The organism is Pseudomonas sp. AL10 (assembly GCF_029960685.1).
In the GTDB taxonomy this organism is placed as follows: domain Bacteria; phylum Pseudomonadota; class Gammaproteobacteria; order Pseudomonadales; family Pseudomonadaceae; genus Aquipseudomonas; species Aquipseudomonas lactis.
The window spans coordinates 1-57,671 of the sequence record NZ_JASBQZ010000029.1; the positions used below are offsets into that span (position 1 = coordinate 1).

Sequence of the window (57,671 nt, forward strand, 5' to 3'; positions counted from 1 at the left end):
TTGCTTACTTTGCCGCTTTTGCAAAGTGAGCCGCCGTCAGGGCGGAACCCTAAGTAGCCGTTACCGCAGCAATGGATATGTACACAATCCAGCTGTGTTGGCTGCCAGGCCGCCTTCGCGAGCAAGCGCGCTCCCACAAGTTTGACCGCGGGGTGTCAGGTAGATAGATATCGACTGACAGGCCGCCATCGCAGGCAAGCCAGCTCCCACAGTTGGATCGCGGGGCGCCAGGTAGATAGCCATCGTCGCACCGCAGTTGCGGCCCGTTTAAGGGCACAGCACATCACATCATCAGCCCGCGTGCACCAGCGCAGACCACAGGTAAACGTCCGTAGCCCGCCTGTCTTTGCCAACCAAGCGGTTGTCTCACCGAACAAAGCGCGCCCTCCTCTGCCGGCCTAATTTCCACCTCACAGCAGCTCATACCCCGCTGATGAGGTACGCCATGCATCGACATTCTTCACCACGATTGGCTGATTGTTCATGGCTTCTGCAACGGCGCGACCTCGCGCCTGAGGAGTCGGCTTATTGGTTGATTGAATGGGGAACCATGCAGCTGCTGCACCGACGGCAGGTCGCCAAGCGCACCCTGCCGCCGACGCGCTGACGCCCACCCGTAGGCCTGAACCAAAATAACGAGGAGCTCAAGATGGAATCTGCAATCGACACACATCTCAAATGCCCACGCACACTGTCCCGCCGCGTGCCCGAGGAGTATCAACCGCCGTTCCCGATGTGGGTGGCGCGCGCTGACGAGCAGCTGCAACAAGTGGTGATGGCTTATCTGGGCGTGCAGTATCAAGGCGATACCCAGCGCAAGGCTGCATTGCAGGCGATGCGTCACATCGTCGGCAGTTTCAGCCAGGTCGACGGCCCGCAGAACTACGATTTGACTCAGCACACTGACAGCAGCGGCTTTGATAATCTGATCGTGGTCGGGTACTGGAAAGACCCTGCCGCCCATTGCCGCTGGTTGCGTTCACCCCAGGTGAATGACTGGTGGAGTTCGCCGGATCGCCTGGGTGAAGGCCTGGGTTACTTCCGCGAAATCACCGCGCCGCGCGCCGAGCAGTTCGAGACGCTGTACGCCTTCCAGGAGAACCTGCCGGGTGTTGGCGCAGTCATGGATGCCACCAGTGGCGAGATCGAAGAACACGGCTACTGGGGCTCGATGCGCGACCGTTTCCCCATCTCCCAGACCGACTGGATGAAGCCCACGAGCGAGCTGCAAGTGGTCGCGGGCGACCCAGCCAAGGGCGGACGCGTGGTGGTGCTGGGGCACGACAACCTCACACTGATTCGTTCCGGCCAGGACTGGGCGGATGCCGAGGCAGAGGAACGCTCGCTCTACCTCGACGAAATTTTACCGACGTTGCAGGACGGCATGGACTTCCTGCGTGACAACGGCCAGCCGTTGGGCTGCTACAGCAACAGGTTCGTGCGCAATATCGACCTGGACGGCAACGTTCTCGACCTGAGCTACAACATCGGTCACTGGCGCTCAGTGGAGAAACTCGAACGCTGGGCCGAATCCCACCCGACCCACCTGCGTATTTTCGTGACGTTCTTTCGCGTGGCCGCGGGCTTGAAGAAGTTGAGGCTGTACCACGAGGTGTCCGTATCCGACGCCAAAAGCCAGGTCTTCGAGTACATCAACTGTCACCCGCACACCGGCATGTTGCGCGACGCCCTGCCGCCCACAGCCTGAGCGCCCTAGGCGTTTAACCCCCCCAGCTTCTGCCGCCTTGCCACCTTTCACGGGTGGCCCGGTCCCCTGTGCGAGGAATAAACGATGAATAAGATCCGCCTGCTGACCCTCTCCACCCTGTTGCCCGCGCTCCACGCGAACGCGGGTGAAGTCGCGCCTGGCGACTACGAGCAATATCCGATCGGCGCCACTATCGGGGCGATTTATTACCAGCACGCCACTACGGACTCGGCTTACGCCAACGGCCACAAGGCCAGCTCTGACTTCAGGGTGACCTCGGACGTGGGCATCCTGCGTCTGCTCCATGTGTATGCCCTCAGCGACACGGTCACCATCGACCCGCAATTCCTTTTGCCTTTCGGCCACGTCTCCGGCGCAGGTGACGCCTCAGCACTGGGCAGTACTCGCGGCGTGGGCGACTTGATCCTCACCGCGCCGGTGAAATGGCGGTTCAACGAAGCCCGCGACACCCTCAGTATCGCCCCCTATGTGTATGTGCCTTCGGGCACGTATGACAAGGACGATGCGCTCAATCTCGGGGAGAATCGCTGGAAATTCGAACTGCAGAGTGCCTACGTCAAGCACTTCACAGAGAAATGGGCGATGGACCTGGTCGGCGGCGCGACCTGGTATGGCGACAACACCGATTACGGTGCAAATGCCGACCGCCTGAAGCAGGACGTGTCCTACGCAGCGCAGATCATGGGCCGTTACATGCCGGACGCCACCACCACCTTTGCTATCGGCTTGGGGCGCACCTGGGGAGGCGAGACAAACATCGAGCATGTCAATCAAGACAACGAGTTGGGCACCACCAACGTGCGTCTCACCGCCACCAAATTCGTCACCCCCACCGACCAGGTGCAACTGCAATTGGGCAAAGACCTCTCGGTGGACAACGGCACCCGCGAAGACTTCCGCATGAACCTGCGTTACGCGCACATTTTTTAACGCCAGAAACTGCGACCGCGCGCCCCTGGCGCCAAGGTGTCCCGCTCAGCCAAGTCGATGTCTTTCTCAACCAAGCCACCGCCTGGATGCGCGGACTATCTTGAGCCCCAGGCCCGCTGATAGTGAGCATGCAGTGCTCTTCGGCCATTTACGATAAGGACAGCCAACCATGGCAATCGCTCGCCCCACCCTTGAACAGCTATTGGCTATTTCGAGCAGCCTGCACATGCAACTCAGTGCGCAGCAAGCCGATGAATACCTGGCACTTATGCAGGCAAGCTTCGACGCCTATGACCTGGTTGACGAGCTGCCGGACTTCATCCCGCCGGTGCGTTATGAACGCAGCTCAGGCTACCGTCCCTCGGCCGCACACAACCCGCTCAACGCCTGGTACTTCCGCACCGAAGTCAACGGTGCGCGCGAAGGCAAGCTCGCAGGTAAAACGGTCGCCCTCAAAGACAATATTTCACTGGCTGGCGTGCCCATGATGAATGGTGCCAAGCCGCTTGAAGGCTTCGTCCCCGCCTTCGATGCCACGGTTGTCACCCGCTTGCTGGATGCCGGCGCGACTATTCTCGGCAAGGCAACGTGCGAACACTACTGCCTGTCCGGCGGCAGCCACACTTCCGATCCTGCACCGGTGCACAACCCCTATCGCCAAGGGTTTGCCTCGGGTGGTTCGTCTTCCGGCAGCGCAGCGCTGGTTGCCGCCGGCGAGGTCGACCTGGCTGTCGGCGGTGACCAGGGCGGCTCAATCCGCATCCCTTCCGCCTTCTGCGGCACTTACGGCATGAAGCCGACCCACGGCCTGGTGCCCTACACCGGCATCATGGCCATCGAGGCGACTATCGATCACGCCGGCCCCATCACCGCAAACGTACGCGACAACGCCTTGATGCTGGAGGTCATGGCCGGCGCCGATGGGCTTGATCCGCGACAAGCCGCGCCGCAGGTCGACGCTTACAGCGATTACCTGGAGCGCGGTGTCAGCGGGCTGAGGATCGGCATCCTGCGCGAAGGTTTTGAACTGGCCAACCAAGACCCGCGTGTGGACTCGTGCGTACGCCAAGCCATTGCAGCGTTTGCGCGGCTGGGCGCGCAGGTCGAGGAGGTGTCGGTGCCTGAGCACAGCATTGCCGGTTCGCTGTGGCACCCCATCGGCTGTGAAGGTTTGATGATGCAGATGATGCACGGCAATGGGGCCGGTTTTAACTGGCAAGGGCTGTATGACCTCGGTTTGCTGGACCAGCAAGCCGGGTGGCGCGATCAGGCCAATGAGCTGTCCGCCTCTCTCAAGCTGTGCATGTTCGTCGGGCAATACGGGCTGGAGCGCTACAACGGGCGGTTCTACGCCAAGGCACAAAACCTCAGGCGCGTGGCACGCGCCGGGTATGACGCCGCGTTGGCGCGCTATGACCTGCTGGTGATGCCCACCGTGCCGATCGTCGCCCAGCCCCACCCGCAGCCGGGTTGCTCGGTTACCGAGTACGTGGCCCGTGCGCTGGAAATGATCGGCAATGCCTGCGCCCAGGACATCACCGGCCATCCGGCCATGTCGATTCCCTGCGGCCTGGTAGACGGTCTACCTGTCGGGCTGATGCTGGTCGGCAAGCACTATGCCGAAGGCACGATTTACCAGGCTGCCGCAGCGTTCGAGGCGTCGGTTGACTGGAAAAACTGTTAGCCGGTAGTCCCGCGCAGCGCAAAAAGAATAAGCCGCCAGGCGCTGCCCAGAAGCTCAACGATGAGGAGTCAACTTATGAGCGCACACGAAGCAAGCACATCTACACCGGGCGAACGCGCGCAAGCGTTACTGCAAGTGCTCAAGCAGAAGGATCTGATCCCCGGCGGTTACATCGAACACATGACACAGCTGATGGCACACCAATGGAGCCCGGAGAACGGGGCTCGGGTGGTGGCCAAGGCCTGGGTAGACCCGCAGTTTCGCGAACTGCTGCTCAAAGACGGCACCGCGGCGTGCGCCCAATTTGGCTATACCGGCCCGCAGGGTGAATACATTGTTGCGCTGCCAGACACGCCCAGCGTGAAAAACGTGATTGTGTGCAGCCTGTGCTCCTGCACCAACTGGCCTGTCCTGGGCTTGCCGCCGGAGTGGTACAAGGGCTTCGAGTTCCGCGCCCGACTGGTGCGCGAAGGGCGCACCGTGCTGCGGGAACTGGGCACCGAGCTGCCGGCCGACGTCATCGTCAAGGTCTGGGACACCAGCGCCGAAACCCGCTATCTGGTGCTGCCTGTACGGCCCAAGGGCAGCGAATCGATGGATGAAGAGGCCCTGCGAAAACTGATCACCAAGGATGTCCTTATCGGCGTGGCGCTGCCTTAGGTGGCGTAACCGGTGCCCTTTGTTTTTTGCACTTTTCAGAGGTATTCACAATGGATGGCTTTCACGATCTCGGTGGGTTTCAAGGCTTTGGCAAAGTCCCTCACACCATCAACAGCCTGAGCTACCAACCCGTGTTCAAGCAGGACTGGGAGCACCTGGCCTACAGCCTGATGTTTGTCGGCGCCGATCACTTGAAAAAGTTCAGCGTGGACGAAGTGCGCCACGCCGTCGAGCGCCTGGATGTGCGCCAACATGTCGGTACCCAATACTACGAACGCTATGTCATCGCCACCGCCACCCTGCTGGTCGAAACCGGAGTGATCACCCAGGCGGAACTCGATCAGGCCCTGGGTTCGCACTTCAAGTTGGCGAACCCCGCGCATGCCAGTGGGCGCCCAGCGATCAGCGGCCGCGCGCCCTTTGAGGTGGGCGACCGGGTGGTGGTGCGAGACGAGTATGTGGCCGGGCATACCCGCATGCCGGCCTACGTACGCGGCAAAGAAGGCGTGGTGGTGCACCGCACCGCGCAAAAGTGGCCCTTCCCTGACGCGATCGGCCACGGTGATCTGAGCGCGGCGCATCAGCCGACCTATCACGTCGAGTTTCGCGTGAAAGATCTCTGGGGCGACGCAGCAGATGATGGCTTCGTGGTGGTCGACCTGTTCGAAAGCTACCTGGACCACGCCGATGGCACGGTGAACGCATGATGGACGGCGCCTTGACAGGCCGACTGCCGGTGACGGTGCTTTCCGGCTTCCTCGGCGCCGGCAAAACCACCCTGCTCAACCATATCCTGCGCAATCGCGACGGCCTGCGCGTGGCGGTCATCGTCAATGATATGAGCGAGATCAACATCGATGCCGAGCAGGTGCAGCGCGACGTGGCGCTGCACCGGGGCCGCGATGAGTTGATCGAGATGAGCAATGGCTGCATCTGCTGCACGCTGCGCGCCGACTTGCTCGAGCAGATCAGCGCCCTGGCACGCCAGCAACGTTTCGACTACTTGCTGATTGAGTCCACGGGGATCTCCGAGCCGATGCCGGTAGCCGAGACGTTCGCCTTCCTCGACGCGCAGGGCTTCAGCCTCAGCGAACTGGCGCGGCTTGACACCTTGGTGACGGTGGTCGATGGCAGTCGCTTTGAAGCATTGCTCGAATCGCCGGGCATCGTGGCCCGCGACGACGCACCCACGCGCCATCTGACCGACCTGCTGATCGAGCAAGTGGAATACGCCAACGTCATTCTCGTCAACAAACTGGACCTGATCGACGAGCCCGGCTACCAGGCCGTGCACGCGATCCTCGCCGGCCTTAACCCGAGCGCGCGGATCATGCCGATGGCTCAGGATAACGTGGAGTTATCCGCAATACTCGGTACCCACCTGTTTGATTTACCTAGCCTCGCGGCCTCGCCCGGCTGGATGAAAAAAATGCAGGCCGACGACACGCCGGCCTCTGAGTCGGACACCTATGGCGTGACCTCCTGGGTGTACCGCGAGCGTGCCCCGTTTCACCCGCAGCGATTGCTCGATTTTCTCCAGCAGCCCTGGCACAACGGGCGCCTGTTGCGCAGCAAAGGTTACTTCTGGCTCGCCAGCAGGCACTTGGAAACCGGCCTGCTGGTGCAAAGCGGCAGTCAGTTCCAGTGGGACTACGTCGGGCACTGGTGGAACTTCATCGAGCAGTCGCAATGGCCGCAGGATGAATATCGGTTGCAGAGCATCATGGCCAAGTGGGACAGCATTGTCGGCGATTGCCGGCAGGAGCTGGTCTTTATCGGCCAGGGCCTGGACACCCAAGCGCTGCAGCGCGCACTCGACAACTGCTTGCTGAGTACTCAGGAAATCGCCGCCGGCCCCTCGGCCTGGCAAGCCCTGCCGGGGGCAGCAATCTTTGACTCCCAGGCCTTATCGGCGCCGACGCCGTCCTTGCAGGCTGACCCTATTTGACCGAGGTAGAGGTGCCCCATGCTCTTTTTCAACCGAACCACCCGCTGCGTATTGGCGCCGCTCGCCGACCGACTGGAGCAGCCTGACCAGCCAGGCACACCGCTGTCGTCAAGCCACCCGTTGTTACGCCGCATCCTGGCAAGCGTCGAACAACTGCTGCAAGAACGGCGAACCCTCAAAGAGCAGTCCCGCGCGCTGACGTTGGAAATCCGCCAGTTGGAGGAGCGCCTGGCCCGCCGTGACCAGCTGGTGCGGCAGTGGGAGGCGCGCTGGACCCTGATCACACAGGGTGCAGGTGAACGGTTCTGGGAGCTGGAACTGGATGGCGCCGCCGCCCCCGCCCCGGGTGCTGCGATGACGTGGACGGGGTCTGCGTCTGCGTCGAACCTGGCCCAGGCGATTGACCAGTTTGGCGGCTGGAGCGAACAACTGCATCCGGATGACCAGCCAGCGCATCGGAAGGCGCTCGCCCGGCACCTTGCCGATCGCAGCGGGCGTACGGCCTTTGCGCTCGACGTGCGGATGAAGTCGGCACTCGGCAATGACTATCGCTGGTGCCGGATCAGCGGAGCCGCCCGACGCGATGCGCAGGGCACAGCGCTTGCCATGGGGGGAACCGTGCGTGACATTCATGAACAGTACCTGCACCACGAGGCGCTCGAACTGGCGGCCACACGTTTCGACATTTCCCGAGAAATGCTGCACGACGGGCTCTGGGATATCGAGGTGGTGGCCGGCGACCCGGCGAACCCGAACAATACCATTTGGTGGTCTTCGCAGATGCGCCGGCTGCTGGGCTGCAACACGGTGGAAGAGTTCCCCAACACCCTGGAAAGCTGGACCTCGCGCTTGCATCCCGAGGATAGCGCACGAGCCATCGGCGCGTTCGTCGCCCATGTGGACGACCGCAGCGGCAAGACCCCATTCGATGTGGAGTATCGACTCAAACACACCAATGGCACTCACCGTTGGTTTCGCGGCCGGGGGCAAACCCGCCGCGCACCGGACGGCTCGCCGCAACGGGTGGTGGGTGCCATCACCGATATCCATGCCCACCATGAAGAAAGTGCGATGCGCGAGGCGCAGGCGCAACAACACCAGGTGATGCAGGAAACCCTCACCAAGCTGACGCAGATTGTCGCCACGATCCAGGGCATTGCCAGCCAGACCAACCTGTTGGCATTGAATGCCGCCATTGAAGCGGCGCGAGCTGGCGAAGCCGGTCGCGGGTTTGCGGTGGTCGCCGATGAAGTGCGTAAGCTGGCCACGCGGACCAGCCACGCGACCCAGCAAGCGGCCCAGATGATGGACCACTAGCGACATCCAGGCGCCCGCGCAGCCTGCGTGGGCACAGGTCATATTCCAACAATAATAATCAGGTACGTTATGCGCGATTACGACTCAGCAGTCTCATCCTTCGATTATCTACAGCTGGCTGCCCAGGACTTGCGCGGCGAACCCGGCGCCTTGAATGCCTGCATTGAATGCTGCGACCGGCACGCCGATGGCCATGCCGTGGCGTTGTATTGCGAAACGTACGATGGCCGCGCCACGCAGTACACCTTCAGCGAACTGCAGGCGCACGCGGCGCGTTTCGGCAACTTCCTGCGGGCCCATGGCGTGCAGCCGGGGGATCGGGTCGCCGGCCTGATGCCACGCACGGTTGAACTGGTGATCGCCATCCTGGGAACCTGGCGCATCGGGGCGGTCTACCAACCGCTCTTTACCGCATTCGGGCCCAAGGCCATTGAACAGCGACTGGACTGTTCCAACGCGCGCTGGATCGTGACCGACGCCCACAACCGTCCCAAGCTGGACGAGCTCCTCGACTGCCCCCACGTCATCGTGACCGACGCCACCTCACAGCGCCCCAGCGACTACGCGTTTTGGGATGTGCTGGAGCATCAACAACCCGACTGCACACCTGAGCTGCTGGACGCCCGTGCGCCGTTCCTGCTGATGTGCACCTCGGGCACCACAGGGCCGGCCAAGCCGCTGGAGGTGCCTGTGAGCGCCATCCTAGCCTTCAAAAGTTATATGCGCGATTCAATCGACCTGCGCGAAGACGACCGTTTCTGGAACCTCGCCGACCCCGGCTGGGCCTATGGCTTGTATTACGCCGTGACCGGGCCACTGGCATGCGGCCGGGCCACGCTGTTCCATGACGGCCCTTTCACCGTGCAAAGCACCAGCCGGATTATCGCCAAGTACGGGATCAGCAACCTGGCCGGCTCGCCTACGGCCTTTCGCCTGCTGATAGATGCCGGGGCCGAGTTCGCCGACGCGGTGCGTGGCCAACTGCGTATCGTCAGCAGCGCCGGCGAACCGCTCAACCCGCAAGTCATCCGTTGGTTCGCCGAACAGCTCGGCGTGGTCATTCACGACCATTACGGCCAAACCGAAATCGGCATGGTGTTATGCAATCACCATGGGTTACGCCATCAGGTACGTGAGGGTTCTGCCGGTTATGCGGTGCCGGGGTACCGGATTGTCGTGCTGGACGATGCGCAGCGGGAATTACCGACAGGCCAGCCGGGCGTACTGGCGGTGGATCGCGAGCGCTCGCCCCTGTGCTGGTTCAATGGCTACCTTCACATGCCCACCAAGGCGTTTGTGGGCCGTTACTACTTGAGCGGCGATATCGTGGAGCTCAATGAGGACGGCAGTATCAGCTTTGTCGGCCGTAACGACGATGTGATCACCACGTCCGGCTACCGCGTGGGGCCTTTCGATGTAGAGAGCGCGCTCATCGAACATCCGGCAGTGATCGAAACCGCGGTGATCGGCAAACCCGACCCGCAACGTACCGAGCTGATCAAAGCGTTTGTCGTGCTCAACCGTGAGTACCTGCCCAGTGTCGAGTTGGCGGAAGTCTTGCGCCTGCATGTCCGACAGCGCCTGGCTGCGCATGCATACCCACGGGAAATCGAGTTCGTTGAGCAACTGCCCAAGACCCCCAGTGGCAAGTTGCAGCGGTTCATTCTGCGCAACCAGGAAATTGCCAAACAGCAGGCACTCGACACATGACTCACGGGCGTATGGCTCCCCCGCTCAGCCGCTCGGAGTTCCAGCGCAGAGCCCTGGAGCTGTTCAAGGAGCGTAGTTTCAGCCAGGTCAGCATGCGCGAATTGGCCGCGCATGTTGGCATCAGCCCGGGCGCGATTTATCACCATGTAGAGAGCAAGGAAGCCATGCTGTTTGAGTGGCTGACAGAGCTGTATCAGGCGCTGTTGTCGCACGTCGATCGGATCAACACCCGTAGATTGACGGCCGCGCAACGCCTGGCAAAGCTGATCGAAGGCCATCTTCAATTGCATGAACAGATGACCGGGCACTTCAAGTTGGCGGTCATGGATGCCAATTGCCTGGGCGCCCCGATGCAAGCGAGCGTTGAGCGATTGAGGCTAGCCTATGAGTCGGAACTCATGAAGGTGGTCGGCCAACTGGGCCATCAGCCCGGCGGGCCGTTGCGCGAGGGCGCGCTCACGGCGATTCTGCCCGTGCTGAACAGCCTGCCCACATGGCTGAGCCCAAAGATTGATCACCGTCAGCGTCGGCTTATTACAAAGACCATCGCCGATGCGGTCATAAAGGCCATTAATTCCCTACCTTGAGTGACTACACCCAACGGTAACCACGACGCGAAGCGAGCCGCTCTTGATCTGCTTTTGATCTTGATCTTAAGCGCCCCGTTAAACCACGCTGGCGGATTACGGGCACACCGAGCCCAAGCGAGGTGCCGAGTAGTAGGGCAAGAGCCTTTTGCTTACCTTTGGGCTCTTTTCAAAAGTGAGCCGCTGTCAGAGCGGAACCCTAAGTGGCCGTTACCGCAGGAATGGATATGTACTCAGTGTAACGGTGTCGACTGTGAGGCCGTCTTCGCAGGCAAGCCAGCTCCCACAGTTGGATCGTTAGGGTGTCAGGTAGATGTCGGCTGTCAGGCCGTCGCGGGAGCAAGCTCCCTCGCCACAGGCTCGGCGTCATGCCGAAGTTGTGTAGATACCTATGCATATAGCGGTTTTTCGAATTTTGAACACCAGAGCCCCGCCAAAAATGTTTCTGACGACGCGAATAACCTCTAGCAGGCGTTGCTCCGACTGTTCAGCCTGACGCCTCTCGCCCCGCACGCCCCTGAACTAGCCGAGCTACGTTCTCATCAATGCGGCCCTGAATCAGGCGCAAGGTGTCTCGCGTAATATCCTGAGGGTATAAGTTCTCAGCGATCGCCGAAAACCGGCGCGCCACCTCGCAAATGCCATCAATCATGCTGCCAGCCACGTCCGGTGGCACCTCGGCCTCCTCGGCGAGTCGAAGCAGTTGTGTGCGGGAAATCGACAGGGCTTCTCCCATCACATCCATCTGGTGATAACCACCTGGCCCCTCGCAGAAGGTCACGTCGTAAGCCGGCGATAATCTCCACTGACCGCCTTGCGACATGATGTAGGCAAAGTTCTTGGGGTGATCGTCTCTGTTGTTGAACGCCACATTGAAGACGGCACGTTCGAAGGCCCGCGCCATCTCGCGCACGTCATTTGTACACATCTGCGTTGCCCGCAGGAAGTTGACGTAGTCCAGCACTCCCGGGGAGCGGTAATTGGCGCCCGTAAACGCCGCGAGGCTTTGCATCGGGACGCGCAGACCATCGCGTCGGTCAAATCGCTTACTGGCAAACGCTGCCAACCCATCAGGCAGACTGAAGTACTGCGTGTCGGGGGTGTCTATACCGCACAAGCGCAGGCATTCGGCGTAGACCATTTCGATGGCACATACCTCGGCATGCTCTTCTTTGGCAGGGAACTTGATCAACCACGCTTCAAAGCCTGGCGTGACGGCGGTGGTAAAACCACCGGTTACGGGGTCGCGATACACGAGGGCCTTGGGCCGTGCTCCTTGAGGCGAGCCACCCACCAGCAGCAACGTGTGCAGGAACTCGCCCCCGTCTCCGTGGAGTACTTGCTGCACCTGGGCGGCAAGCTGTTCCAGCGGGATGTGGGCTTCAGACGCCTGCCCTTCGGGCGCCACGGGCTCAAACGTCATGGCGCCCATCGCGTTGCTACCGATGTACGCCAGCCGCTCCAGTGGTCCGATGCGCGCCGTGGTGAGCCCTCGGCGCCTGAACATGCGGTCCATCAACAACATGCCCCAGCCATCCGGCAACGCATCGTAGATAGGCCCTGGCAAATGCAGTTGGTGGTCTGGAAAATCTCTACGCAACTGAGCCCCCTCCAACGGCAGCATGTATGAGCACAGTTCCAAACCCTTTTGTCTGGCTTCGTTACTGTACTCGAACACGATCAGCGGGCGACCGGTCAAGGCGGTGGTGGAGACCAGCGAGCCCCATTGCCATCGCTCGCCCCAGCCTTCGTAGAAGACATTTACCTGCTCAAGCATTGCCGGGCTTCCTCTTTGTGCGCAGACGATTGGCGCTGTTTTCGTAGCGCCGAATATCCTCGATGCTGTCTAGCTTAGGCAGAAACAGGCCTTCGAGCTCCTTGGTTCGGCCAAGCGCTATGGCCACCCGAACGACGTTCTCGAACCCCACATTTCGCCCGGCTTCAAGGTTGGACACGGTGTTGGTGCCAATGCCAGCGCGCCCGGCCAGTTCGGCTTGTGTCATGTCCAGCGCCAAGCGCTCTGTGCGCAAGCGATCACAGAGGCGCTTGACGACTTCGCTCGGCTTGCTGAAGCTTAAATCCAACATAACCTGTACTTATCCCTTGTTGCGCCAGTTAGTGCCCAAAATTATAGAATTAGCAGCAACGCCTATCAAGCCGATAACTCCCTGAGTTAGGGCCTTAGTCACCAAAATGTACGTCTTAGCCACAACATACTGGATTTATCTGACATTAAGTCAGACGACGCTGCCGACGGCGGTTTCTCCGACCAGGCGCACCTGGCCCGCATGGGCACGTCAGGCCTACCTGCAAGTCACCAACGGCATGAGCCAATATCAGGCACTCAAGCAGGCCTTGAACTCCAGCCAGATCAACCTTGGCGCCGTGACCCACGGCTTCGAAGCCGGCTCGCGTATCAACACCGATGTACTGGATGCCCAACAGAAAGTCACCGATACCCAGCAACGCCTGGCCCAACAACGTTATGCGATCCTGATGGCCCAGTTGCACCTGTTGGCCTCCACCGGCAACCTGAGCGACGCGCGCCTGCGGGATATCAGTCATACGCTGAACTGACGCACTGGTCAGTAGTGCGCTGACATTCGCTCAACGTGAGGGCTGATTTGGATTAAGCTTGGGCATCTCAAAAATGGAACACTGCCCATGTTCGACCTCAACGAACTCTTCCTCTACGCCAAGGTGGTCGAGCACGGCGGCTTTGCGGCGGCGGGCCGTGCGCTGAACCTGCCCAAATCGACCTTGAGCCGCAGAGTCAGCCAGCTTGAAGCCAGGCTGGGGGCACGACTGATACAGCGCTCGACGCGCCAGTTCCAAGTCACCGATATCGGCCAGGCCTACTACCGCCACTGCGTGGCGATGATTGCCGAGGCCGAGTCGGCCGAAGATGTGATTGCTTTCAACAAATCAGAGCCGCGCGGCGTGATCCGCTTGAGCTGCACCACTGCGCTGCTCAACTATTGGGTGGCGCCGATGCTGGCCCAATTCATGGCGCAATGCGCCAGCGTCGAACTGAACGTGAAGAGTTTCAACCGCAAGGTCGACATCATCAGCGAAGGCTATGACATGGCCTTGAACCTGTGTTTCCCGCCGCTGGAAAGCAGTGAGCTGGTCATGAAGGTATTGGCTAAAAGTCCTCAGGTGCTGGTGGCGAGCGCGACTTTTTTGCAGGGTGCTCCCCTGCCCTCGCTACCAGCTGACCTTGCCGGGCTGGCGACTATCCATTGGGGCAACCCGTTGCTTCAGTACCTGTGGGACCTGACCGGGCCGGACGGCGCCACGGCGCAGGTAGTACACACGCCACGCCTGGTCAGTGATGACATGTCCACCCTGAAAAACGCAGCACTGGCGGGCGTGGGCATCGCCAACCTACCGCAGGTCGTCGTGAAAGACGAACTGGCCGATGGCCGCCTGATTGCCGTATTGCCTGAATGGCAACCCGCTGAAGGCGTGATCACCGCCGTGTTCCCTTCCAGGCGTGGGCTGATGCCGTCGGTGCGGTCCTTGATCGACTTTCTGGGCGAGGCGTTTGAGGCGCCGTGATGCGCCCTCGCGTTGCTGGGAAAGTTCCTTGCACCCTGAGCAACAGTCTTTTGTCATCAATCACATTGATAGCTCCCTAACAAAACCCCCATGCTAGAGGGCTGACTCCGCGCTTATATCATTCCGAATGATAGTTACCTTTGCTTCATTCGATTCGTGACCTAGCACCTCCCCGCGCATGATCCGCCCATCTCAAATACATTGGCGGATGCACCTCATGGAACAGTCACTTAAACATTTGCGCTTCCCCTTGGCGATCTTGGCCGTGGTGGTGATGAGCGCGTGCGGCAAGTCCCCGGAACAAGCGGCCGCCATGCCTCCTGCCAAGGTCAGCGTGGCCAAGGTGTTAGAACAACCGGTCAACGAATGGGACGAGTTCACCGGGCGCCTTGAAGCGCCGGAAACCGTGCAGATTCGTCCGCGAGTGTCCGGCCAGATTGACCAGGTGGCGTTCACCGAAGGCGCGCTGGTGAAGAAAGGCGACCTGCTGTTCCAGATCGACCCTCGCCCGTTCCAGGCCGAAGTGCGCCGCCTCGAAGCCCAGCTTGCACAAACGAAAGCCGCCGCCACCCGCAGTGAAAACGAAGCGCAACGTGGCGAGCGCCTGCGCCAGAGCAATGCGATCTCCGCCGAACTGGCTGACTCGCGCACCACCGCCGCCCAGGAAGCCCGCGCGGCCATGGCCGGGATCCAGGCGCAGTTGGACCTGGCCAAGCTGAACCTGAGCTTCACCCGCGTGACCTCGCCCATCAGTGGCCGCGTCAGCCGTGCCGAAATCACCGCCGGCAACCTGGTGACCGCCGATACCACTGCACTCACCAGCGTGGTCTCCACCGATAAGGTCTACGCCTACTTCGACGCCGATGAGCGCGTGTTCCTCAAGTACACCGAACTGGCCCGCGAAGGCCGGCGTGGCGCAACCACCCCTGTGTACCTGGGGCTGTCCAACGAAACCGGCAACCCGCACCTGGGCCAGATGAACTTCGTCGACAACCAGGTCAACCCGGCCACTGGCACCATCCGTGGCCGTGCGGTGTTCGACAACAGCAAGGGCGAATACACCCCTGGCCTGTATGCGCGCTTGAAGCTGGTCGGCAGCGGCACCTATTCGGCCGTGTTGATCAATGACGAAGCGGTCGGCACCGACCTGGGCAAGAAATTCGTACTGGTGATGGACGGCGACAAGCCGGCTTATCGCGCGGTGGAACTGGGGCCGAAAATCGAAGGTTTACGCATCGTGCGCAGTGGCCTGACCAAGGACGACACCGTGATCGTCAAGGGCCTGCAACGTGTGCGCCCAGGCTCGCCGGTCGCGCCGGAAACCATCCCGATGGCCAGCAAGGAAACCCTCGCCGCCTTGGCCCAACAACGACAAGCGCTTGAAGCCAGCAACCTGGAGCAAGTGGCGCCGGAAAAACCCGCGCCCAAGCTCGCAAGCGTCGCGACTCCACGCGGTTAAGGGATACTCAAGATGAATTTTTCCAAGTTCTTCATATCAAGGCCGATCTTCGCAGCGGTGCTGTCGCTGTTGATCCTGATCGCCGGTGCGATCTCGCTGTTCCAGTTGCCGATCAGCGAATACCCGGAAGTGGTGCCGCCGACCGTGGTGGTGCGCGCCAACTTCCCGGGGGCCAACCCCAAAGTCATCGGTGAAACCGTGGCCGCGCCGTTGGAGCAAGCCATCACTGGCGTCGAGAACATGCTGTACATGTCCTCGCAGTCCACTGCCGACGGCAAGCTGACCCTGACCATCACCTTCGCCCTGGGCACCGACCTGGACAACGCGCAGGTGCAGGTGCAAAACCGTGTGACGCGCACCCAGCCCAAGCTGCCAGAGGAAGTGACGCGCATCGGTATTACCGTGGACAAGGCCTCCCCCGACCTGACCATGGTGGTGCACTTGACCTCCCCGGATCAGCGTTACGACATGCTGTACCTGTCCAACTACGCGATCCTCAATATCAAGGATGAACTGGCCCGCCTGGGCGGCGTCGGTGACGTGCAGTTGTTCGGCATGGGCGACTACTCTCTGCGCGTCTGGCTCGACCCGAACAAAACCGCTTCGCGCAACCTGACGGCGACCGACGTGGTCACAGCGATCCGCGAGCAGAACCGCCAGGTGGCTGCCGGTGCCCTGGGCGCCCAGCCCGCGCCGAGCGACACCAGCTTCCAGTTGTCGGTCAATACCCAGGGCCGCCTGGTCACTGAAGAAGAGTTCGAGAACATCGTGATTCGCGCGGGTGCCAACGGTGAAATCACGCGCCTCAAGGACATCGCCAGGGTCGAGCTGGGTTCCAGCCAATACGCGCTGCGCTCGCTGATCGATAACCAGCCCGCCGTCGCGATTCCGATTTTCCAGCGTCCCGGCTCCAATGCCATCGACATCTCCAACGATGTGCGCAGCAAGATGGCCGAGCTGAAAAAGAGCTTTCCGGCGGGCATGGATTATCGCATTGCCTATGACCCGACCATCTTCGTACGCGGTTCCATCGAAGCGGTGGTGCATACCCTGTTTGAAGCACTGATCCTCGTGGTGCTGGTGGTGATCCTGTTCCTGCAGACGTGGCGCGCCTCGATCATCCCCTTGGTGGCGGTGCCGGTATCGTTGATCGGTACGTTTGCGGTGATGCACCTGTTCGGGTTCTCACTCAACGCCCTGTCACTGTTTGGCCTGGTACTGGCCATCGGTATCGTGGTGGACGACGCCATCGTGGTGGTGGAGAACGTCGAGCGTAATATCGAGCTGGGTCTGGAGCCCTTCCCGGCGACCGAAAAAGCCATGAGTGAAGTGACCGGCCCCATCATCGCCACGGCGCTGGTGCTGTGTGCGGTGTTCATTCCGGCCGCCTTTATCAGTGGCTTGACCGGGCAGTTCTACAAGCAGTTCGCCTTGACCATCGCGATCTCAACCGTGATCTCGGCGTTCAACTCCCTGACCCTGTCTCCTGCACTGGCCGCTGTGTTGCTGCGCGGTCACGACGCGCCGAAGGATCGGTTCTCGAAGTTCCTCGACAAGGTCTTCGGCGGCTGGCTGTTCCGTCCCTTCAACCGCTTTTTCGAAAAGGCCAGCCATGGCTACGTAGGCACCGTGCGCCGAGTGATTCGCGGCAGCGGTATTGCGTTGTTCGTCTACGCAGGTTTGATGGTGCTGACGTTCTTCGGGTTTGCCCACACGCCGACCGGTTTCGTCCCGGCCCAGGACAAGCAATACCTGGTGGCCTTCGCCCAACTGCCCGACGCCGCGAGCCTGGACCGTACCGAAAACGTGATGAAGCGCATGTCGGAGATCGCCCTGAAACAACCCGGCGTGGAAGCTGCAATTGCCTTCCCCGGCCTGTCGATCAACGGGTTCACCAACAGCCCGAACAGCGGCATCGTGTTCGTGACCTTGAAGCCCTTCGATGAGCGTAAAGACCCAAGCATGTCTGCCGGTGCGATTGCCGGTGCACTGAACGGCCAATACGCCAATATCGAAGAAGCCTACATGGCGATCTTCCCGCCGCCGCCGGTACAAGGCCTGGGCACCATCGGGGGCTTCCGTCTGCAGATCGAAGACCGTGGCAACCTCGGCTATGACGAGCTGTATAAAGAAGTGCAGAACGTGATTGCCAAGAGCCACAGCGTGCCTGAACTGTTCGGCCTGTTCACCAGCTACACGGTCAACGTGCCGCAAGTGGACGCGGCTATCGACCGCGAAAAGGCCAAGACCCACGGCGTGGCGATCAGTGACATCTTCGACACCCTGCAGGTCTACCTGGGCTCGTTGTATGCCAACGACTTTAACCGCTTCGGGCGCACCTATCAGGTCAACGTGCAGGCTGAGCAACAGTTCCGCCAGGACTCCGACCAGATCGGCCAGCTGAAAGTGCGCAATAACAGAGGCGAGATGATCCCCCTGGCGACCTTTATCAAGGTCAGCGACACCTCGGGCCCGGACCGCGTGATGCACTACAACGGCTTCATCACCGCAGAAATCAACGGCAACGCCGCGCCGGGCTACAGCTCTGGCCAGGCCCAGGCCGCGATTGAAAAACTGCTCAAAGATGAACTGCCCAACGGCATGACCTACGAGTGGACCGACCTGACCTATCAGCAAATCCTCTCAGGCAATACCGCGCTGTTCGTGTTCCCGCTCTGCGTACTGCTGGCGTTCCTGGTGCTCGCGGCCCAATACGAAAGCTGGAGCCTGCCACTGGCGGTGATCCTGATCGTACCGATGACGCTGCTGTCGGCCATTACCGGGGTGATCATCTCGGGCGGCGACAACAATATCTTCACCCAGATCGGCCTGATCGTACTGGTGGGCCTGGCGTGCAAGAACGCGATCCTGATCGTCGAGTTCGCCAAGGATAAACAGCAGGAAGGCCTCGACCCGCTCGCTGCGGTACTGGAAGCCTGCCGCCTGCGTCTGCGGCCGATCCTGATGACCTCATTCGCGTTCATCATGGGTGTGGTGCCGTTGGTGCTCTCCAGCGGTGCCGGTGCCGAGATGCGCCATGCCATGGGCGTGGCGGTGTTCTCCGGGATGATCGGTGTGACCTTCTTCGGTCTGTTGCTGACGCCAGTGTTCTACGTACTGATCCGTCGCTATGTCGAGCGCAGTGAAGCGCGCAAAGCGGCCAAGGCCTTGAAGCTGGAGACACAGCAATGAGTGTGAAAATATTCCTGCCGAGCCTGCTGGTACTGGCGCTCGCCGCCTGTGCCGTAGGCCCGGACTACAAGACCCAGCAACTGGAGGCGGCCAACATCACGGCCGCCGCCGACACCAAAAGCTACGACCACGCCAAATACGAAGGCATCTGGTGGCAGCAGTTTGACGACCCGACCCTCAACCAGTTGGTGACCCAGTCCCTGAGCGGCAACCGTGATTTGCGCGTGGCCTTCGCCCGTCTGCGGGCGGCACGGGCCATCCGTGATGATGCGGCCAACGATATCATGCCGGTGGTCACCTCCCGGGCCAGCAGCGATGTGGGCAAGGGCCAGATTCCAGGGCAGACCACCAAGCGTGTCAACAGCGAGCGCTACGACCTGGGCCTGGACATGGCCTGGGAAGTGGATTTGTTCGGGCGTATCCGTCGCAACCTGGAAGCCAGCGACGCCGACCAACAAGTCGCCGAAGCCGACCTGTACCAACTGCAAGTCACCATGATTGCCGAACTGGTGGATGCTTACGGTCAACTGCGCGGCGCGCAACTGCGTGAACGCATCGCCCTGGACAACCTGAAGAACCAGCAGGAATCGCGCACCATCACCGTCAGCCTGCGCGACGCCGGCGTGGGTGATCAGCTCGACGTCGAACGCGCCGACGCCCACCTGGCAGCGGTTGAAGCCAGCGTGCCGCAACTGCAGGCCGAACAAGTGCGCGAGCGCAACCGCATCGCCACCCTCCTCGGCCAGCGCCCCGACAAGCTGAGCGTGGACCTGAGCCCGAAAGACCTGCCAGCGATTGCCAAGGCGTTGCCGATTGGCGACCCGGGGCAACTGCTGCAACGGCGCCCGGACATCCTCAGCGCCGAACGCAAACTGGCCGCCGCCACCGCACGTATCGGCGTGGCCAAGGCCGACCTGTTCCCACGGGTGAGCCTCAGCGGCTTCCTCGGCTTCACTGCCGGGCGCGGTTCGCAGATCGGCTCGGCCGCGGCGAATGCCTGGTCCCTGGGCCCGAGCATCACCTGGGCCGCGTTTGACCTAGGCAGCGTGCGTGCGCGTTTGCGCGGTGCGAATGCCGAAGCCGATGGCGCCTTGGCAACCTATGAACAGCAAGTGCTGCTGGCGCTGGAAGAGTCCGAGAACGCCTTCAGCGATTACGGCAAGCGCCAGCAACGCCTGGTCTCGCTGATCCGCCAAAGCGAATCCAGCCGCGCCGCCGCCGACCTCGCCGCGATCCGCTACCGCGAAGGCACCGTGGACTTCCTGGTACTGCTCGACGCCCAGCGCGAACGCCTGGCCGCCGAAGACTCCCAAGCCCAGGCCGAAGTGGACCTGTATCGCGGCATTGTGGCGATCTACAAGGCGTTGGGTGGTGGCTGGCAGCCGGATACGGTGGTTGCCAGCAGCAAGTGAGGTAAAGAGCTCCTTTGGTTGGTCGCATCCAGCCAATTTTTAGCCCTGCGGTCCATTCGGTCGTGGGGCTTTTTTTTGCCACCGATCGTCCCACGCAGAGCGTGGGAACGATCAAGTGAGAAACATCCTAATCCCGCAGGGTGGAAGTTAGAGGCGACTCGTCTCGCTCAAAATCAAACTCCGATAATGCCCCGGATTCGATCCCACCCACTTACGAAACGCCTTGTAGAACGAACTCGCATCGGCAAACCCCAGCCGCGTGGCAATTTCGGCAAAACTGATCTGCGGTTCAGCCAGCCATACAATCGCCAACTCCTTGCGCACGCTGTCCTTGAGGCCCTGATAGGTCTGCCCTTCTTCCGCCAGGCGGCGGCGTAGTGTGGACGCAGAAATACACAACCTGGCGGCAAGAGCCTCGGTTTCCGGCCAGGTGTCGGGGGGCATCTGCCGAAGGTCGTGCTTGATGCGCGTGGCGAGGCTTTCGGGGTCGCGATATTTGACCAGAATGTTAGCCGGTGCATGGGCCAGGAAGCGTTGGAGCTCCTGCGGGCTGCGCTTGATCGACAGGTCCAGGCAATCGGCGGAAAAGATCATGCGGGTGCGTGGTCGATCAAAGCGCAGGTTGTCAGAGAACATCACCTGATAATCGTCACAGAAGTCCGGCTGCGCGCAACGCAGCTCAATGGCGAGGATCGGAATACGCCGCCCCGCCAGCCAGCAGGCGACGCCGTGGACGATCATCCAGTAGGTGAAGTAGGTAAACGCACGCTTGGGTTCATGCTCAGGTTCGAGCAGGACGATCTCCGCCAGGCTCTGTTGGCGCACCAGCTGGGCTGGCAGGTGCTCCAGCATCAGTGAGAGAAACCCCAAGCCGGTTTCCAGGCCCGCCGCCAGGCTGGGTTGTGCCATGGCGGCGCGACACAGGAACGCCAGGCTGCCGGACTTGAGCTTGCGCGGGTCCATGCCAAAGAACTCATCGTCCCTGCGCCGCGCCAGCAAACGCCACAGGCGTGCATAGGCGGTGGCCGCCACGCGAGCGTCGGGCTGCTCAAGCAACGCCGGGGCAATCCCGACTTTGCTCAATGCCTCAACGGTGGCGGCTCCCGGCGCGCAACTGTGCAACAACGCTTCGCGCACGAGGTGGATGGAGATGGTGTCTTTTTCCGACATGGGGCGTTGAGCTGTCCGGCTGCGGTGTGGTTGGCCTGCATCATAAGGGCGGTTGCGCTTCGCCACCACTGTTCAGCCCACGTTCAGCAAAGGTCAATATTTCTTGTTTAGCAATGAGTATCATTATGTTACAAATTAGCTCCCTAACTAGTTGCGCCTGGGTGCCCGATGCTCGTTCCTTTTTTAATCATGCTGCGCGAAGGCATTGAAGCCGCCTTGATCGTTGGCATCATCGCCAGTTACCTGCAACAGACCGGGCGTGGCCAGTGGATGCCTGCGGTTTGGATCGGCGTATTCCTTGCGGCAGCGCTGGCGCTGCTGGTGGGCGGCGGCCTGGAATTGGTCAGTGCGGAATTCCCGCAAAAGCAGCAGGAATTGTTTGAAGGTGTCGTCGGGTTGGTGGCCGTGGGCATCCTCAGTTCCATGGTGTTCTGGATGCGCAAAGTGGCGCGCTCGATTAAACACTCGCTGCATGAATCCCTCGACCATGCGCTGGCCGGCTCCAGGCATCAGGTGTTCGCCCTGATTGCCATGGTGTTTTTCGCCGTGGCCCGCGAAGGGCTGGAGACGGTGTTCTTCTTGCTGGCCGTGTTCCAGCAGAGCGAGGGTCCAGGCGCTCCGATTGGCGCCCTGCTCGGCCTGGTCCTGGCCATTGTCGTGGGTTTGCTGATCTATTCCGGCAGCATGCGCCTGAACCTCGGCGCGTTTTTCCGCTGGACTGGCCTGTTCATCCTGGTGGTGGCGGCCGGCATTCTCGCCAACTCGGTGCAGGCCCTGCATGAGGCCGGCGTTTGGAATCACTGGCAGACCGTGCTGTTTGATTTCAGTGCCGCATTGCCCATGGACAGCCCGCTCGGTTCGGTACTGGCCGGCATGTTCGGTTACCAGGAGGCGCCGACTGTCAGCACCCTGGGCGCCTATGTGATTTACCTGGTGGTGGCCCTGGTGATGTTCTTCCTGCCCTCGGCCCCTAGCCAGCCCGCTGCCAACACCTCTTCCGTTTCCAGCCAGTAAGGACCGTCTCTTGTCCAACCCAACCCCTCAATCGGCCCCGCCGTCCCGCGCCTTGCGCTGGGGCGTGGCTGGCTCGGTGGTGGTGATGATCGCCGCCGGTGGCCTGTTCTACTACGCCTCGCAATTGGCCGCGACCAAGCGCCAGACCAACCACAATGAAATCGCGGTCACGATTCACAGTCACGCCTGCGAGCCCAACGCCCTCACCGTGCCGGCCGGGCGCGCAAGCTTTCGTATCATCAACCGCTCCGACCGTGCGGTGGAGTGGGAAATCCTCGACGGCGTGCTGGTGGTCGAGGAACGGGAAAATATTGCCCCAGGCCTGAGCCAGGTGATCAACGCCAACCTGTTGCCCGGCGACTACGCCATTACCTGTGGCCTGTTGAGCAACCCGCGTGGCACCTTGCATGTCACGCCCACGGCAGAGTCCGACGCCCAGGCTAAGGCCAAGCCGTCGATGGTGGCCTTTATCGGCCCGTTGTCGGAGTTTCGCGTATACCTGAGCGGCCAAGGCAGTGCCCTGGTCAAGGCCGTAACGGCGCTGCAACAGGCCATCGCCGCCGGTGATCTGGCCCAGGCGCAGGCCATGTATGTGCCGGCCCGTGAGGCGTATCAGCGCCTGGCGCCTGCCTCTCAACGCCTGGCCGAATTGGATAACGCGATCAACGCCCGCGCCGACTACTTTGAAAAGCGCGAGCAGGACCCCGCCTTCAGCGGCTTCCACCGCCTCGAATACAGCCTGTTCCAGCAGCACAGCCTCGATGGCCTGGCGCCGGTCGCCCAGCGCCTGGTTACCGACGTCACCACGCTCAAGCAACAGTTACTGGCCCAGTCCCTGCCACCGGAGCAACTGGTGAGCATTGTGGTGCGCGTCCTCAATAGCCTGGCGGACGTGCGTGCGGCGAGCGGTGAAGAGGAACGCTACAGCCACATCGATTTGAACGGCTTTGCCGCCAATCTGCAGGTAGCGCGCAAAGTGGTCGACCTGATGCGCCCGTTGCTGGACAAGTCCGCCGCCGACCTGCTCCCCACTATAGACAGCGCGCTCAACGCCTTCGACACCGAACTCGACGGGCTCAAGGTGAATGACCGCTACCCAACCTACGACAAGGTTACAGCCGATCAGCGCAAGCAGATCGCCGACAAGGCCAAGGCACTGGCCGTTGCACTCGATGGAATCGACCCCGCCCTTGGCCTTTCCGGCCTGCAGTGAAGACGACCGCATACATGAGTGATACAGAACAGTTTGACCTCCAACGTCGCCGCGTCCTGTTGGGCATGGCGGCCACCGGCGCTGCGATTGCCGGCAGCAGCCTGTCCTGCCCGGCGATGGCAGCAGTGGCCGAGCAAGTCACCACGGCCCCGCGCAGCGACAAGACCCAGGACCACCAGGCGTTTTTCGGCAAGCACCAAAGCGGCATCGTCACCCCGCGCCCGGCCTGCGGCATGGTCGTGGCGTTCGATGTACTGGCCAGCGACCGCGAAGACCTGGAACGCCTGTTTCGCACCCTGAATGAGCGCATCGCGTTCCTGATGACGGGCGGCACCGTGCCCCAGGTCGACCCGAAATTGCCGCCCACCGATTCCGGTATCCTCGGCCCGGTGGTCACGCCGGATAACCTGACCATCACCGTGTCGGTCGGCGAGTCGTTGTTCGATGAGCGTTTCGGCCTCGCGGCGGCCAAACCCAAGCGCCTGAGTCGCATGGTCGGTTTCCCCAACGATGCGCTGGAGCCCGCGCAGTGCCATGGCGACCTGAGCCTGCAGTTCAGCTCCAACACGCCGGACACCAATATCCACGCCCTGCGTGACATCGTCAAAAACCTGCCCGACCTGCTGCTGGTGCGCTGGAAGCAAGAAGGCAGCGTGCCGCCCCAGGCACCGTCCAAGCCCGGCGAACCGGCGCAGAGTGCGCGCAACTTCCTGGGCTTTCGCGATGGCTCGGCCAACCCCAATTCCAACGATGACAAGGCCATGGACCAAATCGTCTGGGTACAGCCCACCAGCGACGAACCGGCCTGGGCCGCCCATGGCAGTTACCAGGCCGTGCGCATCATCCGTAACTTTGTCGAGCGCTGGGATCGCACCCCGCTGCAAGAACAGGAAAGCATCATCGGCCGTATCAAACCCACGGGCGCGCCCATGGACGGCCAGCATGAAACCCAGGTCCCGGACTACAGCAAGGACCCGGAAGGCAAGTTGACCAAGCTCGATGCCCACATCCGCCTGGCCAACCCGCGCACCCCGCAGACCCAGGCCAACCTGATCCTGCGGCGGCCGTTCAACTACTCCAACGGCGTCAACAAAAACGGTCAACTGGACATGGGCTTGTTGTTCATCTGCTACCAGGCTGACCTGGAGAAAGGCTTTATCAGCGTGCAAACCCGACTCAACGGCGAGCCGCTGGAGGAGTACCTCAAGCCCGTGGGTGGCGGGTATTTCTTCACGTTGCCCGGGGTCACCGGCCCTAAGGATTTCATCGGGCGCACGCTGCTCGCGGCAACGCACTCTCAAAATCCTGCCAAGACCTAAAACACACCAGAGCGGAATGTCTCCCATGAAGAAGTCGTCTATCGCGTTGTTGTTACTCAGCCTTTCGCCACTGGCAAGCTTCGCCGCTACTGCGCCGTTGGACCTGGTGGGCCCGGTGTCGGATTACAAGATCTACGTCACCGAAGAAATCGGCGAACTGGTCACCCAGACCCAGGCGTTCACCGACGCCATCAATAAGGGCGACCTGGCCACGGCCAAGAAGCTCTATGCGCCGACTCGCGTACATTATGAGTCCATTGAGCCGATCGCCGAGCTGTTCAGCGACCTCGACGCCTCCATCGACTCCCGTGTGGACGACCATGAAAAAGGCGTGACGGCCGAAGACTTCACCGGCTTTCACCGCATTGAATACGCGCTGTTCTCGCAGAACTCGACCCAGGGCCTGCAAGCGCTGACCGCCAAGCTCAACGCCGATGTGAATGACCTCAAGACCCGCGTCGATGGCCTGACTTTCCCGCCGGAGAAAGTCGTCGGTGGTGCTGCTGCGTTGCTCGAAGAAGTCGCGGCCACCAAGATCTCCGGTGAAGAAGACCGTTACAGCCATACCGACCTGTACGACTTCCAGGGCAACATCGACGGCGCGAAAAAAATCGTCGAGCTGTTTCGTGGCCAGATCGGGCAGCAAGACCAGGCCTTCCTGGCCAAGGTCGACAAAAACTTTGCCAGCGTCGACAAGATCCTGGCCAAGTATAAAACCAAGGATGGCGGCTTCCAGACCTATGACAAGGTCAAGGACAACGACCGCAAGGCCTTGGTCGGCCCGGTCAATACCCTGGCCGAAGACCTCTCGACCCTGCGCGGCAAGCTGGGTTTGAACTAACGGCCGCGCACAAAAAAACACCCAGTCCCTGTCCAAGGGCCCGGGTGTTTTTTTGCCGATAAGTTGCTCGGCTAGAGAATGCGGTACAGCAAGCGCTCGATCCGCACCCGGCTGACACGCCGCAGGAATTTGCCGACAGCGGGCGGGTAATCCACCAGTGTCTGCAATTGCTGGTAACCCTGGATACGCGTGGTGTGCTGGAAAATATTCGCAAGCTCGGCGCTTCGCGGCTCCAGCCATTGGCCTTGAGGGTCGTCGATCAGCAAGCCGTTTTCCAGGTCGAGGCGAAACGCCCGAGGGTTGAGGTTGTTGCCGGTGAGCAAGGTGTAGCGCTCATCCACCCACATGCCCTTGAGGTGGTAGGTGTTATCGCCGTCGCGCCATAAGTGCAGGTTCAACTGGCCGCTGTTGATCATCGGCTGGTGCCGCTTGGCAAAGCGCCGCAGGCTGATCTCGTACAAGTACGGCAACGCCGCAATCACCTTGAAAGGCTCGGTGGGCGGAATGTAGAAGTCGTTGGCAGTCTTGTCGCCCACCACGATGTCGATCTTCACGCCGCGTGCCAGGGCGCGGTTGATCTCACGGGTCACCGGCAATGGCAGGTTGAAATACGGCGTGCAGATGGTCAGTTGCTGCTGGGCGCTGGCGATCAGTTCGAGGATCACCCGGCTCAACGGGTTGTTCTTGCCGACGCCCAGCAAGGGGCTGACCGACAGATGGCCATTGGGCAACTGCCCGGCTGTGGTGTCGTAGGTCGCATGCTTGAGACGGCTGCGCAGGTCGCCGATATCGTTGCGCAGGCTGCGGGTGGTGGGCGGGTTCGGCAGGTCCAGGCGATGCACGGCCTTGGACGCTACCAGGCCGTGCTCCACCAGATGCTGCATCGAATCGGCCAAGGGTTGGCTATGGATCAGGTGGTAACGGTCGAAGCGGTATTTGTCGAACTTGTGCAGGTACACGTTGTTCAGGCTGGCGCCGCTGTACAGCACGCTGTCATCGATCACGAAACCCTTGAGATGCAACACGCCGAACAGCTCGCGGGTTTGCACCGGCACGCCGTACACCGGCACTTCGGTAGCGTGGCGCTGGGTCATCGCCTGGTACCAGGCGCTGTTGCCCGGTTGCTTGCCCGCGCCGATCAACCCGCGCTGGGCGCGCAGCCAATCCACCATCACCACGATCTCCAGTTCAGGCCGTGCGGCCTTGGCGGCGTGTAGTGCGTCGTAGATTTCCTGCCCCGCCTCGTCCTGCTGCAAGTACAACGCAACGATGTAGATACGCCGCGTGGCCTGGGCGATTTTCTCCAGCAGGCAGCGACGATAGGCGTCGGCGCTGGGCAGCACCTCAATGGCCTCGTTGGACAACGGAAAACCGCGCAGCTTGGGCAACAGGGAGCGTTTGAAGAACGACGGCATAGGGCTCGCAATGGGTCGAATCCGAAGAGGCCCAAAGCTTACACCATGAGGCTGCTCAGGTCTCGCGGTGGGTAATTTAAAAAACGCTGTTGACCATGAAGAACGATCGTTCTACTGTACTCGACATGAACGATATAACCCAGAATGAAACCCGCGACATTATCCTCGACGTCACCGAGAAGTTGATCTATCGCCACGGCATCGCTGCCACCGGCATGGACTTACTGGTGAAAACCGCCGGTGTGTCGAGAAAAAGTATCTACCGCTACTTCGCCAACAAGGATGAGTTGGTGGTGGCCGCCCTGCAACGCCGCGACGAACGCTGGATGCAGTGGCTGCGCAGCGAAGTGGAACGCCGCGACGACAGCGGCGAGCGCCTGCTGGAGCTTTTCAGCGCGCTCAAAGGCTGGTTCGGCTCGGCAGACTTTCGCGGCTGCGCCTTTATCAACACCAGCGGTGAAACCGGTGACGCCCAAGACCCCGTGCGCCTGTTGGCCAAGGCCCATAAACGCAAACTGTTCGAGTACGCACTTGAACTGTGCCAAGCACATGGCACCCCCGACCCGGAGCAGCAGGCCGCGCAACTGCTGATCCTGATCGATGGCGCCATTACCGTTGCCCTGGTCATGGGTGATTCAACAGCTGCCGATAATGCGCAATGCATGGCGCGAACCTTACTGCAACTGTGAACCCACAGCCCAGGCAACTTTCGACCCAACCTTTATTGCTTTGAGGAGACGCCCATGTCAGCCCAAGAAGAAGTCCGCCCGCCCCTGCCGCCGTTTACCCGCACGTCTGCCATCGAAAAAGTCCGTCTGGCCGAAGACGGCTGGAACTCCCGCGACCCGCAGCGCGTGTCCCTGGCCTATACCCTGGATACGAACTGGCGTAACCGCGCCGAATTTGCCCATAACCGCGAAGAAGCCAAGCAGTTCCTGACCCGCAAATGGGCCAAGGAGCTGGATTATCGACTGATCAAGGAACTGTGGGCCTTCACCGATAACCGCATCGCCGTGCGCTACGCCTATGAATGGCACGATGATTCGGGTAACTGGTTCCGCTCGTACGGCAATGAGAACTGGGAATTCGATGAGAACGGCTTGATGGCCAACCGCTTTGCCTGCATCAACGATATGCCGATCAAGGAAAGCGAGCGCAAATTCCATTGGCCGCTGGGGCGGCGCCCGGATGAGCATCCGGGCCTGTCAGAGCTGGGGCTATAACCCCGATTCTGCAGACAGCGTGAGATCCAATGTGGGAGCTGGCTTGCCTGCGAAAGCGGTGGTGCAGTAACAGATTCAGCGCCTGACACACCGCCTTCGCAGGCAAGCCAGCTCCCACACTTGGATCGCGGGGCATCAATTGGATCAACCTCTGCTAACAGCGCCCTCCCACACGTTTAGTCCTGATTCAGCCCCACCCGATACAACACACCGTCATCCTCATCCGTCAGCACATACAGAAAGCCATCCGGCCCCTGCCGCACATCGCGGATCCGCGCTTTCAATTCGCCCAACAAGCGTTCCTCGTGAACCACCTTGTCACCCTCGAACTGCAAGCGAATCAGCTCCTGGCTGACCAGCGCACCGATAAACAGGTTGTGCTGCCAGGCCTTGAACCGGTCGCCGTCATAGAACGCCATGCCACTGATGCCCGGCGACTTCTCCCACACATGATGGGGTGCCACTGTGCCCTCGGCCGTTTTGCCCTTGGCTTCGGGAATCGGCAGCAGGGAATAGTTGATGCCATGGGTCGCCAACGGCCAGCCGTAGTTCTTGCCGCGCTCGATGATATTGACTTCATCACCGCCACGGGGCCCATGTTCATTTTCCCAGATCGTGCCGCTCCAGGGGTTCAAGGCCAGCCCTTGCGGGTTGCGCTGCCCATAGGACCAGATCTCCGGACGCACGCCGGGCTGACCGACAAAGGGGTTGTCATCCGGCACGCGCCCATCCGGGTAGATGCGCACCACTTTACCTTGCAGCTTGTCCAAGTCCTGGGCCGTGGGGCGGTCGTTGTTCTCACCCAGGGTCACGAACAGGTAGCCGTCACGGTCAAAGGCCAGGCGCGAACCGAAGTGATTGCCCGTAGATAGCTTGGGCTCCTGGCGCAGAATCACCTTGAAGTCCTCCAAGCCGCTCAAGTCAGCCGCCAGGCGCCCACGCCCTACGGCAGTGCCGGCCTTACCGCCCTCACCACCGCCTTCGGCGTACGACAGGTACACCAGGCGGTCCTGCTTGAAGTCTGGCGACAGCACCACATCCAGCAACCCGCCCTGCCCTTTGGCCCACACCTGCGGCACGCCCTTCAAGGGCGCAGAGAGCTTGCCGTCCGGGCTGACAAACCGCAGGTTTCCAGGCCGTTCGGTCACCAGAAAACCTTGCTGGTCGGGCAAAAACGCCAGCGCCCACGGATGGTCCAGACCCTTGGCGATCGGTGTTGCGGTGATGCTGCCTTGCTCGCTGGGGAACTGTTGGCTATCGGCGGCATACACCGCGCTCAACGGCAGTAACGCGGTGGCGCACAGGGCGGCCATCAGGGTTTTACGTACAAACATAAGGCGAAATCCTCAGCGGCGATTGCCGTTGGCATCATAGGTGGGCGCTTTGGGTGCGGTGGCCGGGCGGCTGGGGGCCGCCTCCTGCTTGGGGTAGCGGTTGCCGATGCCGCCGTTTTCCAGGGTCGGCCGCGGGTTGGCCGGGACAGGCTGAATGCTGGGAACCGCAGGTGCATTGGGCTGGGTGCCCTGCATGCTGTTGGGGTTGGCCCGGTGAATCGGGCCGTGGTCGCTGCTGCGGCCCGGCAGGTTTTGCGCCTGGACCCATGGCCCAACGGCCAGGCCCAGCGCCAATGCTGCAAGATGACGTACACAAGGGTTCATGGCCAAACCTCTCTATGCCAGGTACTACGTGCTTTCGATAACACGCTACGCCGTGGGTTCGGGTGGTGACACTAAATAGTTTCTCATCAGGTGTAACACGATCTGTCCGAGCATCTATCCGCCGAAACTTTTGCCCTGCGCTGCGAGTCACCAGCACACAGGCTCTTCGTTGAGGAATCACACCTATGCCACGGGCAATCTGGAAAGGCGCCATCAGTTTTGGCTTGGTTCACATCCCGGTATCGCTGGTCTCGGCGACCTCTTCACAAGGCGTCGACTTTGACTGGCTGGACAAGCGCAGCATGGACCCGGTGGGCTACAAGCGCATCAACAAAACCACCGGCAAGGAAGTCACCAAGGAAAATATCGTCAAGGGCGTGGCCTTTGAAAAAGGGCGCTATGTGGTGCTCAGCGAAGACGAGATTCGCTCGGCCCACCCCAAGTCCACCCAGACCATCGAAATCATCGCCTTCGTCGCCAGCGACCAGATCCCCCTGCAAAACATCGACACGCCCTACTTTCTCGCCCCGGATAAACGCGGCGGCAAGGTCTATGCACTGCTGCGCGAAGCGCTGAAAAAAACCGGCAAGGTCGCGCTGGCCAACGTGGTGCTGCACACCAAGCAACACCTGGCTGCGTTGATGCCACTGGAGTCGGCCCTGGTGCTGGTCATGCTGCGCTGGCCCGCCGAAGTGCGCAGCCTGGACGAATTGGAACTGGGCAGCGATGTGACAAAACCGACCCTGGCCAAAGGTGAATTGGACATGGCCAAGCGCCTGGTGGAAGACATGAGCGCCGACTGGCAGCCCGATGAATACCGTGACAGCTTCCAGGACAAGATCCGGGCGCTGGTAGCGAAAAAGGCCAAGGCCGGCAAGATCGAAGACGTGGAAACCGCCGAAGGCGGCGAAGAGCGCAAATCTGCGGATGTCATCGACCTGACCGAACTGCTCAAACGCAGCCTGGCGGGTAAACCTGCGGCGAAAAAGAGCACCGCGAAAAAGTCCAATAACAAGGCCTCTTGAGCCTGCCATTGACGGGAGAACAACATGGCAAAGCCCCTGAGCGAGTACAACCGCAAGCGTGATTTCAAGATCACCGCCGAACCCGCCGGCAGCTCATCCAGCAAACGTAAAGCCTCGGCCTTAAGCTTTGTGATCCAAAAGCATGATGCGCGCAACCTGCATTACGACTTTCGCCTGGAACTTGATGGCGTGCTGTTGAGCTGGGCGGTGCCCAAGGGCCCGAGCCTGGACCCGAGCCAGAAGCGCTTGGCCGTGCATGTTGAAGACCACCCGCTGAGCTATGGCAGTTTCGAGGGCAGCATTCCCGCCGGCCAATACGGTGCGGGGGATGTGATCGTGTGGGATCGAGGCATCTGGCAACCCCACGATGACCCGCGCAAGGCCTACGCGGCGGGCAAACTCAAATTCACCTTGGTCGGTGAAAAACTCTCCGGTGACTGGGCGCTGGTACGCACCCGGCTCAAGGGCAGTGGCGACAAAGAGCAATGGCTGTTGATCAAGGAAAACGATCAGCAGGCGCGCCCGGCCTCTGAGTTCGATATTGTCGAGGCCAAGCCCGCCAGCGTGCTCAGCGATGCGGTCGTGGGCAAGCAAAAAGCCAAGGCCAAACCCAAGGCCGCGCCAAAATCCAAAGCGCCCAAGCGCAACGCTGCCCTGCCTGACGAGTTTGCCCCTCAACTGGCAACCTTGGTCGACCGCGCCCCCGAAGGTGACTGGCGCTACGAGATCAAGTTCGACGGCTACCGCATCATGGCGCGCATTCGCGACGGCGAAGTGCGCCTGTTCACCCGCAACGGCCACGACTGGACCGAGCGCCTGCCGCGTCAGTGCAAAGCCTTGCAAGCCCTCAAGCTCAAGGACAGTTGGCTAGATGGCGAAGTGGTCAGCCTCAATGGCGACGGGCTGCCGGATTTCCAGGCGCTGCAAAACGCATTCGATATCGGCCGCAGCCTGGACATCGTCTATTACCTGTTCGATGCCCCGTTTTTGAACGGTCGCGACCAACGCGAAGACCCGGTCGAAGAGCGTCGTGCTGCGCTTAAATCCGCGCTGTCCGGCAGCCGAAGCAAACTGCTGCGCTTCTCCGAAGCCTTTGCCGCCAGCCAGCGCGATATTTTCGAAAGCGCCTGTGACCTGGCCCTGGAAGGGGTGATCGGCAAGCGTGCCGGCAGCCCATACGTGTCGCGGCGCAGTGACAACTGGATCAAGCTCAAATGCCGCCTGCGCCAGGAATTCGTGATTGTGGGCTATACCCGCCCCCAAGGTTCGCGCAGCGGCTTTGGGGCGCTGCTGCTGGCGGTCAACGATGAGGCAGGCCTGGTGTATGCCGGGCGCGTAGGCACGGGATTTGATCAGGCGGCGCTGAAAAGTATCTATGCCAAGCTCACCGCGCTTGAGCGCAAGGACTCGCCACTGCAAAAGCCGTTGACCAGTGCCCAGGCCCGAGGCGTGCACTGGGTTGAGCCGAGCCTGGTAGGCGAAGTGCAATTTGCCGAGTGGACCCGTGAAGGCGTGGTGCGCCAGGCCGCGTTTGTGGGCCTGCGCACCGACAAGCCAGCCTCGCAGATCATTCATGAACAGCCGCGCGCGGCCAAGTCCGTCAAGGCACCCGAGGCATCGAAAGCCGGTAAAGCCCAGGCAACGGTGAAGAACGTGAAAATCACCCACCCCGAGCGCATTATCGACAAGCACAGCGGCACGCAAAAACAGCAACTGGCGCAGTTCTACACCGATATCAGCGAATGGATCCTGCCCTTTCTGCGCGGGCGCGCCGTGTCATTGCTGCGGGCGCCAGAAGGCATTGAAGGTGAGCAGTTCTTCCAGAAGCACTCTGAGCGCATGACCATCCCCCACATCAAGCAATTGGACCCGGCGCTGGACCCAGGCCATGCGCGCCTGATGGAGGTAGATAGCGTGGACGCCCTGGTGGGTGCCGTGCAAATGGGTACGGTCGAATTTCACACGTGGGGCGCCACCACGGACAAGATTGAGACGCCTGACCTGTTCGTCCTCGATCTCGACCCGGACCCGGCCCTGCCCTGGAAAGCCATGCTGGAAGCGGCCCAACTGACCCTGTCAGTGCTGGATGAGCTGGGCTTGCAGGCTTTCGTCAAGACCAGCGGCGGCAAAGGCTTGCACCTGATCGTGCCGTTGGCGCGGCGCGATGGCTGGGACACCGTCAAGGCATTTGCCAAAGCCATTGCCCAATTCATGACCCGGCAACTGCCCGAACGCTTTACCGCCACCAGCGGCCCCAAGAACCGCGTGGGCAAGATCTTTATCGACTACCTGCGCAACGCCCGTGGCGCCAGTACCGTGGCGGCGTACTCAGTGCGGGCACGCCCGGGCCTACCCGTGTCGGTGCCGGTGAGTCGAGACGAGTTGAAAGGGTTGCGCGGCGCCCAGCAGTGGACGGTGGCGAACCTGCACCAGCGGTTGCAGGCCTTGAAGGACGACCCGTGGGCGGGGTATGCCAATCGGCAGAAGATCAGCAAAAAGATGTGGGACAAGTTGGGCGCGCAACCCCCTGGGTGATCCGCGCCCTGAGCCAGGTCAGATAAGAATGAAGATCAGCGCCAGACCGGCAAAGATCGCCCACTTTTCCAGGTAGTAGCGCGTGCGATTGCGCTTCTTGAGCTCTTTGCCACGCAGGCGAATCTTATACAGACGGGTAAAGGCACGGTTGAGACCGCCGGTCTTGTCGCCCGCATCGTTGGGCGAACCCGCGGCCGCCATCACATTGCGGCTGAACCAGCGGTTGAACGCAGCCGCCCAGCGGTACTTCATCGGCCGTTCGATATCACAGAACAGAATGATGCGGTTCTGTTGGGTGGCGTTTTCCGCGTAGTGAATGTAGGTCTCGTCGAACATCACCGGCTCGCCGTCGCGCCAGTAATAGCTTTCGCCGTCCACATTGATGTAACAGCCTGGATCGTTAGGCGTATCCAGCCCCAGGTGATAGCGGTACGAGCCAGCATACGGGTCGCGGTGACGCACCAGCTTGGAGCCCGGTGGCAGTTCGGCGAACATCGCGGCCTTGATCGAGCCGATGCTTTGCACCAACTCGGTGGTGCGTGGGCACAGCTTCATCGCCGAGGGGTGACTGTCGCCGTACCACTTGAGGTAGAAACGCTTCCAGCCGGTCTTGAAAAACGAGTTGAACCCTACGTCGTTGTATTGCTCCGAGCGTTTGATCTCACCCGCCCGCATCAGATTCTGGCCTTCTTCGCGGATCTCTTCCCAGTGCTCCTGCAATGGGCTCAGGTCTGGAAAGTCGCTGGGCGAGAGGTAGGGACGGCTGGGCTGCTTGGAGAACAGGTACAGGAAACAGTTGATCGGCGCCAGGAACGTCGAGTGATCACTAAGCTGGCGACCCAGCTTGTGTCGCACCCGACCACGCAGGTGTACATACGCAATGGAAGCAACGTAGAGAGCAACAATGATGAGTTTCAAGGGATTCGTCACACGTCAGGGAGAGAACAGGCTGCTCCTGCGGGCCCACAACGGCCGAGGATGGATAAGCAGCACCTGAAATCACAATTCACATACAGGCGACACGCCCGGCGGATAATCGCCTGCGTGCGTCCATTGGCAGTTATTTAGCCACACTTTGTAACCAAAGGTTAACTAAGAATTGTGAAAAGCTGTCTACTGAGTGTGCTGGGGGTAGGCGCAGGCAGGCCCGTGAGCCTGCCTGTTTGAAGGGTTACAGCGGTGTGTCTTTATCCTCGCGGCGATCGCCTAATGCCGTATAAGGGACGGCCTGAGTGCGGCTGCGAACGAAGTAGCGGATCAGCGCAATCATCAGGCCCAGCAACAGCCCGCCGACCAGGCTCAGCGCGATGACCAGCGGTTTTTTCGGCTTGATCGGCGACAGAGGCTCCTGGGCTCGACGGTCAATCGTCACCAGCTTGAGGTTGCTCATGTCGATGTTCAAACCACGCAACCTGGCGACTTCAGCGCGAAGCGGCTCGACGTCCTGCAAGAAGATGTCTTCATTGCCACGCTTGCGCAGCACCTCAACCTCGCGGTTGCTTTCCAGCAGTTGCAGCTCTTTGCCGATCTCGGCAATGCGCGGGTTGGTAAAGTCATCACTGGTACGCTGCTGCAATGCAGCGCGCTCGGCTTCCAACGCCTCGGTCCCCATGAAATACAGCGGGATCTTCTGGTTGTTCACCTCGGTACGCATGACCTGGCTCGAACCCGTGCGGGTGGAGTCGGCCATAGAGGACGGCGTTGTCGGCGTACGAATGCCCATGGACTTGGCAATGCTGATCGCTTCGGCCAATTCGGCCAGGCGGTTGGTGCGCTCCATCTTCATCTGCAAGCGCAAAGCGCTGAGCTCGTCCTGCAGTTGGGCACGCTTGAGCCGGTCGGCTTCCAGCAGCTTGGCGATTTTCGATTCTTTATCGGTATCGTAGTTGGCGCGGGCGGCGTCGATCTTGCCCTTGAGCTCGCTCAAGCGGTTATTGACGATCACCTTCAGGTCAGCACCCACCTGCTGACGCTCGGCGGCAATGGCGTAGTCCACAAAACCGTTGAGAATCGCAACACCGTCGACGTCGGTCGGGTATTGCAGCTCCAGACGAATATAGCTGCTCAACGAATCGGATTTCTTCGGATCGGGCAAAATCAGATTGACCGAATTGCGGTTGAACGCCTCAAAGCTCTGCTCAAGGGTTTGCCCCGGTTTCTTGAACGCCTTGAACAACTCCTCATGGTCCTTGAAGAACCCCAGGCGCGCATCATAAGAGTCCAGCTGTGCACCTACTTTGAGCAACGCATCGGCAGGCGGCAACTTATACACTTCCGAACGGTTCAAGGCGTCTAGCTCGTTGATTGCAGCAGGCCGCAACACACTGCTGACTTCATAGGTCTTGGGTGCCAGAAAGGCATAACCTGCGCCTAATACCCCGGCCAGAAGCGTACACCCGACCACCAGCTTTTTTTGTCGCCAGATGGCGTGAAACAATTCAAATAAATCAATTTCATCAGACGCTGCGGAAGGTGGAAGCGGGGAAGTACGATTCAAAATAAGAACACCTTAAAATAATACTAAAAGGCCATCATTCTCAGAAGTCTAAAAGACTTCAAAAATCAGGGACAACGCCCTGGATACGGCAGACCAATGGCGATGTGACCACTCAGTCCCCTGAAATATCCCACAAACTTAGGGATTATTTCGGTTTCATTTCGGTGAGTAAGCCAAATGACACAGCCATGTCAGACTGATCTGGTTGCAAGCGTAGTCAATACAACATGAAAAAGCTGTCAAATACCTGTCTTATAAAGAAAAAAATTTCGCCTGCAGGTGGAACAGTGTCAGCCTCACTACAATTGAACATTTTTTTGAACAGCAATAAGGAGTTTGCATGTCACCGCTTTCAGCCTCGGACTTTCACGCACTGCAAGGCACTTGGGAACAAACCGCCCTTGAAGACAGTGGCGTGCTCAACCCCGTGGATGCCCACAGCGCGCCGGGAGCGATAACGACAATTGCAGGGGATCGCTTCGAAGTGACCACGGTCGGTGGCGAAGTATTATTGGCAGGACGCTTCGTACTGGACGCCAGTACCACGCCCAAAAGCATTACCTGGACGGACGACATAGGTGATGACGCAGGCAAGCAGCTCCCCGCCAGTTACCGGCTCGACGGCGATGATTTCGTATTTATCGCAGCGGATGAAGGCATGCCTAGGCCCACCGTGTTCAGCACCGGCCCGGGGCAAACCATGCGCACCTTCGTACGGCGCTCTTGATCAAATGTGGGAGCTGGCTTGCCTGCGATAGCGGTGGGTCAGTCAACTAATCTGTCACTGATACACCGCTATCGCAGGCAAGCCCGCTCCCACATGTTGGAACGAGGGGCGTCAGGCAGATAGGCGGTGGCTGGCAGGCCGTTACGGGAGCAAGCTCCCTCGCCACAGGTGGACACATAAGACGTGATTATCCGATTTGATCACGGCATTTTCACAAGGCCTTCACTTTTCCACCTATAGGGTGAAGCCTACCTACTCCAGTGAATCACTTGGCCCGCCCTCTCCTCGCGGGCCTTTTTTTGCCTGCGCAAACCTTGATCAGCCATCACGCTTGATCGCTGTCAGGGTAAAGCACAGGGGCATTTGCGCGACCTGATGCTCATACTGTTCGTAAAGTTCTTCCCGGTTGCAATGCGGGTACTCCTGCAAATGAGCGATCCGCAACTGCGCTGCGATAGCTCCGCTGACCACGCTGCCCAGGGTATGTACGTACCAATAGGAGGTCGGCCCGGGCCGCTCATCCTTCCCTTCATAGACAATTGCCTCCTGCAGCACAACGGGTTCACGCTGAAAGTAAGAACTGGCAGGCAGCATCGGGTTGGCCCCACAGGGGTCAAACACCTCGAGAAAGGGATGGGTTTCGTACATGACCAGCGTGCCGCCGGGCTTCAGCACACTGGCAACCTGGCGCATGAACAGCGCCACATCCGGCATCCAACCCAGCACGCCAATGGTCACCAGGGCAATATCGAAGCGTGCCTGCAAACGCTCGGGCAAATGGTGGATATCGGTCTCAATGAACTCAGGGCTATGCGGCGAGACCTCGGCCAATTCCCGTGCCTGTTCAAGAAACGCCCGGGATTGATCAACCCCCACCACCGAACGGGCGCCCAAGCCATACAGCGATAGGCTTTCGCGTCCGTTGTTGCAACACAATTGCACCACATCCTTGCCCATTACACCCACCTCTTGCAGCAAGGTGGTGATGGTCGGGTCAAGGCAGGAAAAATCAGGCTCGGCGACCGAGGCCAGCAGTGCCGTCCAGGTCGGAGTATCTTTGTGCAACCCGGCAGATTCATCCCAGGCATTTTTGTTGCTGGCGATCGCCTCTTGCGCTGAGGGCATGTCCATTGCTTCTCCAGAAACTCATTACAGTGGGCTTTGGAAAGTAAGTTAAATGCACGCAGGAGAAAAGCCTCCCCGACCGCGAAACTTATCACTCAGCCCACAGGTCACTAACCCAACGCGCGTTCAGCCCCTGAACGCCGCTCTTGAAGGTCGCATCGTGGCCCGTCATTCAGACCTGCGCATCGCTTTATCCCTGGACAGCCTGAACTTCTTTCTCGCCGATGTGCGCGACGGTCTCGGACCGTACCTGGCGATCTACCTGCTGGCCGTGCATCAATGGGAGCCGGCCAGCATTGGCGTGGTCATGACCCTGGCCGGCATCGCTGCCTTGTTGACCCAAGGCCCCGCAGGTGCGCTGATCGACCGCACTCGCAGCAAACGTGCGGTGGTAGCCCTTGCCGCGCTGTTGGTGACGGGCAGTTGCCTGATGCTGCCCTTTGTCAGTTCATTTGGTTGGGTGGCGTTGACCCAGGCCGCCAGTGCTGTAGCCGCCTCGGTATTTGCCCCGGCAATTTCCGCCATTTCGCTGGGGATCACTGGGCCGCGCGCCTTTACCCGGCGTACCGGGCGCAACGAGACCTTCAACCACGCCGGCAATGCCGTGGCCGCGTTGCTGGCCGGCGGGCTGGCCTACCTGTTCGGGCCGGTGGTGGTGTTCTACCTGATGGCGTTCATGGCCGTCGCCAGTGTCATTGCGGTCAGTTGCGTGCCGGCCAGGGCGATTGACCATGAGGTCGCCCGTGGTTTCGATCCAGCCCATCACACCGACCATGAACAGCCCTCGGGCCTGAAAGCATTGCTGGCCAACCAACCGCTGCTACTGTTCGCCATCTGCTGCGCGCTGTTTCACCTGGCCAATGCCGCAATGCTGCCGCTGGTCAGCCAGAAACTGGCGCAGATCAATCTGCAGATGGCCACCCCGCTGACTTCAGCCTGCATTGTCGCCGCACAGTTGGTGATGGTGCCAATGGCCTGGCTGGTCGGGCTCAAAGCCGATATCTGGGGGCGCAAGCCGCTGTTGCTTGTAGGTTTCCTGATACTGCCGCTGCGTGGCGTGCTCTATACCTTGTCCAGCGACCCCTACTGGCTGGTGGCCGTGCAGATGCTCGACGGTATCGGCGCCGGCATTTTCGGCGCCCTGTTCCCGGTGATCGTCAAGGACCTGACCCAAGGCACCGGGCGCTTCAACGTCAGCCTGGGCGCCCTCTCCACCGTATTTGGCCTCGGCGCGGCGCTCAGTAGCAGCCTGGCCGGTTTCGTGGTGCAGCAGGCTGGCTACAACGCGGCGTTCCTGACGTTGGCGGCGGTTGCAGCCGTTGCCTTGATGCTGTTGTGGCTGGCCATGCCGGAGACCTTGGCAAAACCATCCTTCGCTCGCCATACAACTGTCGCCTGACATATGCGACAATGCGCGCCAAATTCCAACACACATCCAAAATTTTGTGTTCAGCGACCGGGTTTCGCGCCTTGATGTCGCTGTTGACGCATGCCTGAAGGCACCTGCCGTCACGCTCGCAACCCATTGATAGGTAAAGTAATTGATCTCCACAGCTAACATCACCATGCAGTTCGGCGCCAAGCCGCTCTTCGAGAACGTCTCGGTCAAGTTCGGCGCCGGCAACCGCTATGGTTTGATCGGTGCCAACGGTTGCGGCAAGTCGACCTTCATGAAAATCCTCGGTGGCGACCTCGACCCGTCCGGCGGCCAGGTCATGCTCGAGCCGAACGTGCGCCTGGGTAAACTGCGCCAGGACCAGTTCGCCTATGAAGAATTCACCGTGCTCGACACCGTGATCATGGGCCACGAAGAGCTGTGGAAGGTCAAGGCCGAGCGCGACCGTATCTACTCGCTGCCGGAAATGAGTGAAGAAGACGGCATGGCCGTGGCCGAGCTGGAAACCGAGTTCGCCGAAATGGACGGCTACACCGCCGAATCCCGCGCCGGTGAGCTGCTGCTGGGCCTGGGTATTCCCCTGGAACAGCATTTCGGCCCGATGAGCGAAGTGTCCCCAGGCTGGAAGCTGCGCGTATTGCTGGCCCAGGCGCTGTTCTCGGATCCTGAAGTGCTGTTGCTCGACGAACCGACCAACCACTTGGACATCAACACCATCCGCTGGCTGGAAAACATCCTGACCCAGCGCTCCAGCCTGATGATCATCATCTCTCACGACCGTCACTTCCTGAACAGCGTGTGCACCCACATGGCTGACCTGGATTACGGCGAGCTGCGCCTGTTCCCGGGCAACTACGACGAGTACATGACCGTGGCGACCCAGTCCCGCGAGCAACTGCTGTCGGACAACGCCAAGAAGAAAGCGCAGATCTCCGAACTGCAATCCTTCGTCAGCCGCTTCTCGGCCAACGCCTCCAAAGCCAAACAGGCCACCTCCCGTGCCAAGGCGATCGACAAGATCCAGCTGGCCGAGGTCAAGCCATCGAGCCGTGTGAGCCCGTTCATCCGTTTCGAGCAGAACAAAAAGCTGCACCGCCAGGCGGTCATGGTCGAAAAGATGGCCAAAGGTTTTGACGGCAAGCCGCTGTTCAAGGACTTCAGCTTCCAGGTTGAAGCGGGCGAGCGCGTGGCGATCATCGGCCCGAACGGTATCGGCAAAACCACCCTGCTGCGCACCCTGGTCAACGAGCTGACCCCGGACGCCGGCAGCATCAAGTGGACCGACGCCGCCGAGCTGGGCTACTACGCCCAGGACCACGCCCACGACTTCGAAGACGACGTGAGCCTGTTCGACTGGATGGGCCAATGGACCCAAGGCGAGCAAATGATTCGTGGCACCCTGGGCCGTATGTTGTTCTCCAACGACGAGATCCAGAAGTCGGTCAAAGTAATCTCCGGTGGTGAACAAGGGCGCATGCTGTTCGGCAAGCTGATCCTGCAAAAGCCCAACGTGCTGATCATGGACGAACCGACCAACCACTTGGACATGGAATCCATCGAAGCATTGAACCTGGCGCTGGAGAACTATCCGGGCACGCTGATCTTCGTCAGCCACGACCGTGAGTTCGTATCGTCCCTGGCCACCCGCATTATCGAGTTGAGCCCTAGCGGCGTGATCGACTTCAGCGGCACCTATGACGACTACCTGCGCAGCCAGGGTGTGGTGTTCTAAGAGCAGCACTTAGCTGCAAGCAAAAGCCCTGCCCCTGTGACGGGGCTTTTTTGCATCAGCACTGTGCCGGGCGCTGATTCTGTGGGCCATGCATAACCAGTGTGGGAGCTGGCTTGCCTGCGAAAGCGGTGGTTCAGTTCTGATTCACTGACTGACACACCGCCTTCGCGGGCAAGCCCGCTCCCACAGGGATCGACGGTAGGCGTCCCTCGCTCCTACAGGGAGGCGGGATATGCCATGATGCTTTACCGCCCGCCAGCGATTGAGTATTCATGCCTGCCGCCCCCTCCTCCCTGTCGATCACCCTGCAGATCGTTTCCATCGTCTTCTATACCTTCATTGCCTTCATCTGCATCGGCCTGCCGATTGCGGTGATTCCAGGCTATGTGCATGAGCAACTGGGCTTCAGCGCCGTGGTGGCCGGGGTGACAATCGGCTCGCAGTACCTGGCCACGCTGCTCAGCCGCCCGATGGCTGGGCGGATGTCGGATAACGTCGGTACCAAGCGCGCGATCGTGCTGGGCCTGGCCGGCATTCTGATCAGCGGTGGACTGACCTTTATCGCCACGCTGCTGGACAGCCTGCCGAGCTTGAGCCTGGGCATTCTGATCACCGGTCGCCTGTTGCTGGGTGTGGCCCAGGGCCTGATTGGCGTGGGGACCATCAGTTGGTGCATGGGCGCAGTGGGCGCCGAGCACACCGCACGCTCGATCTCCTGGAATGGCATCGCCTCCTATGGCGCCATTGCCATTGGTGCGCCGTTAGGCGTGGTGATGGTGGCTGACTACGGCTACACCAGCCTGGGTATTGCCCTGGCGGTGTTGGCGGCGTTGGGCCTGGTGCTGATCCGCAATAAACCGTCGGTGCCAGTGGTACGTGGCGAGCGGCTGCCATTCTGGGCGGTGTTCGGGCGTATCGCGCCGTTTGGCACCAGCCTGTGCCTGGCCTCGATAGGCTACGGCACGTTGACGACCTTCATCACCCTGTATTACCTCAATCGTGGCTGGACCGGTGCGGCATATTGCCTGACGGTATTTGGCGTGTGTTTTATCCTGTCGCGCCTGGTGTTTATTTCGGCCATCAGCCGGTTTGGTGGATTCACCGCCGCCATCGCCTGCATGCTCATCGAAACCCTGGGCCTGACGCTGTTGTGGCTGGCGCCGTCTACCGGCGTGGCCTTGATCGGCGCAGGGTTGACCGGCTTTGGCTTGTCACTGGTTTACCCGGCGCTCGGCGTGGAAGCCATCAAGCAAGTGCCGGACAGCAGCCGCGGCGCCGGGCTGAGTGCCTATGCGGTATTTTTTGACCTGGCCCTGGCGATTGCCGGGCCGTTGATGGGCGCCGTGGCGCTGAACCTCGGCTATGGCTGGATCTTCTTCTGCGCGGCGTTGCTGTCGGTCAGCGCGCTCGGCCTGACCGTATTGCTCAGGCGTCGCGCCTACTGATCAGCGGTCTGCAAGCCGGCGCGGGTGGCCTCGCCCAGGGTATGGCTGAAAAAACGCCCGGCCTCGGAGACCAGATCGCGGTGGATGCCTTCTCGATCAACCCCATCGGCATCCGTGCAAATGGCGGGCATGCTCGCCAGTTGATCGCTGTCACACGGGGCCATGAACACGAAGTGCCCGGCCCCGGCCAACAGTTTGAAATCCGGGGGCTGCGGCAACTTGCGCGCCAGGGCGGCGGCGTTCTTGTCCACGGCCACCAACTGGTCGCCATCGCCACTGTAGAGCAGCACCGGCACATGCACGTCCGCCAGGGTGTGGCGGCCAAACATCAAGCTCAGCGGCGCCATCAGCATCAAGGCATGGATGCGCGGATCGGCCTGGGGTTGCAAATCGTCGCGGTCGACCACCAGCTCGCCCTTGGTGGTGCACGCGTCGCGGTCTTCGGGGCGCTCTTGGCAGTAGCGGCGCAGACGTTCGAAATCAGGCTTGGCGCCGGCCAGGATCAATGCCGTCTCGCCACCGGCTGAATAGCCGATGACGCCGATCTGATCAATATCCACAAAGGGCGACAGCATCGGCTCGGCCAAGGCGGCGGTGATCGCCTGGGAAATCTGGATCGGCCGACCGTACAAATTGCTCACGGTGCCCAGGCGGCTGTGGTCCTTGTAGTTGTCACCGGGATGCAGCACCGCCACCACCACAAACCCCTTGCGCGCCAAGGCGGTGGCCAGGTCATGCAGGGCCAGCGGCGTGCCGGTATTGCCGTGGGACAACATCAGCATCGGGAATCGCCCGATCGCCACCTTGGCATCTTCGCTGGCCGCCACATGGTAGGCGCCCAGCGCGGTGGAGCGCTCGGCATCGGTGGAGGGGTAGAACGCGATGGCTTTCATCGGCTGCGCATCCAGCGGGTCGAGAAAACTCATGCGATGAAACCCCACGCTCCAATGGGGGTGCGGTGCAGGCGCGGCGTGCACTGAAACCAGGCCGCCAATCAGGGAAAGAACCAAAACAGCACAAAGACGCATCATAGGGATGTCCACCTTTGCTGCACAAAAACCGGCCTGTCGATAAAAAGTCCAGGGTATCGAATGGATGTCTGCATAACCTGGGCCACAACGAAAAAACTCCGTACTCCGCTCGCGCTCGGGCGATCAGAATACAGAGTTTAGGCGCTCGGTTTCAGAATGAAACCGAGGACAGGGCAAATTTACATAAGCCTTACGCAGCGGCGAACAGTTGCTCGTTGATGCGCACGTTGGCGTCGCTCATGGCTTTGCTGCGCACTTCATCACCGTAGGCCAGGCCTTCGGCGCGGACGATCTCGATGTCGGTGATGCCGAGGAAACCGAACAGCAGCTTCAAGTAGCCTTCATGGGCAGCGCCCGAAGCTTGGTCGGCATGCAGGCCGCCGGCGGTGGAGACAATAATGACCTTCTTGTTGCCGCACAGGCCTTCAGGGCCGGCTTCGGAGTAGCGGAACGTCTGGCCGGCCACCGCGATGCGGTCGATCCAGGCTTTCAATTGGGTTGGGATGGTGAAGTTGTACATCGGCGCACCCACCACCACAGCATCGGCGGCGAGAAACTCAGCCAGCGACGATGCACTCAGTTCAGCCTCGTGCTTTTGCGTCGCATCGCGCAGTTCAGCGGCAGTGCCCAAGGCGCCCAGGGTAGCGCCGGAGAAATGGTTGATGCCTTCGCTGGCGAGGTCGCGGTAAGTCACTTCCACGCCCGGCTGAGCGGCCTGCCACGCCTTGACCACACCGGCGCTGAGCTGACGGGAGGCAGAGTTGTCGCCGAGGATGCTGGAATCGATGTGCAAGAGTTTCATGATGGATCTCCGAGGTGGGATCGACAGTGGCGATCAGATGGTGGTGATGCTACGCATGAAACCAATGGTCGATAAGCCATCTGAAATGCGATAGTTTGTCCCACTGACAGGACAATAGGCCCACCATGCAAGACCTCAACGACCTCTACTATTTCGCTAAAGTCGTCGAAGCCGGCGGTTTTGCTGCGGCTGGCCGGCTGCTCGGGATTCCAAAATCCAGGTTGTCACGGCGCATTGCCGAGCTGGAAGACCGCCTGGGCGCACGCCTGCTGCAACGCACCACCCGGCAACTGACCCTCACCGCCGTGGGTGAGCGCTACTTGCGCCACTGCCAGGCCATGCTGCTGGAAGCGGAAATGGCTGACGAGGCCGTGGCCAGTATGTCCAGCGAGCCGCGTGGGCGGCTGCGGGTCAGTTGCCCGGTGGGCCTGGCCCAACACATCCTGCCGGAGTTGGTGGCAGGTTTTCTGGCCGCTCACCCGCTGGTGCAGTTGGACATGACCCTGGTGAACCGCCGCGTCGACCTGGTGGCCGAAGGCATTGATGTGGCACTGCGCGTTCGCGAACAAGGCGATGAAGACCCGTTGCTGGTCACCAAGCGCCTGCGCCAGGCGCACACCGTGCTGGTGGCCAGCCCCGCGTTCATGCGTGATCGGCAGGTCGAAACCCTGGAAGACCTCAAACAGTTGCCCATACTCGGCGCACTTGAGGCCGACCGAATGGTGCATCAACGCATCATCGATCCCCAGGGCAATACCCATGAACTGGTGATGGAAGCGCGCCTGGGCATCGAGGACTTTATCGTGCGCAAGGCCAGCGCCATCATGGGCGTGGGCTTTACGATACTGCCGATGATGTACTGCGAAGAAGAACTGGCCAGCGGCCGGCTGGTGCAACTGCTGCCGCAATGGTCATTGCCGGGCGGCTGGCTGCAGGCGGTGTACCCGCACCGGCGCGGCGTGCTGCCGGCCATCCGGGCCTGGATCGACTATCTGGAAGAAGGCTTCAAAGGCTGTGGAGATCGGCTGTTATGAGCATGACGGAAGAACAAGTCACACGTTTCTGCCTGAGCCTGCCAGGCGCACGGGAAGACTATAAGTGGGGCGGCGTGCGGGTGTTTTCGATTGCTGGCAACAAGATGTTCGCCTTGCAGAACCTGCGCGGGGAGTCGCTGGCCTTCAAGGTCGACAAAGAACTGTTCCTGGGCCACGTCGACCGGCCGGGCATTCACCCGGCGCCTTACCTGGCGAGGGCACAGTGGGTCATCATGAACACGCCCTACCCTTTGGGCGCTGAGGAACTGCGCGGCTTGTTGCAGCGCTCCCACCAGTTGGTGGTCAGCAAGCTGCCCAAGCGCACGCAGATTGGCTTGCGGCTAGAGGATTGACAACAAGGTGCCGCCCAAGAACAACTGGTCCAGCCAGAACACCTGGTGCAACAGCACAATCACCCAGAACAGCACCTGGTAAGACACCTTGCGCGTCTTGTGCCTGAACACCTGCTGGGCGATCAACGCCCCCGGCCAACCGCCCGCCAGCTCCACCGCGTGCAGGATGTTTTCCGGGGTGCGCCAGCCTTCGGTCTGGGCCTTGCGCTTATCGCTCCAGTACAGGAAGAACGCCACCACGCTGACCACACCGTAGGCCATCAACGGGATGACCGTTTCGCCGCGATACCACAGCAAGGCCGAGCCCAGCAGCGGCGCGGCACACAGCAGCACAAAGAGCAGCGCCTTCAGGCGTGGATGCTGGATGCTCATGGCTTGACCGCAGTCCAGTCGATCCAGCCGAACTGCCAGGTCGCCAGGATCACCAGGCCGAACGCAATCCGGTACCAGGCAAACGCCGCGTAGCTGTGGCTGGCGATGAACTTGAGCAGGGCCTTGACCGCGATCATGGCGAAGATGAACGAGGTGACAAAGCCAATGGCGAACACCGGCAAGTCCGCGGGCTGGAACAGGTCCCGGTACTTATAGCCCGAGTACACCGCCGCACCGACCATGGTCGGCATCGCCAGGAAGAACGAGAACTCGGTGGCCGTCTTGCGTGACAGGCCGAACAACAGGCCGCCGATGATCGTCGCACCGGAACGCGAGGTGCCGGGGATCATGGCCAGGCACTGGGCCAGGCCGACTTTCAGGGCGTCTTTCCAGGTGATGTCATCGACGCTCTCAGCCCGCACCGCATGCTGGCGGCGTTCAGCCCACAACATGATCACGCCGCCCACCACCAGCGCTGTGGCCACGGTGATAGGGTTGAACAGGTAGTGCTTGATCAGATCGGCGAAGATCACCCCGAGTACCACCGCGGGCAATACGGCGATGATCAGGTTGACGGTAAAGCGCCGGGCTTTGGGCTGGGTCGGCAGGCCGATAACCACGTCAAAGATCTTGCGTCGAAACTCCCAGACCACCGCCAGGATCGCGCCCAGCTGGATAATGATGTTGAAGGCTTCGAAACGCTCGCCACCAAAGTTGATCAGGTCGGCGACGATGATCTGGTGGCCGGTGCTGGAGATCGGCAAGAACTCCGTAAGCCCCTCTACGATGCCGAGAATCAATGCCTGTATGGCGGTCCAAAAATCCATGCTGTCTCCAAAGGTCATGCACGGGGCATGCCTCTTAGTCTTTTTTAAGTTCACTGACGACGAGCGCACACAAGCGCCCGCGGTTGATTCTCAACGCCGGTCTGCAAAAATTCCGTGAAAAATCAGGCAGTACTCAGGTTTTTCGATTCCGGGCCGAAAGCCTATCAGACACGCCGGAAATCTCGAAGCAGCACCACAATTATAAAGAGCAGGGAGTGACAGGACGATGAACAGTTTGCGCAGCATGTCGATCAGCCGCCGCCTTTGGCTGATCCTGATAGTCGCCGTGTTGATGCTGCTGGCCTTGGGGCTGTTGATGCTCAACCAGATCCACGGCGACCTCTACCAGGCCAAGCGCCAGCAGACCCAGCACGTGGTACAGACCGCCAGTGGCGTACTCAGCTATTACCAGAACCTGGAAAAAACCGGCGTACTGACCCGCGACGCCGCGCAACAACAGGCCTTGAGCGCGGTGCGCGGCCTGCGTTATGACCACGATGATTACTTTTGGATCAACGACCTCACCCCCGTGATGATCATGCACGCGGCCAACCCCAAGCTCGACGGCCAGAACCTCTCGGCGATTCGCGACCCGGACGGTTTCGCGGTGTTCAACGAATTCGTGAGCCTGGCCAAGGCCAAGGGTGCCGGCATCGTCAACTACCGCTGGCCGAAGCCTGGCGCCGAAGCGCCGGTAGAGAAAACCTCGTACATCCAACTGTTCGAACCCTGGGGCTGGATCATCGGCTCCGGCGTCTACGTGGACGATGTGCAGGCCGAATTCAGGGGCCAGGTGTGGAAAGCCTCGGCCATTGGCCTGGGCATTGCGCTGATGATGGCCGTGCTGGTGGTGCTGATTGCCCGCAGCATCGTGCAGCCGTTGCAGGCGGCGGTGAATGCCATGGGCAATATTGCCAGTGGCGAAAGTGACCTGACCCACAGCCTCGACACCCACGGCCGTGACGAACTGACGCAACTGGCCCAGCACTTCAATAGTTTCACCGCCAAGCTGCGCCAGGTGGTCGGCCAGTTGCAGGTGTGCGCGAACGCCCTGGGCCAGTCGTCCACCGAACTGGGCCACAACGCCAGCCAGGCCCATGACCGCAGCCAGCAGCAATCGCAACAGATGGAACTGGTGGCCACCGCCATCAACGAAGTCACCTACGGTGTGCAGGACGTGGCAAAAAATGCCGAGCACGCTGCCAGCGAAATGCGCGATGCCCAGGCCCAGGCCCAACAGGGACAGGTCAATATCGACGGCAGCTTGCAGCAGATCGACCAGCTCTCCACCACCATCAGTCAGGCCGTGGAGGTGATCCGCACGCTCTCCAGCGAAAGCACGCAGATCGGCGGGGTACTGGAGGTGATCCGCTCCATCGCCGACCAGACCAACCTGCTCGCCCTCAACGCCGCTATCGAAGCCGCCCGCGCCGGTGAGCAAGGCCGTGGGTTTGCGGTGGTCGCCGATGAGGTGCGCCTGCTGGCCCAGCGCACGCAGAAATCCACCGCCGAGATCCAGGTGATGATCGAGCGCCTGCAAGGCCACTCGGAAGCGGCGGTCAAGGTGATCAGCGACAGCCACAGCGCCTCGCAACTAACCATCGAACAAGCCGGCCAGGCGGGCGCGAGCCTCACCGCCATCGGCCAGGCGCTGCACAACCTCAACGGCCTGAACGCCTCGATTGCCAGCGCCACCCTGCAACAGGCCCACGTGGTGGAAGACATCAACCAGAACGTCACCCAAGCGGCCGGGCTGTCCCACAGCACCGCGCTGGCGGCGGAGCAATCCAGCGTGGCGAGTGCACAGTTGCGTGGCTTGAGCGAGCAGCTTGATGGGCTTTTGCGTCAGTTCAAGGTCTAACGCCCCTCAGCGGTGGGAGGGCTGCCCTCTCCCACCGCCTAGCGGCCTCACATCCCCAGCCACTGCGGCAGCGCGAGGGAAATGAACGGCAGGTAGGTGACCATGATCAGGAACACCAACAGGATCATCAGCCACGGCATCGCCGCGCGGATGGTCTGCCCCAGGGTCAGCCCCGTCACCGCCGAGGTCACGAACAGATTCAGCCCCACCGGCGGATGCACCAGGCCGATTTCCATGTTCACCACCATCACGATGCCCAGGTGAATCGGATCAATGCCCAGCTTCATCGCAATCGGGAAAAAGATCGGCGCCAGGATCAGCACAATGGCCGAAGGCTCCATAAAGCTGCCGGCAATCAGCAACACCACGTTGACCATGATCAAAAAGCCAATCGGCGTCAGCCCTTCGGAGATCACCCAGGCGGTGATTTCCTGCGGGATCTGCTCGGTGGTCAGCACGTGGGCAAACAACATGGCGTTGGCGATGATGAACATCAGCATGATCGACAACCGCCCAGACTCCAGCAGCACTTTGGGGCAGTCACGCAGCTTCATGTCCTTGTAGACGAACAGCGCGACAAACGCCGAATACACCGCCGCCACCGCCGCCGCCTCGGTCGGGGTGAACATGCCGCTGTAAATGCCCCCAAGGATGATCACCAGCAGCAACAGGCCCCAGAACGCCCGGCGTGCGCAGCTCAGCCACTCACGGAATGTCGCCCGGGGTTGCGCTGGCAGCTTCTTGATGCGGGCGACGATGTAGATCGCGACCATCAACATCAGGCCCAGCAGCAAACCCGGAATCACCCCGGCCATGAACAATTTGCCTACTGAGGTTTCGGTCGCCGCCGAATACACCACCATCACGATCGACGGCGGAATCAGAATGCCCAAGGTCCCGGCATTGCAGATGATGCCTGCCCCAAACTCCTTCGGGTAACCGGAACGCACCATGCCCGCCACGGCAATCGAGCCCACCGCCGCCACCGTGGCCGGTGATGAGCCGGACAGCGCCGCAAACAGCATGCACGCCAGCACCGCCGCAATCGCCAGGCCACCGCGGATATGCCCGACACAGGCGTTGGCAAAGTCGATCAGCCGCTGGGCCACGCCGCCGGTGGTCATGAAGGCGCCGGATAACAGGAAAAAGGGAATCGCCAGGAAGGTGTAGGCGTCGCTGGTTTCAAACAACTTGATCGCCAGGGAGCTCACCGAGTCCTGGCTGAACATCAGGATCGACACCGCACCGGACAGCCCCAGGGCAATCGCAATCGGCACGCCCAGGAACATGAACACGAATAACAGTAGAAACAGACAGAGCACGGCCATCAGTGACGCTCCTCATGGCTGCCGGCCAACTTGCTGGCCTCACCGGCCTCGTCGGCCAACCCCAACCCCACCTGGCGGTGGGTAAAGATGCGGTAGAAAATTTCCAGGTAGCGGATCAAGACCAAGGCAAAGCCAATGGGCACGATCACCACGATGTCGCCGACATCGATGCCGAACTGGTCGAGGTCTTCGGCGCCGATATGCGCGGTCATTACCGCACTCACCCACTTGTAGCTGGCCACCATGAACAGCCCGGCATAGGCCAGGCAGCACAGGCAGGCGAGCATGCCGAGCAGGCGTTGCACCGGGCGCCGGGTCAGCCGCACCAGCGCATCCACGCCCAGGTGGCCAGCGGTGCGCACGCCGTAAGAAATGCCGAAGAAAATCAACCAGCCGAACATGGCCTTGGTCAGCGCCACGCTCCAGGTCATCTCTTGGGCCAAGGTCATGGTGCCGTCGCCCAGGGCATTGAAGAAGGGGCCGCTCCAGGCCCATTTGTCGGCCAGGGCAAAGAACAGGGTGTAGACGTTGTTGAGCATGACGTAGACGAATGTCACCAGGGTCATGGCGGCCAGCAGGAAAGCAATGAAGCCTTCCTCCAGGTGCTCCCAGACGCGCCTTAGCGTTTGCATGGCAAAACCTCGCGAGGCAGAGATAGGTAAAAGCCAGGTCAACCTGCTAGATCGTTCCCACGCTCCGCGTGGTAATGCCGCCCCGGACGTTCCACGTCCTGTATCACGCCGTGCGTAAGGCGACGCGGAGCGTCACGGGATGCATTACCACGCGGAGCGTGGGAACGATCAGTCGCGGGCAAGCCCGCTCCCACAGGGGATTACTGGTTGGACTGGTCCGCTGCCTTGATCAGGTCAGCCCCAATCTCGCCCTCGAACTTCTGCCACACCGGGCGCATGGCTTCGCGCCACAGCGCACGTTGCGCGGGGGTCAGCTCGATGATTTCGCTGGTCTTGGCGTCGATGATCTTCTGCTTGGCCGACTGGTTCAGTGCTTCAGCCTGCTTGTTCACCTCCACGGTGACCTCGGCCATGATCTGCTCCAGGGTGCTGCGCACATCCGGCGCCAGGCCGTTCCAGAATTTCGCATTGGTGATCACCATGTAGTCGATCAGACCATGGTTGGACTCGGTGAAGTACTTCTGCACTTCGTTGACCTTCTGGCTTTCATAGTTGGACCAGGTGTTCTCGGTGCCATTCACGGTGCCGGTCTGCAGGCCCTGGTAGACCTCGGCAAAGCTCATCTTGCGCGGGTTGGCGCGGATCGCCTTGAACTGTTCTTCGAGCACACTGGAAGCCTGCACGCGGAACTTCAGGCCACGGGCGTCCTTGGGTTCATGCAGGGCCTTGTTGGCAGAGAGTTGCTTGAGGCCGTTGTGCCAATAGGCCAGGCCAAGGATGTTCTTATCCTGCATCGAGGTCAGCAGTAGCTTACCCTCAGCGGCCTGGAAACGGTCGACGGCGGCCAGGTCGTTGAACAGGAACGGCAGGTCGTAGATCTGCACTTGTTTGGTGTAGTGCTCGAACTTGGCCAGGGACGGCGCGAGCATTTGCACGTCGCCCAGCAATAACGCTTCCATTTCCTTGCCATCGCCAAACAGCGACGAGTTCGGGTACACCTCAACCTTGACCTTGCCGGGCAGGCGCTCTTCAGCCAGTTTTTTGAACAGCAGCGCGCCCTGGCCTTTAGGAGTGTTTTCGGCCACCACGTGGGCGAACTTGATCACAATCGGGTCTGCCGCCTGGGCCAGGCCTGCGGTAAACAAGGCGGCGGCGCACAGCAGCGCCCGGGAAAGCTTGAGCATGGGAATCACCTTCTTATTGTTGTGTTGTAAGGCAAGGTGCCTGATGTAACGCGTGTCGTGAATTTCGAATTTTAGATACCTGCGTTCGGCCTGGCCGAACGCGTCCAGTGTGAGAGCTGGCTCGCCTGCGATAGCGGTGTGTCAGGCAACACAAACATTGACTGTTCTACCGCTATCGCAGGCAAGCCAGCTCCCACATTTTGCTCCCGGTTTTGTCAGTTACAGTTGCGCGGCCAGCAGCCGCTGCGCGCGCAGCAGTACCGGCGCATCCACCATCTGCCCGTCAATCTGATAAGCCCCTGCCCCATGGGCACCCGCCTCCACCACGCGCCTGGCCCAGGCCAGCTCTTCGGCGCTCGGCGCCAGCGCGGCATGGATCACCGCGACTTGCTTGGGATGAATGCACAATGCCCCGGCAAAGCCCATCTCATAAGCGTGCCGGATCGAGCGGTGCAGGCCTTCGGGGTCGTCGATGGCCGGGTGCACGCCGTCCAGCGGCGCCGCCAGGCCCGCCGCGCGCGAATGCACGATCAGCGCCAGGCGCGCCTGGTCAAGGGCCAGTTCGGCCGCGTGGGAGTGACTGCTCAGGTTGAGGTCCAGCGCCAGGTCCAAACCGCCGAACGACAGGCGCTCTACCTGGGGCGCCTGGGCAATCTGCGCCAGTGCCAGCAAACCCCGTGCGCTTTCAATAATCGGCCAGATACGTTTGCCGGTCGCGGCCACCACCGCCACCTGGGCCGCGCTTTCGACCTTGGGCAGCAACACCCCCGCCACATTTGCATGGGACTTGCAGAAGGCGACATCGGCAAAATGCTCGGCATGCTGGGGCGCGTTGATGCGTACCCACACCTGGGCTTCGGCATGCGCATGCAGGAACGCGCCCAGATTATCCCGAGCCTGACGCTTGAGCGGTTCTTCCACCGCGTCTTCAAAATCCACAATCACCGCGTCGGCGCCGCTGGCCAGGGCCTTGGCAAACCGCTCCGGGCGGCTGCCCGGCACAAACAGCGCAGAACGTACTAATGGCTTTGGCATCACTTGATTCCTGATTAGATAACGCCGCGCTCGCGCAGGCTGTTAATGGCCTCAACGGAATAACCCAGCTGGTCGAGGATGCCTTGGCTGTGTTGCCCCAGCGCTGGCACGCCGTCCATGCGCGGGGTAAACGCAGCGTTACGCGCCGGTGGCAGCAGCGACGGCAACGGCCCCGCTGGGCTGTCGACTTCGCGCCAGCGGTCGCGGGCCTTGAGTTGCGGGTGGTCCCACACGCCTTGCATGTCGTTGACCCGCGCACTGGCAATCTGCGCGTCTTCCAGGCGCTGGATCACCGCCTCGACGTCCAGTGGGGCAAAGCGCTCCACGATGATCTGGCGCAGCAGCTCGCGGTTGGCCGAGCGCTTGAAGTTGGCGCTGAAGCGCTCGTCCGTGGCCAGCGACGGGCTGAGCAGCACTTTGTCGCAGAACGCCGCCCATTCGCGTTCGTTCTGCAAGCCGAGCATCACCGTGCCGCCGCCTCCAGTGGGAAACGGCCCGTAAGGGTAAATCGTCGAATGCGCGGCACCCGCACGCGGTGGCGGCGGCGCGCCGTCGAAGGCGTAATACATCGGGTACCCCATCCACTCCACCAGGCTTTCGAGCATGCTCACATCGATACGGCTGCCCTGGCCGGTTTTGCCGCGCAGCAGCAGCGCCGACAGAATGCCGCTGTAGGCGTACATGCCGGCGGAGATGTCCGCGATGGAGCAACCGGCCTTGGCCATCTGTTCTTCACCTGGGCCACCGGTCACCGAGAGAAAGCCGCCCTCGCTCTGGATCAACAGGTCGTAGGCTTTCTTTTTCTCGTAGGGCCCGCCTTCGCCGTAGCCGGAAATATCGCAGACGATCAGGCGTGGAAAGCGCGCGTGCAGCGCCTCGAACGATAAGCCCATGCGCGCCGCCGCGCCGGGGGCAAGGTTTTGCACCAGCACATCGGCATCGGCCAACAACGCGTCGAGAATGGCGCCCGCCTCGTCCTGCTTGAGGTCCAGGGTGAGGCTTTCCTTGGAGCGGTTGGTCCAGACGAAATGCGACGCCAGGCCGCGCACCCGCTCGTCATAGCCACGGGCGAAGTCGCCGGTGCCGGGGCGCTCCACCTTGATGACCCGGGCACCAAGGTCGGCCAACTGGCGCGTACAAAATGGCGCGGCAATCGCGTGTTCCAGGCTGACGACGGTGATGCCGTCCAGCGGTCGTTGTTCAGTCATCACAATTCCCTCCAAGCCAATGGGCCATGGACGCGGTAGTGCGCAGGTTCCACACCTGCTCGATCAGGCGGTTGGCCTGGGACGGGGTGCGGGCGCCGCTGAAGTCGGCCAGGCGCTGGAACTTGTCCGCCAGCTCGGCACGGCTCAGGGTGTTGCCCGGGTCGCCCTTGGGTTCATCAATGGCACCGTGCAGCGTGCGGCCATCGGTGGTGGTGACGGTGACGCGGCCCAGCCAGCGTTGCGGGTAGGCGCTGTCGACCTCGGGGTCCAGGCTCATGCAGACCTTGTCGCGAAACGCCGCGACCGCAGGATCGCTCAACGCCAGGTCATGGAACTCAGGCAACCCGGCGTGGCCATGCACAGCGATCAATCCAAGCACGGTGCCCATGGAGAATTTGGCCTGGTGCACGGTGGCCGGCACCGTCACTCGGCCGAGTACGTCGATGGCGCCTTGGTGCACGTGGGTTTGCACCTGGGAAATCTGTGCAGCGCTCAAACCTTCACGCTGCATCAAGTCCAATAGCGCATCGGCAGCGGGATGGGTGTGACGGCAGGAAGCGTGGAACTTGAACGAGGTTTCCACCAGTGCCCAACGGCTGCCCAGGCCGGCAGACAATTTGCCCGGCTGCGCATCACTGGACATGCCCGCCGCCAAACCCTGGTCCCCTTCAAGAATATTGCGCGCGCCGGTCAGCCCATCGGCCGTAAGGTAAGCCGCCAGAAGGCCGTCCGCCGCGGCCTTGGCCGTGTGCAGTTGCTTGGAGTCGGCGGCATCGCGCAGAAATTCCCAGAGCCCGGCGGCCTGGGTGCCGGCGCTGCCGAGCAGGTTGATGAATTGCTCTTCGTTGAAGTCGAGCAACTTGCCCACCGCGACCGCTGCCGCCAGGGTGCCGACCGTGGCCGTGGTGTGGAAGATGCGGTAGTGGGAACGCCCCAGGAACTCACCGATGCGAATCCCCGCCTCATAGCCGGCCACCGAGGCCAGCAACAGTTCACGGCCAGACTTGCCGAGGTCCTGGGCGGCGGCCAATGCGGCGGGAAACACCACGGTGGCCGGGTGCAGCACCGAGCTGTTGTGTAAGTCATCCTGCTCCACCAAGTGCGAGGAGGCAGCGTTGACCAGTGCGGCGAAATACGCGCTGGTGCCGGTGCCGTTGACGATCACCTGGGCCGGGCCGCTGCTCGGGCCCATCTTCTGTGCGTAGCGTTCAAACAGGGGAATCGGGTGCGCGCCCTGGCTGGCCAAGGCGGATGCGAGCCAATCCAGGTAAAGCTCTTCGGTGCGCGCCAGTACGTGCTCGGGCAACTGCGCGTAAGTCAGCTCGGCCAGGAACCGGCAAAGGGCTTGGGTATGATGCATGCTCAAAGCCCTCAGAAGCTGCGCGGCAGTTCGAGCAAATGCTCGGCTACGTAGGACAGGATCAGGTTGGTGGAGATCGGTGCCACCTGGTACAGGCGGGTCTCGCGGAATTTGCGCTCCACGTCGTACTCGCAGGCAAAGCCGAAGCCGCCGTGGGTTTGCAGGCAGGCGTTGGCCGCTTCCCAGGACGCCTTGGCCGCCAGGTACTTGGCCATGTTGGCACTGGCCCCGGCGTTTTTGCCGCTGTCGTATTCTTCACAGGCACGCCAGCGCATCAGGTCCGCCGCTTCAATCTCGATATGCGCCTCGGCAATCGGGAACTGCACGCCCTGGTTCTGCCCGATGGGCCGGCCAAACACCACACGGTCGCGGGCATAGGCGCTGGCCTTTTCGATAAACCAGCGGCCGTCACCGATGCACTCGGCGGCAATCAGGGTGCGCTCGGCATTCAGGCCATCGAGGATGTATTTGAAGCCCTTGCCCTCCTCGCCAATCAGGCTGTCCAGGGGCAGCTCCAGGTTGTCGAAGAACAGCTCGTTGGTCTCGTGGTTGACCATATTGGCAATGGGCTGCACGGTCAGGCCGTTGCCGATGGCCTGGCGCAGGTCCACCAGGAAGATCGACATGCCTTCGGATTTTTTCTGCACTTGGGCCAAGGGCGTGGTGCGTGCCAGCAGGATCATCAGGTCGGAATGCTGCACCCGCGAGATCCAGACTTTCTGGCCGTTGACCACGTATTTGTCGCCGCGCTTGATCGCCGCGGTCTTGATCTTGGTGGTGTCGGTGCCGGTAGTGGGTTCGGTGACGGCCATCGACTGAAGGCGCAATTCACCACTGGCCAGCTTGGGCAGGTAGAAGCGTTTTTGCGCCTCGCTGCCGTGACGCAGCAGGGTGAACATGTTGTACATCTGGCCATGCACAGTGCCCGAGTTGCCGCCGCAGCGGTTGACTTCCTCAAGGATCACCGAGGCTTCGGCCAGGCCCAGGCCGGAACCGCCGTATTCCTCGGGGATCATTGCCGACAGCCAACCGGCGTCGGTCAGCGCCTTGACGAAGGCTTCGGGGAAGCCCTTTTCTTCATCGATCTTGCGCCAGTAAGCGGCATCGAATTCGGCGCACAAGGCACGCACGCCGTCGCGGATGGCGTTGAGTTCTTCAGTGTCGTGGGCATTCATTAACGGCTCTCCGCCTGTTGTTATTGGGTTATTCGAAATGCACCTGGGCGGTCTGCGCCAGGCCTTCAGTGTTGCCAGCCCAGAGTTCTGCGACGCCAGTTGCGGTGATGCGCCCGCCGACCTCAAAAGGCTGTGGCGCAATCAGTGGGCGCACACCGCGATAGGCAAAGCGGCGCAGGGTCGCTTCGGGGTGCGCCCGGCAGAACGCACGCAGGCTCAAGGTGGCGATCAGCGGGCCATGCACCACCAGGCCGGCATAGCCTTCGGTGCCCGTGACATAGGGGTAGTCGTAATGAATGCGGTGGCCGTTGAACGTCACGGCGCTGTAGCGGAACAGCAAGGTCGGCGTCGGTTCGACCGCCTCTGTCCATTCGCCTTGGGCCAGCGCGTCGCCGCTGCCCGCCTTGGGTGGCGTAGGTTCGCGGTAGACGATGTCCTGCTCCTCGCGGATGGCCAGGCGACCGCCCTGGGAGTAGTCATGGCGCACGGTGACGAATAACAGTGAACCGGTGCGCCCAGTTTTTTCTTCGACCTGGGTGATGGTGGATACGCGCGTGGCCGCCTCGCCAGCCCGCAGTGGGTGCAAAAACTCAAGGCGCCCACCGGCCCACATGCGATTGCGGTTATCGGCCGGAGGCAGAAATCCGCCGCGTGCCGGGTGACCGTCGCTGCCCAGGGCCGATTCGGGCAACGGGTCCTGGAAAAAACACCATTGCCACAACGCAGGCACCGCGTTGCCATCGGCAGGCACGGCTTCACCGAACGTGGCGGCGATACGCTTGAGCAGGTTATGGCTCAGGTGGTCGTGGGCGGTCTCACTTCGGCCGATCCAATCAGTAGCGCTCATCGGGTGCAGGTCCTCAGGCAGTGGGTGACTGCCGTGGATCATGCAAGGGCCTGCCCGTTCTGAGAATTTGCATTTCAATAAACCAGCGTTCGGTTATG

The 57,671-nt window shown here is 61.2% G+C and carries 50 protein-coding genes; 29 read left to right on the top strand and 21 right to left on the bottom strand.

The genetic code is table 11. The annotated features are described in order from the left end of the window. Positions 1 to 649: 649 nt before the first annotated feature. From QK296_RS21310 to QK296_RS21350, 9 genes are all read left to right on the top strand, one after another. Positions 650 to 1,708, top strand: a complete 1,059-nt coding sequence (locus QK296_RS21310) for a phenylacetaldoxime dehydratase family protein (protein ID WP_169856838.1) — start codon at positions 650 to 652, stop codon at positions 1,706 to 1,708. An 84-nt stretch (positions 1,709 to 1,792) separates the two neighbouring features. Continuing rightward, positions 1,793 to 2,659, top strand: a complete 867-nt coding sequence (locus QK296_RS21315; RefSeq protein ID WP_003191106.1) for a transporter — start codon at positions 1,793 to 1,795, stop codon at positions 2,657 to 2,659. Positions 2,660 to 2,828: 169 nt separating this feature from the next. After that, on the top strand, positions 2,829 to 4,343 hold the full coding sequence (locus QK296_RS21320) for an amidase (RefSeq protein WP_003191105.1): 1,515 nt from the start codon (positions 2,829 to 2,831) through the stop codon (positions 4,341 to 4,343). Between the two features lie 75 nt (positions 4,344 to 4,418). Next, a complete protein-coding gene (gene nthA / locus QK296_RS21325; protein WP_169856837.1) occupies positions 4,419 to 5,003 on the top strand; it encodes a nitrile hydratase subunit alpha in 585 nt (194 codons plus the stop codon). A 50-nt stretch (positions 5,004 to 5,053) separates the two neighbouring features. Next, on the top strand, positions 5,054 to 5,710 hold the full coding sequence (gene nthB, locus QK296_RS21330; protein ID WP_169856836.1) for a nitrile hydratase subunit beta: 657 nt from the start codon (positions 5,054 to 5,056) through the stop codon (positions 5,708 to 5,710). After that, the gene (locus QK296_RS21335) at positions 5,707 to 6,951 is read left to right on the top strand and encodes a GTP-binding protein (protein ID WP_169856835.1); all 1,245 of its coding nucleotides are present in this window, start codon (positions 5,707 to 5,709) and stop codon (positions 6,949 to 6,951) included. Before nthB ends, QK296_RS21335 begins: the two co-directional genes overlap by 4 nt. 18 nt (positions 6,952 to 6,969) lie before the next feature. After that, positions 6,970 to 8,268 carry a PAS domain-containing protein gene (locus tag QK296_RS21340; RefSeq protein WP_169856834.1) on the top strand — a complete coding sequence of 433 codons (1,299 nt, stop codon included), beginning with the start codon at positions 6,970 to 6,972 and terminating at the stop codon, positions 8,266 to 8,268. 69 nt (positions 8,269 to 8,337) lie between these two features. Next, the gene (locus QK296_RS21345) at positions 8,338 to 9,978 is read left to right on the top strand and encodes an AMP-binding protein (RefSeq protein WP_169856833.1); all 1,641 of its coding nucleotides are present in this window, start codon (positions 8,338 to 8,340) and stop codon (positions 9,976 to 9,978) included. Positions 9,979 to 9,989: 11 nt separating this feature from the next. Beyond that, positions 9,990 to 10,565, top strand: a complete 576-nt coding sequence (locus tag QK296_RS21350; RefSeq protein ID WP_003191099.1) for a TetR/AcrR family transcriptional regulator — start codon at positions 9,990 to 9,992, stop codon at positions 10,563 to 10,565. Between the two features lie 487 nt (positions 10,566 to 11,052). On the opposite strand, the gene QK296_RS21355 is transcribed toward QK296_RS21350, so the two are convergent. Beyond that, positions 11,053 to 12,342, bottom strand: coding sequence for a type II toxin-antitoxin system HipA family toxin (locus QK296_RS21355; RefSeq protein ID WP_003191098.1), 1,290 nt, complete (start codon positions 12,340 to 12,342; stop codon positions 11,053 to 11,055). Next, a complete protein-coding gene (locus QK296_RS21360; RefSeq protein ID WP_003191097.1) occupies positions 12,335 to 12,652 on the bottom strand; it encodes a helix-turn-helix transcriptional regulator in 318 nt (105 codons plus the stop codon). Before QK296_RS21360 ends, QK296_RS21355 begins: the two co-directional genes overlap by 8 nt. 106 nt (positions 12,653 to 12,758) lie before the next feature. Here QK296_RS21360 and QK296_RS21365 point away from each other — a divergent pair, with 106 nt between their 5' ends. The 5 genes from QK296_RS21365 (at position 12,759) to QK296_RS21385 (ending at position 20,189) form a co-directional block, all read left to right on the top strand. Continuing rightward, on the top strand, positions 12,759 to 13,142 hold the full coding sequence (locus QK296_RS21365) for a TolC family protein (RefSeq protein ID WP_275959718.1): 384 nt from the start codon (positions 12,759 to 12,761) through the stop codon (positions 13,140 to 13,142). Between the two features lie 87 nt (positions 13,143 to 13,229). Beyond that, positions 13,230 to 14,126 carry a LysR substrate-binding domain-containing protein gene (locus tag QK296_RS21370; RefSeq protein ID WP_003191089.1) on the top strand — a complete coding sequence of 299 codons (897 nt, stop codon included), beginning with the start codon at positions 13,230 to 13,232 and terminating at the stop codon, positions 14,124 to 14,126. A 217-nt stretch (positions 14,127 to 14,343) separates the two neighbouring features. Then, entirely contained in the window at positions 14,344 to 15,585 is a 1,242-nt protein-coding gene (gene mexE / locus QK296_RS21375; protein ID WP_034135660.1) for a multidrug efflux RND transporter periplasmic adaptor subunit MexE, read from the top strand. Between the two features lie 12 nt (positions 15,586 to 15,597). Beyond that, positions 15,598 to 18,777, top strand: coding sequence for an efflux RND transporter permease subunit (locus tag QK296_RS21380; protein WP_003191086.1), 3,180 nt, complete (start codon positions 15,598 to 15,600; stop codon positions 18,775 to 18,777). Further along, entirely contained in the window at positions 18,774 to 20,189 is a 1,416-nt protein-coding gene (locus QK296_RS21385; protein WP_282391283.1) for a TolC family protein, read from the top strand. The genes QK296_RS21380 and QK296_RS21385 overlap by 4 nt, the downstream gene beginning before the upstream one ends. Before the next feature lie 147 nt (positions 20,190 to 20,336). Here the strand turns inward: QK296_RS21385 and QK296_RS21390 are convergent, their stop codons facing one another. After that, positions 20,337 to 21,359 (bottom strand): AraC family transcriptional regulator, encoded by a 1,023-nt coding sequence (locus QK296_RS21390; protein WP_094775326.1) that lies wholly within the window; start codon positions 21,357 to 21,359, stop codon positions 20,337 to 20,339. Positions 21,360 to 21,527: 168 nt separating this feature from the next. Here QK296_RS21390 and efeU point away from each other — a divergent pair, with 168 nt between their 5' ends. The 4 genes from efeU to efeO (QK296_RS21410) are packed head-to-tail and all read left to right on the top strand — an operon-like array spanning position 21,528 to position 25,746. Further along, positions 21,528 to 22,373 (top strand): iron uptake transporter permease EfeU, encoded by an 846-nt coding sequence (gene efeU / locus QK296_RS21395; RefSeq protein WP_003191080.1) that lies wholly within the window; start codon positions 21,528 to 21,530, stop codon positions 22,371 to 22,373. Positions 22,374 to 22,383: 10 nt separating this feature from the next. Further along, entirely contained in the window at positions 22,384 to 23,586 is a 1,203-nt protein-coding gene (gene efeO / locus QK296_RS21400; RefSeq protein WP_282391284.1) for an iron uptake system protein EfeO, read from the top strand. A 14-nt stretch (positions 23,587 to 23,600) separates the two neighbouring features. After that, the gene (efeB, locus tag QK296_RS21405) at positions 23,601 to 24,905 is read left to right on the top strand and encodes an iron uptake transporter deferrochelatase/peroxidase subunit (RefSeq protein WP_282391285.1); all 1,305 of its coding nucleotides are present in this window, start codon (positions 23,601 to 23,603) and stop codon (positions 24,903 to 24,905) included. A 25-nt stretch (positions 24,906 to 24,930) separates the two neighbouring features. Beyond that, a complete protein-coding gene (efeO, locus tag QK296_RS21410; RefSeq protein WP_003191077.1) occupies positions 24,931 to 25,746 on the top strand; it encodes an iron uptake system protein EfeO in 816 nt (271 codons plus the stop codon). 71 nt (positions 25,747 to 25,817) lie between these two features. Here efeO (QK296_RS21410) and pssA read toward each other — a convergent pair whose 3' ends face one another. After that, positions 25,818 to 27,161, bottom strand: a complete 1,344-nt coding sequence (gene pssA / locus QK296_RS21415) for a CDP-diacylglycerol--serine O-phosphatidyltransferase (RefSeq protein WP_003191076.1) — start codon at positions 27,159 to 27,161, stop codon at positions 25,818 to 25,820. Positions 27,162 to 27,286: 125 nt separating this feature from the next. Between pssA and QK296_RS21420 the strand changes: the two genes are divergently transcribed. After that, on the top strand, positions 27,287 to 27,850 hold the full coding sequence (locus QK296_RS21420) for a TetR/AcrR family transcriptional regulator (protein WP_282391286.1): 564 nt from the start codon (positions 27,287 to 27,289) through the stop codon (positions 27,848 to 27,850). 54 nt (positions 27,851 to 27,904) lie between these two features. Beyond that, a complete protein-coding gene (locus QK296_RS21425) occupies positions 27,905 to 28,384 on the top strand; it encodes a nuclear transport factor 2 family protein (protein ID WP_032891998.1) in 480 nt (159 codons plus the stop codon). A gap of 176 nt (positions 28,385 to 28,560) precedes the next feature. Here the strand turns inward: QK296_RS21425 and QK296_RS21430 are convergent, their stop codons facing one another. Together QK296_RS21430 and QK296_RS21435 are read right to left on the bottom strand one after the other, a co-directional pair. Next, a complete protein-coding gene (locus QK296_RS21430; protein ID WP_034135553.1) occupies positions 28,561 to 29,718 on the bottom strand; it encodes a PQQ-dependent sugar dehydrogenase in 1,158 nt (385 codons plus the stop codon). A 12-nt stretch (positions 29,719 to 29,730) separates the two neighbouring features. Continuing rightward, positions 29,731 to 30,042 carry a hypothetical protein gene (locus tag QK296_RS21435; RefSeq protein ID WP_282391287.1) on the bottom strand — a complete coding sequence of 104 codons (312 nt, stop codon included), beginning with the start codon at positions 30,040 to 30,042 and terminating at the stop codon, positions 29,731 to 29,733. A gap of 185 nt (positions 30,043 to 30,227) precedes the next feature. Between QK296_RS21435 and QK296_RS21440 the strand changes: the two genes are divergently transcribed. Next, positions 30,228 to 31,067 carry a Ku protein gene (locus QK296_RS21440; protein WP_003191069.1) on the top strand — a complete coding sequence of 280 codons (840 nt, stop codon included), beginning with the start codon at positions 30,228 to 30,230 and terminating at the stop codon, positions 31,065 to 31,067. 24 nt (positions 31,068 to 31,091) lie between these two features. Continuing rightward, positions 31,092 to 33,602: a DNA ligase D gene (ligD, locus tag QK296_RS21445; RefSeq protein ID WP_034135551.1), complete on the top strand. Its 2,511-nt coding sequence runs from the start codon at positions 31,092 to 31,094 to the stop codon at positions 33,600 to 33,602. Between the two features lie 18 nt (positions 33,603 to 33,620). Here ligD and lpxO read toward each other — a convergent pair whose 3' ends face one another. Together lpxO and QK296_RS21455 are read right to left on the bottom strand one after the other, a co-directional pair. Continuing rightward, complete coding sequence (gene lpxO, locus QK296_RS21450; protein WP_282391288.1) at positions 33,621 to 34,520, bottom strand: lipid A hydroxylase LpxO; 900 nt, start codon at positions 34,518 to 34,520, stop codon at positions 33,621 to 33,623. Positions 34,521 to 34,773: 253 nt separating this feature from the next. After that, positions 34,774 to 36,099, bottom strand: a complete 1,326-nt coding sequence (locus QK296_RS21455) for a Wzz/FepE/Etk N-terminal domain-containing protein (protein WP_003191065.1) — start codon at positions 36,097 to 36,099, stop codon at positions 34,774 to 34,776. Between the two features lie 340 nt (positions 36,100 to 36,439). Between QK296_RS21455 and QK296_RS21460 the strand changes: the two genes are divergently transcribed. Further along, on the top strand, positions 36,440 to 36,826 hold the full coding sequence (locus tag QK296_RS21460; RefSeq protein ID WP_120247994.1) for a TIGR03067 domain-containing protein: 387 nt from the start codon (positions 36,440 to 36,442) through the stop codon (positions 36,824 to 36,826). A 318-nt stretch (positions 36,827 to 37,144) separates the two neighbouring features. On the opposite strand, the gene QK296_RS21465 is transcribed toward QK296_RS21460, so the two are convergent. Next, the gene (locus QK296_RS21465) at positions 37,145 to 37,957 is read right to left on the bottom strand and encodes a class I SAM-dependent methyltransferase (protein WP_003191062.1); all 813 of its coding nucleotides are present in this window, start codon (positions 37,955 to 37,957) and stop codon (positions 37,145 to 37,147) included. A gap of 154 nt (positions 37,958 to 38,111) precedes the next feature. Here QK296_RS21465 and QK296_RS21470 point away from each other — a divergent pair, with 154 nt between their 5' ends. From QK296_RS21470 to QK296_RS21480, 3 genes are all read left to right on the top strand, one after another. Then, positions 38,112 to 39,350, top strand: coding sequence for an MFS transporter (locus QK296_RS21470; RefSeq protein ID WP_003191061.1), 1,239 nt, complete (start codon positions 38,112 to 38,114; stop codon positions 39,348 to 39,350). 142 nt (positions 39,351 to 39,492) lie between these two features. Beyond that, positions 39,493 to 41,079 (top strand): ABC-F family ATPase, encoded by a 1,587-nt coding sequence (locus QK296_RS21475; protein WP_003191057.1) that lies wholly within the window; start codon positions 39,493 to 39,495, stop codon positions 41,077 to 41,079. A gap of 272 nt (positions 41,080 to 41,351) precedes the next feature. Next, positions 41,352 to 42,524: an MFS transporter gene (locus QK296_RS21480; protein ID WP_282391289.1), complete on the top strand. Its 1,173-nt coding sequence runs from the start codon at positions 41,352 to 41,354 to the stop codon at positions 42,522 to 42,524. On the opposite strand, the gene QK296_RS21485 is transcribed toward QK296_RS21480, so the two are convergent. Further along, on the bottom strand, positions 42,518 to 43,555 hold the full coding sequence (locus tag QK296_RS21485) for a dienelactone hydrolase (protein WP_044273645.1): 1,038 nt from the start codon (positions 43,553 to 43,555) through the stop codon (positions 42,518 to 42,520). The two genes, QK296_RS21480 and QK296_RS21485, sit on opposite strands and share 7 nt — an antisense overlap. 190 nt (positions 43,556 to 43,745) lie before the next feature. Next, positions 43,746 to 44,357 (bottom strand): FMN-dependent NADH-azoreductase, encoded by a 612-nt coding sequence (locus QK296_RS21490; protein ID WP_282391290.1) that lies wholly within the window; start codon positions 44,355 to 44,357, stop codon positions 43,746 to 43,748. Positions 44,358 to 44,482: 125 nt separating this feature from the next. Here QK296_RS21490 and QK296_RS21495 point away from each other — a divergent pair, with 125 nt between their 5' ends. Further along, positions 44,483 to 45,391: a LysR substrate-binding domain-containing protein gene (locus QK296_RS21495; protein WP_003191049.1), complete on the top strand. Its 909-nt coding sequence runs from the start codon at positions 44,483 to 44,485 to the stop codon at positions 45,389 to 45,391. Next, positions 45,388 to 45,744, top strand: coding sequence for an MmcQ/YjbR family DNA-binding protein (locus QK296_RS21500; RefSeq protein ID WP_181125270.1), 357 nt, complete (start codon positions 45,388 to 45,390; stop codon positions 45,742 to 45,744). Before QK296_RS21495 ends, QK296_RS21500 begins: the two co-directional genes overlap by 4 nt. Here QK296_RS21500 and QK296_RS21505 read toward each other — a convergent pair. Further along, a complete protein-coding gene (locus tag QK296_RS21505) occupies positions 45,733 to 46,116 on the bottom strand; it encodes a DUF1294 domain-containing protein (protein WP_003191046.1) in 384 nt (127 codons plus the stop codon). The two genes, QK296_RS21500 and QK296_RS21505, sit on opposite strands and share 12 nt — an antisense overlap. Next, complete coding sequence (locus tag QK296_RS21510; RefSeq protein ID WP_003191045.1) at positions 46,113 to 46,943, bottom strand: undecaprenyl-diphosphate phosphatase; 831 nt, start codon at positions 46,941 to 46,943, stop codon at positions 46,113 to 46,115. The genes QK296_RS21505 and QK296_RS21510 overlap by 4 nt, the downstream gene beginning before the upstream one ends. A gap of 226 nt (positions 46,944 to 47,169) precedes the next feature. Between QK296_RS21510 and QK296_RS21515 the strand changes: the two genes are divergently transcribed. Beyond that, complete coding sequence (locus QK296_RS21515) at positions 47,170 to 48,804, top strand: methyl-accepting chemotaxis protein (protein WP_003191044.1); 1,635 nt, start codon at positions 47,170 to 47,172, stop codon at positions 48,802 to 48,804. Positions 48,805 to 48,851: 47 nt separating this feature from the next. Here QK296_RS21515 and dctM read toward each other — a convergent pair whose 3' ends face one another. The 8 genes from dctM to QK296_RS21555 all read right to left on the bottom strand — a co-directional run bounded on the left by dctM (position 48,852) and on the right by QK296_RS21555 (position 57,573). Continuing rightward, a complete protein-coding gene (dctM, locus tag QK296_RS21520) occupies positions 48,852 to 50,132 on the bottom strand; it encodes a C4-dicarboxylate TRAP transporter large permease protein DctM (RefSeq protein ID WP_003191042.1) in 1,281 nt (426 codons plus the stop codon). Continuing rightward, the gene (locus QK296_RS21525) at positions 50,132 to 50,764 is read right to left on the bottom strand and encodes a TRAP transporter small permease (RefSeq protein WP_003191040.1); all 633 of its coding nucleotides are present in this window, start codon (positions 50,762 to 50,764) and stop codon (positions 50,132 to 50,134) included. Before QK296_RS21525 ends, dctM begins: the two co-directional genes overlap by 1 nt. A 200-nt stretch (positions 50,765 to 50,964) precedes the next feature. Further along, a complete protein-coding gene (locus QK296_RS21530) occupies positions 50,965 to 51,948 on the bottom strand; it encodes a TRAP transporter substrate-binding protein (RefSeq protein WP_282391291.1) in 984 nt (327 codons plus the stop codon). Between the two features lie 219 nt (positions 51,949 to 52,167). Further along, positions 52,168 to 52,983, bottom strand: a complete 816-nt coding sequence (locus QK296_RS21535; protein ID WP_003191038.1) for a CoA ester lyase — start codon at positions 52,981 to 52,983, stop codon at positions 52,168 to 52,170. Between the two features lie 14 nt (positions 52,984 to 52,997). Continuing rightward, entirely contained in the window at positions 52,998 to 54,191 is a 1,194-nt protein-coding gene (locus QK296_RS21540; RefSeq protein ID WP_003191037.1) for a CaiB/BaiF CoA-transferase family protein, read from the bottom strand. Then, the gene (locus QK296_RS21545; protein WP_282391292.1) at positions 54,184 to 55,551 is read right to left on the bottom strand and encodes an MmgE/PrpD family protein; all 1,368 of its coding nucleotides are present in this window, start codon (positions 55,549 to 55,551) and stop codon (positions 54,184 to 54,186) included. The genes QK296_RS21540 and QK296_RS21545 overlap by 8 nt, the downstream gene beginning before the upstream one ends. An 11-nt stretch (positions 55,552 to 55,562) precedes the next feature. Continuing rightward, on the bottom strand, positions 55,563 to 56,726 hold the full coding sequence (locus tag QK296_RS21550) for an acyl-CoA dehydrogenase family protein (RefSeq protein ID WP_282391293.1): 1,164 nt from the start codon (positions 56,724 to 56,726) through the stop codon (positions 55,563 to 55,565). Positions 56,727 to 56,754: 28 nt separating this feature from the next. Continuing rightward, positions 56,755 to 57,573, bottom strand: a complete 819-nt coding sequence (locus QK296_RS21555) for a MaoC family dehydratase N-terminal domain-containing protein (RefSeq protein WP_282391294.1) — start codon at positions 57,571 to 57,573, stop codon at positions 56,755 to 56,757. Positions 57,574 to 57,671 lie beyond the last annotated feature (98 nt).

Bases quoted from the DNA above. Each gene is read 5' to 3' on its own strand.
- nthB (WP_169856836.1), top strand. From the start codon at position 5,054: ATGGATGGCTTTCACGATCTCGGTGGGTTTCAAGGCTTTGGCAAAGTC.
- QK296_RS21335 (WP_169856835.1), top strand. From the start codon at position 5,707: ATGATGGACGGCGCCTTGACAGGCCGACTGCCGGTGACGGTGCTTTCC.
- nthA (WP_169856837.1), top strand. From the start codon at position 4,419: ATGAGCGCACACGAAGCAAGCACATCTACACCGGGCGAACGCGCGCAA.
- QK296_RS21480 (WP_282391289.1), top strand. From the start codon at position 41,352: ATGCCTGCCGCCCCCTCCTCCCTGTCGATCACCCTGCAGATCGTTTCC.
- QK296_RS21355 (WP_003191098.1), bottom strand. From the start codon at position 12,342: ATGCTTGAGCAGGTAAATGTCTTCTACGAAGGCTGGGGCGAGCGATGG.
- QK296_RS21465 (WP_003191062.1), bottom strand. From the start codon at position 37,957: ATGGACATGCCCTCAGCGCAAGAGGCGATCGCCAGCAACAAAAATGCC.
- QK296_RS21550 (WP_282391293.1), bottom strand. From the start codon at position 56,726: ATGAATGCCCACGACACTGAAGAACTCAACGCCATCCGCGACGGCGTG.
- QK296_RS21555 (WP_282391294.1), bottom strand. From the start codon at position 57,573: ATGAGCGCTACTGATTGGATCGGCCGAAGTGAGACCGCCCACGACCAC.
- QK296_RS21320 (WP_003191105.1), top strand. From the start codon at position 2,829: ATGGCAATCGCTCGCCCCACCCTTGAACAGCTATTGGCTATTTCGAGC.
- QK296_RS21515 (WP_003191044.1), top strand. From the start codon at position 47,170: ATGAACAGTTTGCGCAGCATGTCGATCAGCCGCCGCCTTTGGCTGATC.
- QK296_RS21540 (WP_003191037.1), bottom strand. From the start codon at position 54,191: ATGACTGAACAACGACCGCTGGACGGCATCACCGTCGTCAGCCTGGAA.
- QK296_RS21510 (WP_003191045.1), bottom strand. From the start codon at position 46,943: ATGGATTTTTGGACCGCCATACAGGCATTGATTCTCGGCATCGTAGAG.
- pssA (WP_003191076.1), bottom strand. From the start codon at position 27,161: ATGCCGTCGTTCTTCAAACGCTCCCTGTTGCCCAAGCTGCGCGGTTTT.
- QK296_RS21390 (WP_094775326.1), bottom strand. From the start codon at position 21,359: ATGTCGGAAAAAGACACCATCTCCATCCACCTCGTGCGCGAAGCGTTG.
- QK296_RS21460 (WP_120247994.1), top strand. From the start codon at position 36,440: ATGTCACCGCTTTCAGCCTCGGACTTTCACGCACTGCAAGGCACTTGG.
- QK296_RS21340 (WP_169856834.1), top strand. From the start codon at position 6,970: ATGCTCTTTTTCAACCGAACCACCCGCTGCGTATTGGCGCCGCTCGCC.
- dctM (WP_003191042.1), bottom strand. From the start codon at position 50,132: ATGGCCGTGCTCTGTCTGTTTCTACTGTTATTCGTGTTCATGTTCCTG.
- QK296_RS21490 (WP_282391290.1), bottom strand. From the start codon at position 44,357: ATGAAACTCTTGCACATCGATTCCAGCATCCTCGGCGACAACTCTGCC.
- QK296_RS21360 (WP_003191097.1), bottom strand. From the start codon at position 12,652: ATGTTGGATTTAAGCTTCAGCAAGCCGAGCGAAGTCGTCAAGCGCCTC.
- efeU (WP_003191080.1), top strand. From the start codon at position 21,528: ATGCTCGTTCCTTTTTTAATCATGCTGCGCGAAGGCATTGAAGCCGCC.
- mexE (WP_034135660.1), top strand. From the start codon at position 14,344: ATGGAACAGTCACTTAAACATTTGCGCTTCCCCTTGGCGATCTTGGCC.
- QK296_RS21545 (WP_282391292.1), bottom strand. From the start codon at position 55,551: ATGCATCATACCCAAGCCCTTTGCCGGTTCCTGGCCGAGCTGACTTAC.
- QK296_RS21435 (WP_282391287.1), bottom strand. From the start codon at position 30,042: ATGAACCCTTGTGTACGTCATCTTGCAGCATTGGCGCTGGGCCTGGCC.
- QK296_RS21420 (WP_282391286.1), top strand. From the start codon at position 27,287: ATGAACGATATAACCCAGAATGAAACCCGCGACATTATCCTCGACGTC.
- QK296_RS21440 (WP_003191069.1), top strand. From the start codon at position 30,228: ATGCCACGGGCAATCTGGAAAGGCGCCATCAGTTTTGGCTTGGTTCAC.
- efeO (WP_003191077.1), top strand. From the start codon at position 24,931: ATGAAGAAGTCGTCTATCGCGTTGTTGTTACTCAGCCTTTCGCCACTG.
- QK296_RS21525 (WP_003191040.1), bottom strand. From the start codon at position 50,764: ATGCAAACGCTAAGGCGCGTCTGGGAGCACCTGGAGGAAGGCTTCATT.
- QK296_RS21310 (WP_169856838.1), top strand. From the start codon at position 650: ATGGAATCTGCAATCGACACACATCTCAAATGCCCACGCACACTGTCC.
- QK296_RS21380 (WP_003191086.1), top strand. From the start codon at position 15,598: ATGAATTTTTCCAAGTTCTTCATATCAAGGCCGATCTTCGCAGCGGTG.
- ligD (WP_034135551.1), top strand. From the start codon at position 31,092: ATGGCAAAGCCCCTGAGCGAGTACAACCGCAAGCGTGATTTCAAGATC.
- QK296_RS21425 (WP_032891998.1), top strand. From the start codon at position 27,905: ATGTCAGCCCAAGAAGAAGTCCGCCCGCCCCTGCCGCCGTTTACCCGC.
- QK296_RS21345 (WP_169856833.1), top strand. From the start codon at position 8,338: ATGCGCGATTACGACTCAGCAGTCTCATCCTTCGATTATCTACAGCTG.
- QK296_RS21430 (WP_034135553.1), bottom strand. From the start codon at position 29,718: ATGTTTGTACGTAAAACCCTGATGGCCGCCCTGTGCGCCACCGCGTTA.
- QK296_RS21385 (WP_282391283.1), top strand. From the start codon at position 18,774: ATGAGTGTGAAAATATTCCTGCCGAGCCTGCTGGTACTGGCGCTCGCC.
- QK296_RS21530 (WP_282391291.1), bottom strand. From the start codon at position 51,948: ATGCTCAAGCTTTCCCGGGCGCTGCTGTGCGCCGCCGCCTTGTTTACC.
- QK296_RS21505 (WP_003191046.1), bottom strand. From the start codon at position 46,116: ATGAGCATCCAGCATCCACGCCTGAAGGCGCTGCTCTTTGTGCTGCTG.
- efeB (WP_282391285.1), top strand. From the start codon at position 23,601: ATGAGTGATACAGAACAGTTTGACCTCCAACGTCGCCGCGTCCTGTTG.
- QK296_RS21495 (WP_003191049.1), top strand. From the start codon at position 44,483: ATGCAAGACCTCAACGACCTCTACTATTTCGCTAAAGTCGTCGAAGCC.
- QK296_RS21535 (WP_003191038.1), bottom strand. From the start codon at position 52,983: ATGCCAAAGCCATTAGTACGTTCTGCGCTGTTTGTGCCGGGCAGCCGC.
- QK296_RS21500 (WP_181125270.1), top strand. From the start codon at position 45,388: ATGAGCATGACGGAAGAACAAGTCACACGTTTCTGCCTGAGCCTGCCA.
- QK296_RS21350 (WP_003191099.1), top strand. From the start codon at position 9,990: ATGGCTCCCCCGCTCAGCCGCTCGGAGTTCCAGCGCAGAGCCCTGGAG.
- QK296_RS21365 (WP_275959718.1), top strand. From the start codon at position 12,759: ATGTACGTCTTAGCCACAACATACTGGATTTATCTGACATTAAGTCAG.
- QK296_RS21315 (WP_003191106.1), top strand. From the start codon at position 1,793: ATGAATAAGATCCGCCTGCTGACCCTCTCCACCCTGTTGCCCGCGCTC.
- QK296_RS21485 (WP_044273645.1), bottom strand. From the start codon at position 43,555: ATGATGCGTCTTTGTGCTGTTTTGGTTCTTTCCCTGATTGGCGGCCTG.
- QK296_RS21370 (WP_003191089.1), top strand. From the start codon at position 13,230: ATGTTCGACCTCAACGAACTCTTCCTCTACGCCAAGGTGGTCGAGCAC.